At 55.6% G+C, this 55,812-nt stretch carries 58 protein-coding genes (2 of these 58 cut by a window edge); 39 read left to right on the top strand and 19 right to left on the bottom strand.

Going from position 1 to position 55,812, the window contains the following annotated elements; genetic code table 11:
- Positions 1-92, top strand: partial view of a sulfurtransferase TusA gene (tusA, locus tag IB226_RS14385; RefSeq protein ID WP_192236045.1) — the 3' end only. The gene continues 154 nt to the left of window position 1, outside the view; only the last 92 of its 246 coding nucleotides appear in the window; its start codon lies beyond the left edge, outside the window; it ends in the stop codon at positions 90-92.
- Here tusA and IB226_RS14380 read toward each other — a convergent pair.
- Positions 89-2,365: a zinc/cadmium/mercury/lead-transporting ATPase gene (locus IB226_RS14380; protein ID WP_192236043.1), complete on the bottom strand. Its 2,277-nt coding sequence runs from the start codon at positions 2,363-2,365 to the stop codon at positions 89-91. The two genes, tusA and IB226_RS14380, sit on opposite strands and share 4 nt — an antisense overlap.
- 92 nt (positions 2,366-2,457) lie before the next feature.
- Complete coding sequence (locus IB226_RS14375) at positions 2,458-3,087, bottom strand: lysoplasmalogenase (RefSeq protein ID WP_101763104.1); 630 nt, start codon at positions 3,085-3,087, stop codon at positions 2,458-2,460.
- A 164-nt stretch (positions 3,088-3,251) separates the two neighbouring features.
- Between IB226_RS14375 and IB226_RS14370 the strand changes: the two genes are divergently transcribed.
- The gene (locus IB226_RS14370) at positions 3,252-3,608 is read left to right on the top strand and encodes a DUF2500 domain-containing protein (RefSeq protein ID WP_101763103.1); all 357 of its coding nucleotides are present in this window, start codon (positions 3,252-3,254) and stop codon (positions 3,606-3,608) included.
- A 40-nt stretch (positions 3,609-3,648) separates the two neighbouring features.
- Here IB226_RS14370 and IB226_RS14365 read toward each other — a convergent pair whose 3' ends face one another.
- Together IB226_RS14365 and rsmD are read right to left on the bottom strand one after the other, a co-directional pair.
- Positions 3,649-3,918, bottom strand: coding sequence for a DUF1145 family protein (locus IB226_RS14365; RefSeq protein WP_008109883.1), 270 nt, complete (start codon positions 3,916-3,918; stop codon positions 3,649-3,651).
- Positions 3,908-4,504 carry a 16S rRNA (guanine(966)-N(2))-methyltransferase gene (gene rsmD, locus IB226_RS14360; protein WP_101763102.1) on the bottom strand — a complete coding sequence of 199 codons (597 nt, stop codon included), beginning with the start codon at positions 4,502-4,504 and terminating at the stop codon, positions 3,908-3,910. Before rsmD ends, IB226_RS14365 begins: the two co-directional genes overlap by 11 nt.
- 232 nt (positions 4,505-4,736) lie before the next feature.
- Between rsmD and ftsY the strand changes: the two genes are divergently transcribed.
- The 4 genes from ftsY (at position 4,737) to rpoH (ending at position 8,926) form a co-directional block, all read left to right on the top strand.
- A complete protein-coding gene (ftsY, locus tag IB226_RS14355; RefSeq protein WP_101763101.1) occupies positions 4,737-6,182 on the top strand; it encodes a signal recognition particle-docking protein FtsY in 1,446 nt (481 codons plus the stop codon).
- Positions 6,183-6,187: 5 nt separating this feature from the next.
- Entirely contained in the window at positions 6,188-6,856 is a 669-nt protein-coding gene (gene ftsE / locus IB226_RS14350; protein WP_008109888.1) for a cell division ATP-binding protein FtsE, read from the top strand.
- A complete protein-coding gene (ftsX, locus tag IB226_RS14345; RefSeq protein WP_101763100.1) occupies positions 6,846-7,829 on the top strand; it encodes a permease-like cell division protein FtsX in 984 nt (327 codons plus the stop codon). The genes ftsE and ftsX overlap by 11 nt, the downstream gene beginning before the upstream one ends.
- 239 nt (positions 7,830-8,068) lie before the next feature.
- Positions 8,069-8,926, top strand: coding sequence for an RNA polymerase sigma factor RpoH (gene rpoH / locus IB226_RS14340; protein ID WP_064737937.1), 858 nt, complete (start codon positions 8,069-8,071; stop codon positions 8,924-8,926).
- Positions 8,927-9,021: 95 nt separating this feature from the next.
- Here the strand turns inward: rpoH and panM are convergent, their stop codons facing one another.
- On the bottom strand, positions 9,022-9,408 hold the full coding sequence (gene panM / locus IB226_RS14335) for an aspartate 1-decarboxylase autocleavage activator PanM (protein WP_192236041.1): 387 nt from the start codon (positions 9,406-9,408) through the stop codon (positions 9,022-9,024).
- A gap of 85 nt (positions 9,409-9,493) precedes the next feature.
- Positions 9,494-9,619 (bottom strand): hypothetical protein, encoded by a 126-nt coding sequence (locus IB226_RS23345; protein ID WP_255526491.1) that lies wholly within the window; start codon positions 9,617-9,619, stop codon positions 9,494-9,496.
- A gap of 191 nt (positions 9,620-9,810) precedes the next feature.
- On the opposite strand from IB226_RS23345, the gene IB226_RS14330 reads away from it, so the two are divergent.
- The 10 genes from IB226_RS14330 to ugpQ all read left to right on the top strand — a co-directional run bounded on the left by IB226_RS14330 (position 9,811) and on the right by ugpQ (position 19,886).
- Positions 9,811-10,938 carry a branched-chain amino acid ABC transporter substrate-binding protein gene (locus IB226_RS14330; protein WP_061718403.1) on the top strand — a complete coding sequence of 376 codons (1,128 nt, stop codon included), beginning with the start codon at positions 9,811-9,813 and terminating at the stop codon, positions 10,936-10,938.
- A 66-nt stretch (positions 10,939-11,004) separates the two neighbouring features.
- Positions 11,005-11,931 carry a high-affinity branched-chain amino acid ABC transporter permease LivH gene (gene livH / locus IB226_RS14325; RefSeq protein ID WP_101763097.1) on the top strand — a complete coding sequence of 309 codons (927 nt, stop codon included), beginning with the start codon at positions 11,005-11,007 and terminating at the stop codon, positions 11,929-11,931.
- The gene (locus IB226_RS14320) at positions 11,928-13,199 is read left to right on the top strand and encodes a high-affinity branched-chain amino acid ABC transporter permease LivM (protein ID WP_192236033.1); all 1,272 of its coding nucleotides are present in this window, start codon (positions 11,928-11,930) and stop codon (positions 13,197-13,199) included. Before livH ends, IB226_RS14320 begins: the two co-directional genes overlap by 4 nt.
- The gene (livG, locus tag IB226_RS14315) at positions 13,196-13,963 is read left to right on the top strand and encodes a high-affinity branched-chain amino acid ABC transporter ATP-binding protein LivG (protein ID WP_110868131.1); all 768 of its coding nucleotides are present in this window, start codon (positions 13,196-13,198) and stop codon (positions 13,961-13,963) included. The genes IB226_RS14320 and livG overlap by 4 nt, the downstream gene beginning before the upstream one ends.
- 1 nt (position 13,964) lies before the next feature.
- Positions 13,965-14,678: a high-affinity branched-chain amino acid ABC transporter ATP-binding protein LivF gene (gene livF / locus IB226_RS14310; RefSeq protein WP_192236031.1), complete on the top strand. Its 714-nt coding sequence runs from the start codon at positions 13,965-13,967 to the stop codon at positions 14,676-14,678.
- 284 nt (positions 14,679-14,962) lie between these two features.
- Positions 14,963-16,279, top strand: a complete 1,317-nt coding sequence (gene ugpB / locus IB226_RS14305; protein ID WP_192236029.1) for a sn-glycerol-3-phosphate ABC transporter substrate-binding protein UgpB — start codon at positions 14,963-14,965, stop codon at positions 16,277-16,279.
- 63 nt (positions 16,280-16,342) lie between these two features.
- Positions 16,343-17,230, top strand: coding sequence for a sn-glycerol-3-phosphate ABC transporter permease UgpA (gene ugpA / locus IB226_RS14300; RefSeq protein ID WP_192236027.1), 888 nt, complete (start codon positions 16,343-16,345; stop codon positions 17,228-17,230).
- Complete coding sequence (gene ugpE, locus IB226_RS14295; protein ID WP_101763091.1) at positions 17,227-18,072, top strand: sn-glycerol-3-phosphate ABC transporter permease UgpE; 846 nt, start codon at positions 17,227-17,229, stop codon at positions 18,070-18,072. The genes ugpA and ugpE overlap by 4 nt, the downstream gene beginning before the upstream one ends.
- On the top strand, positions 18,073-19,146 hold the full coding sequence (locus IB226_RS14290; RefSeq protein ID WP_192236025.1) for a sn-glycerol-3-phosphate import ATP-binding protein UgpC: 1,074 nt from the start codon (positions 18,073-18,075) through the stop codon (positions 19,144-19,146).
- Positions 19,143-19,886 (top strand): glycerophosphodiester phosphodiesterase, encoded by a 744-nt coding sequence (gene ugpQ / locus IB226_RS14285; protein WP_192236023.1) that lies wholly within the window; start codon positions 19,143-19,145, stop codon positions 19,884-19,886. The genes IB226_RS14290 and ugpQ overlap by 4 nt, the downstream gene beginning before the upstream one ends.
- On the opposite strand, the gene IB226_RS14280 is transcribed toward ugpQ, so the two are convergent.
- The gene (locus tag IB226_RS14280; RefSeq protein WP_101763088.1) at positions 19,883-20,161 is read right to left on the bottom strand and encodes a DUF2756 domain-containing protein; all 279 of its coding nucleotides are present in this window, start codon (positions 20,159-20,161) and stop codon (positions 19,883-19,885) included. The genes ugpQ and IB226_RS14280 overlap by 4 nt on opposite strands.
- A 327-nt stretch (positions 20,162-20,488) precedes the next feature.
- Between IB226_RS14280 and ggt the strand changes: the two genes are divergently transcribed.
- The gene (ggt, locus tag IB226_RS14275; RefSeq protein WP_192236021.1) at positions 20,489-22,240 is read left to right on the top strand and encodes a gamma-glutamyltransferase; all 1,752 of its coding nucleotides are present in this window, start codon (positions 20,489-20,491) and stop codon (positions 22,238-22,240) included.
- Positions 22,241-22,308: 68 nt separating this feature from the next.
- Here ggt and IB226_RS14270 read toward each other — a convergent pair whose 3' ends face one another.
- Positions 22,309-22,800, bottom strand: a complete 492-nt coding sequence (locus IB226_RS14270) for a GNAT family N-acetyltransferase (protein WP_137384955.1) — start codon at positions 22,798-22,800, stop codon at positions 22,309-22,311.
- A 239-nt stretch (positions 22,801-23,039) separates the two neighbouring features.
- Positions 23,040-24,599, bottom strand: coding sequence for an AbgT family transporter (locus IB226_RS14265; protein WP_192236019.1), 1,560 nt, complete (start codon positions 24,597-24,599; stop codon positions 23,040-23,042).
- A gap of 217 nt (positions 24,600-24,816) precedes the next feature.
- On the opposite strand from IB226_RS14265, the gene IB226_RS14260 reads away from it, so the two are divergent.
- The 4 genes from IB226_RS14260 to gntU all read left to right on the top strand — a co-directional run bounded on the left by IB226_RS14260 (position 24,817) and on the right by gntU (position 28,668).
- Positions 24,817-25,512 (top strand): pirin family protein, encoded by a 696-nt coding sequence (locus tag IB226_RS14260; RefSeq protein WP_110868138.1) that lies wholly within the window; start codon positions 24,817-24,819, stop codon positions 25,510-25,512.
- A 138-nt stretch (positions 25,513-25,650) separates the two neighbouring features.
- Positions 25,651-26,646 carry a gluconate operon transcriptional repressor GntR gene (gene gntR / locus IB226_RS14255; RefSeq protein ID WP_192236017.1) on the top strand — a complete coding sequence of 332 codons (996 nt, stop codon included), beginning with the start codon at positions 25,651-25,653 and terminating at the stop codon, positions 26,644-26,646.
- A gap of 142 nt (positions 26,647-26,788) precedes the next feature.
- The gene (gene gntK, locus IB226_RS14250; RefSeq protein WP_036621490.1) at positions 26,789-27,325 is read left to right on the top strand and encodes a gluconokinase; all 537 of its coding nucleotides are present in this window, start codon (positions 26,789-26,791) and stop codon (positions 27,323-27,325) included.
- A 2-nt stretch (positions 27,326-27,327) separates the two neighbouring features.
- Entirely contained in the window at positions 27,328-28,668 is a 1,341-nt protein-coding gene (gene gntU / locus IB226_RS14245) for a gluconate transporter (protein WP_110868139.1), read from the top strand.
- Positions 28,669-28,742: 74 nt separating this feature from the next.
- On the opposite strand, the gene IB226_RS14240 is transcribed toward gntU, so the two are convergent.
- The 6 genes from IB226_RS14240 to IB226_RS14215 form a co-directional block, all read right to left on the bottom strand.
- Complete coding sequence (locus IB226_RS14240; protein WP_101763080.1) at positions 28,743-30,368, bottom strand: Na/Pi cotransporter family protein; 1,626 nt, start codon at positions 30,366-30,368, stop codon at positions 28,743-28,745.
- Positions 30,369-30,476: 108 nt separating this feature from the next.
- The gene (locus IB226_RS14235) at positions 30,477-31,469 is read right to left on the bottom strand and encodes an ABC transporter ATP-binding protein (RefSeq protein ID WP_192236015.1); all 993 of its coding nucleotides are present in this window, start codon (positions 31,467-31,469) and stop codon (positions 30,477-30,479) included.
- A gap of 2 nt (positions 31,470-31,471) precedes the next feature.
- Positions 31,472-32,257 carry an ABC transporter permease gene (locus IB226_RS14230; protein ID WP_101763078.1) on the bottom strand — a complete coding sequence of 262 codons (786 nt, stop codon included), beginning with the start codon at positions 32,255-32,257 and terminating at the stop codon, positions 31,472-31,474.
- A 10-nt stretch (positions 32,258-32,267) separates the two neighbouring features.
- Positions 32,268-33,113, bottom strand: coding sequence for an ABC transporter permease subunit (locus IB226_RS14225; protein ID WP_101763077.1), 846 nt, complete (start codon positions 33,111-33,113; stop codon positions 32,268-32,270).
- A complete protein-coding gene (locus tag IB226_RS14220; RefSeq protein WP_101763076.1) occupies positions 33,113-33,922 on the bottom strand; it encodes an alkaline phosphatase family protein in 810 nt (269 codons plus the stop codon). The genes IB226_RS14225 and IB226_RS14220 overlap by 1 nt, the downstream gene beginning before the upstream one ends.
- Before the next feature lie 10 nt (positions 33,923-33,932).
- On the bottom strand, positions 33,933-34,994 hold the full coding sequence (locus IB226_RS14215; RefSeq protein WP_192236013.1) for an ABC transporter substrate-binding protein: 1,062 nt from the start codon (positions 34,992-34,994) through the stop codon (positions 33,933-33,935).
- 224 nt (positions 34,995-35,218) lie between these two features.
- Between IB226_RS14215 and IB226_RS14210 the strand changes: the two genes are divergently transcribed.
- The 4 genes from IB226_RS14210 (at position 35,219) to ubiA (ending at position 37,889) form a co-directional block, all read left to right on the top strand.
- Positions 35,219-35,917 (top strand): UTRA domain-containing protein, encoded by a 699-nt coding sequence (locus IB226_RS14210; protein WP_101763074.1) that lies wholly within the window; start codon positions 35,219-35,221, stop codon positions 35,915-35,917.
- 68 nt (positions 35,918-35,985) lie between these two features.
- Positions 35,986-36,396, top strand: a complete 411-nt coding sequence (psiE, locus tag IB226_RS14205) for a phosphate-starvation-inducible protein PsiE (RefSeq protein WP_061718383.1) — start codon at positions 35,986-35,988, stop codon at positions 36,394-36,396.
- 82 nt (positions 36,397-36,478) lie between these two features.
- Positions 36,479-36,997, top strand: coding sequence for a chorismate lyase (gene ubiC, locus IB226_RS14200; protein ID WP_137384959.1), 519 nt, complete (start codon positions 36,479-36,481; stop codon positions 36,995-36,997).
- Positions 36,998-37,004: 7 nt separating this feature from the next.
- Entirely contained in the window at positions 37,005-37,889 is an 885-nt protein-coding gene (ubiA, locus tag IB226_RS14195; protein WP_192236011.1) for a 4-hydroxybenzoate octaprenyltransferase, read from the top strand.
- Positions 37,890-37,937: 48 nt separating this feature from the next.
- On the opposite strand, the gene plsB is transcribed toward ubiA, so the two are convergent.
- Positions 37,938-40,361, bottom strand: coding sequence for a glycerol-3-phosphate 1-O-acyltransferase PlsB (plsB, locus tag IB226_RS14190; RefSeq protein ID WP_110868147.1), 2,424 nt, complete (start codon positions 40,359-40,361; stop codon positions 37,938-37,940).
- A gap of 127 nt (positions 40,362-40,488) precedes the next feature.
- Here plsB and IB226_RS14185 point away from each other — a divergent pair, with 127 nt between their 5' ends.
- The 4 genes from IB226_RS14185 (at position 40,489) to IB226_RS14170 (ending at position 43,413) form a co-directional block, all read left to right on the top strand.
- Positions 40,489-40,857, top strand: coding sequence for a diacylglycerol kinase (locus tag IB226_RS14185; RefSeq protein WP_192236009.1), 369 nt, complete (start codon positions 40,489-40,491; stop codon positions 40,855-40,857).
- Positions 40,858-40,962: 105 nt separating this feature from the next.
- Complete coding sequence (gene lexA, locus IB226_RS14180; RefSeq protein WP_008109941.1) at positions 40,963-41,577, top strand: transcriptional repressor LexA; 615 nt, start codon at positions 40,963-40,965, stop codon at positions 41,575-41,577.
- A gap of 136 nt (positions 41,578-41,713) precedes the next feature.
- Positions 41,714-43,036: an MATE family efflux transporter DinF gene (gene dinF / locus IB226_RS14175; RefSeq protein WP_110868148.1), complete on the top strand. Its 1,323-nt coding sequence runs from the start codon at positions 41,714-41,716 to the stop codon at positions 43,034-43,036.
- A 164-nt stretch (positions 43,037-43,200) separates the two neighbouring features.
- The gene (locus IB226_RS14170) at positions 43,201-43,413 is read left to right on the top strand and encodes a CsbD family protein (RefSeq protein WP_110868149.1); all 213 of its coding nucleotides are present in this window, start codon (positions 43,201-43,203) and stop codon (positions 43,411-43,413) included.
- 75 nt (positions 43,414-43,488) lie between these two features.
- On the opposite strand, the gene zur is transcribed toward IB226_RS14170, so the two are convergent.
- Positions 43,489-44,007, bottom strand: coding sequence for a zinc uptake transcriptional repressor Zur (gene zur / locus IB226_RS14165; RefSeq protein WP_101763067.1), 519 nt, complete (start codon positions 44,005-44,007; stop codon positions 43,489-43,491).
- Positions 44,008-44,458: 451 nt separating this feature from the next.
- On the opposite strand from zur, the gene traF reads away from it, so the two are divergent.
- The 3 genes from traF to pspG all read left to right on the top strand — a co-directional run bounded on the left by traF (position 44,459) and on the right by pspG (position 47,305).
- The gene (gene traF / locus IB226_RS14160; RefSeq protein ID WP_101763066.1) at positions 44,459-45,709 is read left to right on the top strand and encodes a conjugal transfer protein TraF; all 1,251 of its coding nucleotides are present in this window, start codon (positions 44,459-44,461) and stop codon (positions 45,707-45,709) included.
- A gap of 96 nt (positions 45,710-45,805) precedes the next feature.
- The gene (gene dusA, locus IB226_RS14155; protein WP_192236007.1) at positions 45,806-46,804 is read left to right on the top strand and encodes a tRNA dihydrouridine(20/20a) synthase DusA; all 999 of its coding nucleotides are present in this window, start codon (positions 45,806-45,808) and stop codon (positions 46,802-46,804) included.
- A 234-nt stretch (positions 46,805-47,038) separates the two neighbouring features.
- The gene (gene pspG, locus IB226_RS14150; protein ID WP_101763064.1) at positions 47,039-47,305 is read left to right on the top strand and encodes an envelope stress response protein PspG; all 267 of its coding nucleotides are present in this window, start codon (positions 47,039-47,041) and stop codon (positions 47,303-47,305) included.
- Between the two features lie 195 nt (positions 47,306-47,500).
- On the opposite strand, the gene IB226_RS14145 is transcribed toward pspG, so the two are convergent.
- Positions 47,501-48,484, bottom strand: coding sequence for a quinone oxidoreductase (locus IB226_RS14145; RefSeq protein ID WP_101763063.1), 984 nt, complete (start codon positions 48,482-48,484; stop codon positions 47,501-47,503).
- Between the two features lie 73 nt (positions 48,485-48,557).
- Between IB226_RS14145 and dnaB the strand changes: the two genes are divergently transcribed.
- From dnaB to IB226_RS14110, 7 genes are all read left to right on the top strand, one after another.
- Complete coding sequence (gene dnaB, locus IB226_RS14140; protein ID WP_101763062.1) at positions 48,558-49,964, top strand: replicative DNA helicase; 1,407 nt, start codon at positions 48,558-48,560, stop codon at positions 49,962-49,964.
- Positions 49,965-50,092: 128 nt separating this feature from the next.
- Positions 50,093-50,584, top strand: coding sequence for an Lrp/AsnC family transcriptional regulator (locus IB226_RS14135; RefSeq protein WP_097095220.1), 492 nt, complete (start codon positions 50,093-50,095; stop codon positions 50,582-50,584).
- A gap of 228 nt (positions 50,585-50,812) precedes the next feature.
- Entirely contained in the window at positions 50,813-51,427 is a 615-nt protein-coding gene (locus IB226_RS14130; RefSeq protein WP_008109953.1) for a YitT family protein, read from the top strand.
- Positions 51,428-51,475: 48 nt separating this feature from the next.
- Positions 51,476-52,669, top strand: a complete 1,194-nt coding sequence (locus IB226_RS14125; protein ID WP_101763128.1) for an amino acid aminotransferase — start codon at positions 51,476-51,478, stop codon at positions 52,667-52,669.
- Positions 52,670-52,859: 190 nt separating this feature from the next.
- The gene (locus tag IB226_RS14120; protein ID WP_192236005.1) at positions 52,860-54,395 is read left to right on the top strand and encodes a catalase; all 1,536 of its coding nucleotides are present in this window, start codon (positions 52,860-52,862) and stop codon (positions 54,393-54,395) included.
- Between the two features lie 108 nt (positions 54,396-54,503).
- Positions 54,504-54,920, top strand: coding sequence for a secondary thiamine-phosphate synthase enzyme YjbQ (locus IB226_RS14115; protein ID WP_192236003.1), 417 nt, complete (start codon positions 54,504-54,506; stop codon positions 54,918-54,920).
- Between the two features lie 3 nt (positions 54,921-54,923).
- Complete coding sequence (locus IB226_RS14110; protein WP_101763060.1) at positions 54,924-55,274, top strand: MmcQ/YjbR family DNA-binding protein; 351 nt, start codon at positions 54,924-54,926, stop codon at positions 55,272-55,274.
- Positions 55,275-55,280: 6 nt separating this feature from the next.
- Here IB226_RS14110 and IB226_RS14105 read toward each other — a convergent pair whose 3' ends face one another.
- Positions 55,281-55,812 carry the end of an NAD(P)-dependent alcohol dehydrogenase gene (locus IB226_RS14105; protein ID WP_110868156.1) on the bottom strand. 533 nt of this gene lie beyond the right edge of the window, so 532 of the gene's 1,065 nt are visible here — the last part of the coding sequence; its start codon lies off the right edge, out of view — the gene reads right to left on this strand; the stop codon is at positions 55,281-55,283.

Here is a 55,812-nt window from a genome sequence, read left to right as displayed (position 1 = left end):
TCCCTGGTTTCTGCCGCTTTATGGAGCATGAGTTGCTGGCACAGCAGACCGAAAGCTTGCCGTACCAGTTTCTGATTAAAAAAGGCGCCTAACGCTGACGCAGCAAGCGCAGCGCGTTGGCTGTCACCAGTGCGGTGGCACCGGAATCCGCTAAGACCGCCAGCCACAAACCGGTGAAGCCGAGCAGCGTGGTGACCAGAAAAATCGCCTTTAATCCCAACGCCAGCGCCACGTTCTGACGAATGATGGCACGCGTGCGCCGTGCCAGCACAATGGTGCGCGGCAGAATCGCCAGCTGATTTTGCGTTAATGCCACATCTGCGGCTTCCAGCGCCACATCGGTGCCGCTGCCCATCGCAATGCCGATGGTGGCGGCTTTCATGGCGGGCGCATCGTTAATGCCATCGCCGACCATTGCCAATGCGTGCTGTGTGCCTAACGTCCTCACCGCCGCAACTTTATCGGCGGGCAGTAAACCTGCGCGATAATCGATGTTGAGCTTAGCGGCAATGGCCGCAGCCGCGCGTGGATTGTCGCCGGTCAGCATCATGCTGTTAACACCAAGCTTCTTCAGTTCAGACAGCGCGCTGAGGGCTTCAGTGCGCAACTGATCCTGCAAGGCTAACGCGCCAAGAACCTGCTGCTCCTGCAACAGCAGCACCACAGTTTGGCCTTGCGCTTCCAGCTGAGCAATCTGCTGCTGTTGTGCATTATCAAGATGGCTGACTTCGCGCGGCGTCAGCAGTTGATAGGTCACGCCATCTATCGCAGCGCGAATACCACTGCCGGCCAGCGTTTGCTGCTGTACAGCTTGCGGAAGCGTGAGCGCGTGCCGCTCGGCCTCGCTGACAATCGCCCGCGCCAGCGGATGGGTGGAACCCTGTTCAACGGCGGCGGCGATGGTGAGCAAGTTGTTTTCCGCCATCGTGGCAAATGGCTGGATGTGGCTGATCTGCGGTTTACCGGCGGTCAGCGTGCCGGTTTTATCGAACGCCATCATACTCACGCGACTGAGGCGCTCCAGCGCCGCGCCGCCTTTGATCAGCGCGCCCTGACGCGCGGCAGCAGCCAGGCCGGAAGTGATGGCGGCTGGCGTGGAGATCACCAGCGCACAAGGGCAACCAATCAGCAACAGCGTCAGCCCTTTATAAATCCACGGCAACCACGCACCAAAACCCAGCAGCGGCGGCAGCACCATCACCAGCAGCGCCAGCAGCATAATGGCGGGCGTATAGATGCGGCTGAAGCGATCGATAAAGCGCTCAACCGGCGCACGATGGGTTTCGGCTTCCTCAATCAGTTGCAGGATGCGGTCAATGGCACTTTGGCCCGGCTGGGAAAGGACTTTCAGCGTCACCAGACGATCAAGGCTGGTGGCACCGGCCATGATCTGTTCGCCTGGCTCACGCGCCACCGGCAACGATTCACCGGTCAGCGCGCTTTCATCAAAGCTGGCGCTGGCGTGCAGCAGTTCGCCATCGGCCGGTAAACGTCCGCCGGCCGCCACTTCAATCACATCGCCGGGCTGCAGCGCTTCTAAGCGGACGTTTTCCCGCTGTGTGCCGTTAATGCGCGTGGCGGTAGCGGGACGCAGCGCCATCAGCGCGGTGACGCCAAGGCGTGCGCGTGTGGCGGCGTACGCTTCGAGGCGTTCACCCAGTTGAAACAGCAGGAGCACCATCGCGGCTTCGGCGTGCGCGCCAATCACCAGCGCACCAGCGGCGGCAATGGTCATCAGCATCTCAATGCTGAACGGCGAACCGCTACGCAGCAGTTTCCAGGCGCTGCGCGCGATCGGCGCTAAACCTAACAACGTGGTGGCGATAAACAGGCGATCGCCCCAAACCGGCGAAAGCTGGCTCAGCAGCCAACTGGCGAGCATCATTCCGCCAAGCAGCAGCAAACCGGCGTTTTCCTGCCAGCGGCTTTCGGGTTGTGGAGGCGATGGGGAATCGCTGGCGCTCAGCGCGAAGCCGGCATTTTTCACCACCTGTTCGATGGTGGCGCGGATATCCTGGTCGGCATCGACCACCAGTTTTTCACTGGCAAAAATCACGCGTGCTTGCTGAACCTGCGGTACACGTTGCACGGCGGTTTCGATTTTACGCGCGCAGCTGGGGCAATCCATGCCCGCAATCTGCCAGCGGAATTGATGTGAAGAGAGGGCGGGCCTGTCGCTTTCGGCGTCGCTTTCGCCGCCTGGCGATCCGCTGTCGCTGTCACAGCAGCCGCAATCGCTCTCTGGCGTGATGGGCTGCGCCGCGGAGATGTTCAATGTTGCGGGTTTTACGCTGCGAATCGAGCACAGCGGCTGTGACTGACGGTGTGATTTGCCACAGCGGCAAGGGTGAGCATGTTGATGCATGTAACCTCCGGAATCAGGGGCGGGCTGATGCCCGCGCCCTAATGCTACACTCTGGAGTGGACTCCAGAGTCAAGCGGAAGGTAAGGTTATCTTCAGTAGAGCCACAGTGAACGCACAATCATGAAGTGACCGGCGAAGTAGCAAGCGGCGACGATGGCGCTATCGGCGCTGAAACGGCGGCGATAATGCGAGATAAACCAGACAATATTGGCTAACAGCAGCAACGCGGCACCCACCAGCAGCGAGAAACTGAAGTCAGTTGGACGGAAGAAGTAGTTCTCCGCCGCCATCCAGTTCATCACTAGCGTCATGCCGATCAAGGTGCAGATAGGCCAGCGCAGATCTTCCAGTTTGCTCCACAGAATCCCGATAACGATCACGCCAATGATCAGGAAGGTGAGGGGAATCGGCCAGAAGAAACTCATGGTCATGTGTGCGGCAAAACTGATGGTGTACAGCAGATGCGACAGGAAGAATGCGCCCAGCGCATAGAGCATTTGCTGACGCGGTAACAGCATTAACGCGTCACCCACCAGCGTGGCAACCAGCCCGGCCAGAATCAAATAATCGGTAGTGTTGAAGGTTGGCGCTTGCCACGCCCAGGCAACGAGTAACAGCAAGGTGACAGGTTTAAATAGCCAGCGTTGCCATTGCGGACCGCGATATGAAGCATCGACGTAAAGCCAGCCGGAAAAAAGTACGGCAAGGAAAGACCAAAGCATGTTTTCTCCCTTTTCTGGACGAAATGTCCGCCAGTTTGATGAATTTTCCCAAAATCACCCTCTCAGTGTAAGTTACCGGCGCCAAATGTGACAATCAGCCGACTCTGGTTGTATGCTTTGTCGTCTTTACCCGTTCCGAATTAACGCAAAGCACGAGATAAATCATGAGCAAACCACCGCTAATCTTTTTCATCGTACTGGCCATTATTGCCGTTTTGGCGACCCGTCAGTTTATTAAACAGCGCCGCGAAACGGCGGTGAACGATGCCTCGCCGGTGCGCTCGCTGAGCGTGGAAGTGAAAACCAAACGCGAATTTCCGTCGCCCAATCGCCGTTCACGTCAGCGTGAAGAGATTGTGGCGGAAGAGATGAAATATGAAGCCTGGTTCCATCCGTTGAACGGTGCCAGCGATATTAAAGTGACGGTGAATGCGAACCAGTATCACCAGATCGATAAAGGCGCGAAGGGCGAGTTGAAGATGAAAGGCACGCGTTTTGTGAGTTTTACTCCGGCCCAATAGGGCCGCCATTCATGGCGACCTGGCTATAAACCGCACGAAACTACATCTTCGGATAATGCTTTTTCTGCCACGCCAGCAGCTCAAACACGCCAAAAAAGAAGATCTTCGCCTGGGTTACGCCGCTCAGTTTTGGGGCGTCTTTGGGCTGGGTGGCGCGCAGCAACACTAGCTGCAGGCCGTGCATAATCACCATAAAGAACAGCGCCACGTGCACGAAATAGCGCAGCGGCGTTGGGAAAGGTTGCACCAGATTAAGCAATAAAAAGGCCCAGACGCAAATCATCAGCAAACGTCCCAAATTAAGCCACATCGTGCGTCTCCTGTTGGCGTTGATATAAGCGATAAGCCACCTGACCGGCAATCTTCTCGCGGTACAAATCCCAATTTGCGGGTGCGACAGGTGTGCCGTTTTCCACTTCGCTCTCGACATAAATCAGCGCTTCAGCCGCTAACCAGCCATTTTGCTCCAGCAGCGACAATGTTTCCTGTAACAGCCCTTTACGGAAAGGCGGGTCAACAAACACCACGTCAAACGGTTCGCCCGGCTGGCTTAACCACTGCAGCGTGTTGGTTTGCACCACTTTTGCCTGCGTAGCACGCAGCGTTTGCAGATTCTGTGACAGCTGTTGCGCCACCGAACGCTCCAGCTCCAGCAGCGTGGCCGACGCGGCATAGCGAGACAGCGCTTCCAGCCCTAACGCGCCGCTGCCGGCGAAGCAATCGAGGCAGCGCGCTTCCTGAATATCCGGCGCCAGCCAGTTAAACAGGGTTTCACGTACACGATCGGTGGTCGGGCGCAAACCTGCGCTATCCGGCACCGGTAATTTACGGCCGCGCCACTGACCGCCAATGATGCGGATCTGGCCAGCGCTGCTGCTGCGGGGGGATTTACTCATTTCGCTCACAACTCGTCATATTTTGTTGCGTAGTTTAACGGGCGTAGCGGGCAGAAGAAACGTTAAAAAAGGGTGCTGTGGTGCGCTGGCTGGAAAGTGTTAGACTACTGAGTTGGTATAGCGCGCGTAATTACCTGATTTTTACGCCGCTCACCCGCTTAAAATTGAATATTTTATCCCCTGGGAACAAGCGTGCTACCGGGAATAAGCCATCGAGGAGTAGGGTCACACAATGGCAAAAGAGAAAAAACGCGGCTTTTTTTCCTGGTTAGGCTTTGGCAAAGAAGAAGAGACGCAACAACCTGCTGAAGAGCAGCAGCAAACTGCCGAGGTGGTCGCTGAGCCTGCCGTTGAAGAGAGTGCGCTCGATCGCGCCGAAGCGCAGGCTGTTGAAACCGTCGCCGTCACCGAACAGGTGGCGGAACAGCAGCAGGTTGAACCGGAACTGATTGAAGAGCCGGTCATCGAGCCGCAGGAACCTGAGCCGGTTACCGCAATCGTTGAAGAGGTGCTGCCAGAAGAGATAGCAGCGCCGGATGTGGCACCTATCGAAGAAGAGCCGCAGCTGGAAGAGCTGGCAATTGATGAGCCTGAACTGCACGAAGAAGCGCCATTAACTGACGAAGAACTGGAAGCGCTGGCGTTAGCGGAAACCTATGCGGAAGATGCTGAGCTAGCCGAAGCCACGCAGGATACCGTGAGCGATCTGCCGCTGGCCGCTGCGCCAATCATCGCGCAGGAGCAGGAGCGTCCGACCAAAGAGGGCTTCTTCGCCCGACTGAAACGCAGCCTGGTAAAAACCCGCGAAAACCTCGGTTCGGGCTTTATCAGCTTGTTCCGCGGCAAGAAAATCGATGACGATCTGTTTGAAGAGCTGGAAGAGCAGCTGCTGATTGCCGACGTTGGCGTCGAAACCACCCGCCGCATCATCACCAATCTGACACAACAGGCCAACCGCAAGCAGCTACGCGATGCGGAAGCGCTGTATGGCCTGCTGAAAGCGGAAATGTCCGGTATTCTGGAAAAAGTGGATCAGCCTCTGGAAGTGGGTGGCAAAACGCCATTCGTCATCCTGATGGTGGGCGTCAACGGCGTGGGTAAAACCACCACCATCGGTAAGCTGGCGCGTCAGTATCAGGCGCAGGGCAAATCGGTGATGCTGGCAGCGGGCGATACCTTCCGTGCCGCCGCCGTTGAGCAGCTGCAGGTCTGGGGCCAGCGCAACAACATTCCTGTGGTGGCGCAGCATACCGGCGCAGATTCTGCCTCGGTGATTTTTGACGCCATCCAGGCAGCCAAGTCGCGCAATGTGGATGTACTGATCGCCGATACCGCGGGTCGTCTGCAGAACAAATCGCACCTGATGGAAGAGCTGAAGAAAATTACCCGCGTGATGAAGAAGCTGGACGAAGATGCGCCACATGAAGTGATGCTGACGCTCGACGCCAGCACCGGGCAAAACGCTATCAGCCAGGCCAAACTGTTCCATGAAGCGGTGGGCCTGACCGGCATCACCCTGACGAAACTGGACGGAACCGCCAAAGGTGGCGTGATCTTCTCGGTTGCCGATCAGTTCGGCATTCCGATTCGTTATATCGGTGTTGGGGAAGGCATCGAGGATTTACGGCCGTTTAAGGCCGCAGACTTTATTGAGGCACTGTTTGCCCGAGAGGAATGATTGGGATGATTCGCTTTGAAGAGGTCAGTAAAGCTTACCTGGGAGGACGTCAGGCGCTGCAGGGAGTGGATTTCCATCTGCGTCCCGGCGAAATGGCGTTCCTGACCGGCCATTCCGGTGCGGGGAAAAGTACCTTACTAAAGCTGATTTGTGGCATTGAGCGCCCGAGCGCCGGGCAGATCTGGTTTAGCGGCCACGATATTTCGCGTCTGCGTCACAGCGAAGTGCCTTTCCTGCGACGTCAAATCGGCATGATTTTCCAGGATCACCATTTGTTGATGGATCGTTCGGTCTACGACAACGTGGCGATCCCGCTGATTATTTCCGGTGCCAGCGGCGAAGATATTCGTCGGCGCGTGTCGGCCGCGCTGGATAAAGTCGGCCTGCTCGACAAAGCGAAAAGCTATCCGATTCAGCTCTCTGGCGGTGAACAGCAGCGCGTCGGCATTGCCCGCGCGGTGGTGAACAAGCCTGCGGTGCTGCTGGCGGATGAACCCACCGGTAACCTCGACAATGCGCTGTCGGAAGATATCCTGCGCCTGTTCGAAGAGTTCAACCGCGTTGGTGTCACGGTGTTAATGGCAACGCACGATGTCGGGCTGATTGCACGCCGGAATTACCGCGTGATGACGCTCAATCAGGGACGTCTGCACGGAGGCCACGATGGTCAATAAACGCAACAAGCGCGCACCAGCGCCGAAAGCGAAACAGCCCTCTAAAAGCAAGGCGCTGAAAGGCGGCTGGCAGGAACAGTGGCGCTATGCGCTGCGCGGCACGCTGTCGGATATGTGGCGTCAGCCGCTGGCGACGCTGCTGACGGTGATGGTGATCGCCATCTCCCTGACGCTGCCGAGCGTGTGCTACATGGTGTGGAAGAACGTCAGCCAGGCGGCGACGCAGTGGTATCCCGCGCCGCAGCTAACGGTTTATCTGGATAAAGCGCTGGATGACACCGCGGCGGAGAACGTCACCGCGCAGCTCAAGCAGCTCGATGGCGTGGACAACGTCAACTATCTGACGCGTGAAGAAGCGTTGAATGAGTTCCGCAACTGGTCTGGTTTTGGTGGTTCGATGGACATGCTGGAGCAGAATCCGCTGCCGGCGGTGGCCATCATCACGCCGAAACTTAATTTCCAGAATTCGGACACCATGGCGAATCTACGCGATCGCGTATCTAAAGTGCAGGGCGTTGATGAAGTGCGTATGGATGACAGCTGGTTCGCGCGTTTAGCGGCGCTAACCGGGCTGGTAGGACAGATTGCCTCAATGATTGGCCTGCTGATGGTGGTTGCGGTGTTCCTGGTGATCGGCAACAGCGTGCGGCTCAGCATCTTTGCGCGGCGCGATACAATTAACGTGCAGAAGCTGATTGGTGCCACCGACGGCTTTATCCTGCGTCCATTCCTGTACGGCGGTGCGCTGTTAGGTTTGGGCGGTGCGGTGCTGTCGCTGCTGCTCTCGGAAGTGCTGGTGTTGCGCCTGCAATCGGTGGTGGCGCAAGTAGCAACCGTATTCGGTACCACCTTTGTGCTGGAGGGTTTCTCCTGGGATGAAGGGCTGCTGTTACTGCTGATCGCCGCCATCATCGGCTGGATTGCCGCCTGGCTGGCAACAGTGCAACATTTACGCCGTTTTACGCCGCAGTAACCAAAAGCAACGTTTTTTGCTATACTCTTCCTCTGCTGCCGACGACCTGGGAGCAGAGGAATTCTCCTATATCCCCCGCCGTCATCTGTGTGTAAAATATTCACTGCTATATTTGAACTTGTGGATAACTTTGTCGTCCAAGTAGCACAGATTGCTTCTGGTTTTTTCGCGACGTTGACATAATGTAGCGTTTGCGCAAGGAACTGTGCAGCAAGTCCATTGAATTTGTGAGGGTTTGAATGACCAAAGAAATGCAAACTTTAGCGATTGCTCCTCTGGGTAACCTGGAATCTTACGTTCGGGCTGCCAACAACTGGCCGGTGTTGACGGCAGAAGAGGAAAAAGCATTGGCTGAGCGGCTGCATTACCAGGGCGATCTGGATGCAGCAAAGACGCTGATCCTGTCTCACCTGCGCTTTGTTGTTCATATTGCTCGTAACTACTCCGGTTACGGCTTGCCGCAGGCGGACCTGATTCAGGAAGGTAACATCGGCCTGATGAAGGCGGTGCGTCGCTTCAACCCTGAAGTCGGCGTGCGCCTGGTGTCGTTTGCCGTGCACTGGATTAAAGCAGAGATTCACGAATACGTGCTGCGTAACTGGCGTATCGTGAAAGTCGCGACCACCAAAGCGCAGCGCAAGCTGTTCTTTAACCTGCGTAAAAGCAAACAGCGTCTCGGTTGGTTTAACCAGGACGAAGTAGAAATGGTCGCACGCGAGCTGGGCGTGAGCAGTAAAGACGTGCTGGAAATGGAATCGCGCATGGCTGCGCAGGATATGACTTTCGACATGTCGTCTGATGACGAAGCAGGCGAAGGCAAAGCGATGGCGCCGGTGCTGTATCTGCAGGATAAAACCTCTGACTTTGCCGATGGCATCGAAGAGGACAACTGGGATGCACATGCGGCTGATAAGCTGAGCGATGCGATGCTGAGCCTCGACGAGCGTAGTCAGGACATTATCCGTGCCCGCTGGCTGGACGATGACAACAAAACCACGCTGCAGGAGTTGGCCGACAAATACGGCGTCTCTGCGGAGCGCGTGCGTCAACTGGAAAAGAACGCCATGAAGAAACTGCGTGTGGCGATTGAAGCCTGATAGTGATCGGGTGGAAAAACGGGGCGACTTTTAAGTCGCCCTTTTTATTACCTGGTCGCTACGCAACATGCTCAGACATTCTGCGCGACATCCTTTCAACGTACCCAACCATCAGCCTGCGCACGAAAACCACAAGCCTGCATAAACGCCGCACGCACCCCCTGATCGGCGTCGCCGTCATCGGCAATCCACCAATCTGCTAACGCGCTATTCTGCGCGATCGTCTCTTCCAGCAAGTATTGCCCCACGCCACGTCGACGCGTGACTTCGCGAACGTTGAGGTGGGTAATTTTCCCCTGCGTGCCGCTGAGGGTCAGCTGCAGCGCCGCCAGTAATCGGTCGTTAAAACGCGCCGCATACAAACGCTGCGTGTCGCTGAGTTGTGCTTCCAGTTGCACAATATCGATTTCCGGCCAGACTTTAGCTAAATCGATACGATCCTGAGCGGTTAACGATGCTAAGCGCTGGATTGTCAGCTTCATACCTAATACCTGTACTAGTGCAAAGGCGATAGTGTAGCGAATTTAGACAGTCAGAGCGCTGTCACTTTTTTCTGATGAAAATAGGTCAAATGCCGGTCAGTTTGCCAGGATTGTGGAGTAAGCCATCAACGATAGTTGAAAAAGCCAGCATAACGCGCTGGTATCCTGTTGAAAAATCGGCCATAACAACCAGACGATTCTGCTGATCCACTCAGTCAATTCTGAATATGTCAGTTGATTTACAGAAGAAAGTTCCTGTTTAATAACCTGAAAAATAAAGCCTTATTACCTATAAATGCCAGAAAAGCGCGCTAACCCATTATTGCAGAATGAGTTTTCCTCTTTGACTGGCAGAAAATAAACAATCACAACATACACGACACAACAGATGGGGAAGTTCGCATGAAAATGAGTAAAGGACGCGCATTACTGGCGGGCTGCGTTGCCCTGGCGATGAGCCATGCGGCGCTGGCTAAAGACATCAAAATTGCCATCGTAGGCGCATCAACCGGTCCGGTCGCGCAGTACGGTGACATGCAGTTTACCGGTGCCGCGCAGGCGATTAAGGACATCAACGCCAAAGGCGGCGTTAACGGTGACAAACTGGTTGGCGTGGAATATGACGATGCCTGTGACCCGAAACAAGCGGTTGCGGTTGCCAACAAAGTGGTTAACGACGGCATCAAATACGTTATCGGCCATCTGTGCTCCTCCTCTACTCAGCCAGCTTCAGACATCTATAACGATGAAGGCGTGCTGATGATCACCCCAGCCGCTACCGCGCCTGAACTGACTGCACGTGGCTATGCTGACGTGCTGCGTACTACTGGCCTGGATTCCGATCAGGGCCCAACGGCGGCGACCTACATCCTCGACCACATCAAGCCAAAACGTATCGCTGTGGTGCATGACAAACAGCAATATGGTCAGGGCCTGGCGGAATCGGTGCAGAAAACCCTGAAAGCCAAAGGCGGCAACGTGGTGCTGTTTGAAGGTATCACCGCCGGTGATAAAGACTTCTCCACGCTGATTGCGCGTCTGAAGAAAGAAAACGTCGATTTCGTTTACTACGGTGGCTATTACCCGGAGCTGGGCCAGATTCTGCGTCAGGCAAAATCCGCTGGCCTGAATGCCGGCTTCATGGGTCCGGAAGGCGTGGGCAATGCTTCTCTGTCTAACATCGCTGGCGATGCGTCTGAAGGCCTGTTCGTGACCCTGCCGAAACGTTATGACCAGCTGCCAGAGAACAAGGCGATTGTTGATGCGATTAAAGCCAACACCGCGTCTAACCGCAAAGATCCAACCGGTCCGTTCGTCTGGACCACCTACGCGGCGATTCAGTCGCTGGTGGCCGGAATCGAACGCAGCAAGAGCGATGAGCCCGATGCGATTGCGAAGAACCTGAAAGAGGGCGCTGCCGTTCCAACCGTGATGGGCAACCTGAACTGGGATGAGAAAGGTGACCTGAAGGGCTTCGAATTTGGTGTCTTCAAATGGCACAAAGACGGCTCTTCTACCGCAGTTAAGTAATCCCCCAAAATTCCCTTTCCCGCACGCGGGAGAGGGAATTATTCAGCTCCAGAGCAGGTCCTCACTATGTCCGAGCAGTTTCTTTATTTTATTCAGCAGATGTTCAACGGGGTGACCCTCGGGAGCACCTACGCGCTGATCGCCATCGGTTACACCATGGTTTACGGCATTATCGGCATGATCAACTTCGCCCACGGCGAGGTGTACATGATCGGTAGCTATGTCTCCTTTATCGTGATTGCCGCCCTGATGATGATGGGTATCGATACCTCGTGGCTGATGATCGCCGCCGGTTTCGTGATGGCGGTGATCATCTCCAGCGCCTATGGCTGGAGCATCGAGCGCGTGGCGTACCGGCCGGTGCGATCGTCCAAGCGCCTGATCGCGCTGATCTCCGCGATCGGGATGTCGATCTTCCTGCAAAACTACGTCAGCCTGACGCAAGGCTCGCGCGATCTTGCGCTGCCAAGCCTGATCACCGGCCAGTGGACGTTGGGCGAGAGCAACGGCTTTGCGGCCACGCTCTCCACCATGCAACTGGTGATTTGGGTGGTGACCTTCCTGTCGATGCTGGCGCTGACGCTGTTTATCCGTTATTCGCGCATGGGCCGCGCCTGCCGCGCCTGTGCAGAAGACCTGAAAATGGCCAGCCTGCTGGGCATCAACACCGACCGCGTTATCTCTCTCACCTTTATCATTGGTGCGGCGATGGCGGCGGTGGCGGGCGTATTGCTCGGTCAATTCTACGGCTCGATTAACCCGTTCATCGGCTTTATGGCCGGGATGAAAGCCTTCACCGCCGCAGTATTGGGCGGCATCGGCAGTATTCCGGGCGCGATGATTGGCGGCTTGGTGCTGGGCATTGCAGAAGCGCTGACCTCGGCGTATCTGTCGACCGAGTATAAAGATGTGGTCTCCTTCGCGCTGCTGATTGTGGTGCTGCTGGTGATGCCAACCGGGATTCTTGGCCGTCCGGAGGTGGAGAAAGTATGAAACGCCTCGGTTTGGTCAACGCCGTGATCTCCACGGTGATGTTGCTGATTCTCGCTACTTTCTTTATGGGCGTGCGCCTCGATCTGGACGGCACCAAACTGGTGGCCGCCAATGCGGGCGCGGTGCGCTGGAACTGGATCTTCATGGGTTGTGCGGTGGTGTTTGTCTTCCAGCTGCTGCGTCCGCTGGTGCAGGGTAAATTCAAACGCAGTGGCAAAGGTTTTGTTCTGCCGGGTTTTGATGGATCAACGCCAAAGCAGAAGCTGTTGATGGCGCTGGTGATTGCCGCCGCCGTTATCTGGCCGTTTCTGGTCTCGCGCGGCAGCGTCGATATCGCCACGCTGACGCTGATCTACGTAATGCTCGGGCTCGGATTGAACGTGGTGGTGGGTTTGTCTGGTTTGCTGGTGCTGGGCTACGGCGGTTTCTACGCCATCGGCGCTTACACCTTCGCGTTGCTTAATCACTATTACGGTTTTGGTTTCTGGGAAAGTCTGCCGCTGGCCGGTTTAGTCGCCGGTGCGTTTGGCCTGATGCTCGGCTTCCCGGTGCTGCGCCTGCGCGGTGACTATCTGGCGATCGTCACGCTCGGCTTCGGTGAAATCGTGCGTATTCTGCTGCTGAATAATACCGCGATCACCGGCGGCCCGAACGGCATCGCGCAGATTCCCAAGCCAAGTCTGTTTGGTCTGGAGTTTGGCCGCCGCGTCAGTGAAGGCGGCTGGAGCACTTTCCATGATTTCTTTGGCCTGAAATACGATCCCAGCGACCGCGTGATTTTCCTCTATCTGGTGGCGCTGCTGCTGGTGGTGCTGACGCTGTTTGTGATCAACCGTTTGCTGCGTATGCCGCTGGGCCGCGCGTGGGAAGCGCTGCGTGAAGATGAGATCGCCTGCCGTTCGCTCGGCCTGAGCCCAACGCGCATCAAGCTGACCGCTTTCACCATCAGCGCCGTGTTCGCAGGCTTCGCGGGGACGCTGTTCGCCGCTCGTCAGGGCTTCGTCAGCCCGGAATCCTTCACCTTCGTCGAATCGGCCTTTGTGCTGGCGATTGTGGTGTTGGGCGGCATGGGTTCGCAGCTGGCAGTGATCCTTGCAGCGATTCTGCTGGTGGTATCACGCGAGCTGATGCGTGATTTGAACGAGTACAGCATGCTGGTGCTCGGCGGTTTGATGGTGCTGATGATGATCTGGCGTCCGCAAGGTCTGCTGCCGATGAAGCGTCCGCATCTGAAGATGAAAAGCAGTAAACAAGGAGAGCAGGCATGAGTCAGCCTTTATTAGCCGTTGAAGGCCTGATGATGCGCTTCGGCGGCCTGTTAGCCGTCAACAACGTGGCGCTTGAGCTGCATCCACAGGAAATTGTTTCGCTGATTGGTCCGAACGGTGCCGGTAAAACCACGGTGTTCAACTGCCTGACCGGTTTCTACAAACCGACCGGCGGTACCATCAAACTGCGCGATCAGCAGCTGCAAGGTTTGCCGGGCCAGAAGATTGCGCGTATGGGCATTGTGCGTACCTTCCAGCATGTGCGTCTGTTCCGTGAAATGACGGTGATTGAGAACCTGCTGGTGGCACAGCATCAGCACCTGAAAAGCGGCGTGTTCTCCGGCTTGTTCAAAACCCCGGCTTTCCGTCGCGGTGAGAGCGAAGCGCTGGATCGCGCGGCAACCTGGCTTGAACGCATCGGTTTGCTGGATCTGGCTAACCGTCAGGCGGGTAACCTTGCTTACGGTCAGCAGCGTCGTCTGGAGATTGCGCGCTGCATGGTGACGCGTCCGGAAATCCTGATGCTGGATGAACCGGCGGCCGGTCTTAACCCGCGTGAAACGCACGAACTTGATGAGCTGATCGCCGAACTGCGCGGTGAGCACAAGGTTTCCGTGCTGCTGATTGAACACGATATGAAGCTGGTGATGGGCATTTCTGACCGCATTTACGTGGTAAATCAGGGAACGCCGCTGGCTAACGGCACGCCGGAACAGGTGCGTAACAATCCGGATGTGATCCGTGCTTATTTAGGTGAGGCGTAACATGGCAAACCCGATTTTAACTTTGCAGAATGTCAGCGCCCATTACGGTCCGATTCAGGCGCTGCATAACATTAATCTGCACATCAATCAGGGTGAAATCGTCACGCTGATCGGTGCCAACGGTGCGGGTAAAACCACGCTGCTCGGCACCTTGTGTGGCGAACCACGCGCCACCAGCGGCATCATCACCTTTGATGGTAAAACAATCACCGACTGGCAAACCGCGAAAATCATGCGTGAAGCGATTGCCATCGTGCCGGAAGGCCGTCGGGTGTTTTCGCGCATGACGGTGGAAGAGAACCTGGCGATGGGCGGTTTTTTCGCCACGCGTCAGCAGTATCTGGAGCGTATCGATCGCGTTTATCAGCTGTTTTCACGGCTGGCAGAACGTAAAGCACAGCGCGCGGGCACCATGTCTGGCGGTGAGCAGCAGATGCTGGCGATTGGTCGCGCGTTGATGAGCCAGCCGCGTTTGCTGCTGCTGGATGAGCCGTCGTTGGGTTTGGCGCCGATTATCATTCAGCAGATCTTCGACACCATTGAGCAGCTGCGTAAAGAGGGCATGACCATCTTCCTCGTCGAGCAGAACGCCAACCAGGCGCTGAAGCTGGCAGATCGCGGCTATGTGCTGGAGAACGGCCACGTGGTGCTGGAGGACAGCGGCGAAGCGCTGCTGTCCAACGAAGCGGTGCGGAGTGCTTATTTAGGCGCTTAAGTTGGTGCTCGCTGTCCCCCATCCCGGCCTTCCCCCCGCAAGCGGGGGGAAGGAGACGCTGCCACATGCCACTCCCAACTCACATATAGCAGCATCTTCCTCCCCCATTAATGGGGGAGGACCGAGGAGGGGGACAGCGAGCACGCACCAGCCAGCACTCCTAACCCACCTGTCACATCCCCGTCATAAACCTGTTATTAATCCGTCATTTCCCCGTGTCATGTTACGTCGCGAACTAAAAAATGCGCGCATTCGCGCGTACTTAACAGCACAGGAAAAACCTTATGTCCGCTTTTACGCTTCGTCCCCGCCTGATGAGTGTCGTGCTCGGCCTGGCGCTCAGCGGTAATGCGCTGGCTGCAACTGAGATCCCTTTCTGGCACTCAATGGAAGGCGAGTTAGGCAAAGAAGTTGATTCTCTGGCACAACGTTTTAACCAGGCTCATCCCGATTACAAAATCGTTCCGACATACAAAGGCAACTACGAGCAGAGCTTAGCGGCGGGTATCGCGGCGGTGCGCGCCGGTAAAGCACCAGCGCTGCTGCAGGTGTATGAAGTCGGTACGGCGACCATGATGGCGTCGAAAGCTATCGTGCCGGTCAACCAGGTGTTTAAAGACGCCGGCGTGCAGATGGATCCGAAACAGTTCGTGCCAGCCGTTGCCGGTTACTACAGCGACAGCAAAGGCCAGCTGATCTCGCAGCCGTTCAACAGCTCCACGCCGGTGCTGTACTACAACAAAGATGCGTTCAAAAAAGCCGGTCTGAACCCGGATCAGCCACCAAAAACCTGGCAGGAGCTGGCGAAAGACGCCGAAGCGCTGCGCAAAGCGGGCCTGACCTGCGGTTACGCCAGCGGCTGGCAGGGCTGGATTCAGATTGAAAACTTCAGCGCCTGGCACGCGTTGCCGGTCGCCACCAAAAACAACGGCTTTGACGGTACCGATGCGGTGCTGGAGTTCAACAAGCCGGTGCAGGTGCGCCATATCGAAATGCTGGAAGCGATGAACAAGAAGGGGGATTTCACCTACTTCGGTCGCAAAGATGAATCCACCGCCAAGTTCTACAACGGCGATTGTGGCATCACCACCGCGTCTTCCGGTTCGCTGGCCGACATCAAACACTACGCCAAATTTAACTTCGGCGTAGGCATGATGCCGTACGATGAAACCGTTCCGAACGCACCGCAAAACGCCATCATTGGCGGCGCGAGCCTGTGGGTGATGAAAGGCAAAGATGCCAACACCTACAAAGGCGCGGCGGAGTTCATGAAGTTCCTCGCACAGCCGGAAATCGCTGCCGAATGGCACCAGAAAACCGGTTACCTGCCTATCACCACTGCCGCATACGAACTGACCAAACAACAGGGCTTCTATGACAAGAATCCCGGCGCAGACATCGCTACGCGTCAGATGCTGAACAAAGATCCGCTGCCGTTCACCAAAGGCATGCGTCTGGGCAACATGCCACAGATTCGTACCATCGTGGACGAAGAGCTGGAAAGCGTGTGGACCGGCAAACAGGCGCCGCAAGCCGCGCTGGATAACGCTGTGAAGCGCGGTAACGAACTGCTGCGCCGTTTTGAGCAGCAAGTGAAGTAACGCTGTTATCTCGGGGCCGACGCCAGGTGTTCGCCCCGATTTTTCTCTTGGATTGAGCCTGCTATGTCCTCATCGCGCCCGGTATTTCGCTCCCGTTTTCTGCCCTATTTGCTGCTGCTGCCGCAACTGGTGATCACGGCCATCTTCTTTCTGTGGCCAGCCGGTGAAGCCTTGTGGTATTCGCTGCAAAGCATTGATCCTTTTGGCATCTCCAGCACATTCGTCGGAATGGCGAACTTTAAACGCCTGTTCAGCGACGAGTACTATCTGGCGTCCTTTTGGACCACCATTGAATTCAGTGCGCTGGTCACGATTTGCGGCATGACCTTTTCCCTGCTGCTGGCGGCGCTGGTGGATTACGTGATTCGCCTGCGCAAGCTTTACCAAACCTTGCTGCTGCTGCCATACGCGGTGGCGCCGGTAGTAGCGGCGGTGCTGTGGATGTTCCTGTTTAATCCGGGCCTCGGTTTGTTCAGCCATCTGCTGAACCAAATGGGCTACAACTGGAACTACGCGCAAAACAGCGGCCAGGCGATGTTCCTGATTGTGCTGGCGTCGATCTGGCAGCAAATGAGCTACAACTTCCTGTTTTTCTTCGCCGCGCTGCAGTCGATTCCCAAATCGCTAGTGGAAGCGGCAGCGATCGATGGCGCCGGTCCGGTGCGTCGCTTCTTCAATTTATCCCTGCCGCTGATTACGCCGGTGAGCTTTTTCCTGCTGGTGGTCAATCTGGTGTACGCCTTCTTTGATACCTTCCCGGTGATCGATGCCGCCACCGGCGGCGGGCCGGTGCAGACCACCACCACGCTGATCTACAAAATCTATCGCGAAGGCTTCACCGGGCTGGATCTCTCTTCCTCCGCCGCGCAATCGGTGGTGCTGATGCTGCTGGTGATTGGCCTGACTATCCTGCAATTCCGCTTTGTCGAGCGTAAGGTGCAATACCAATGATTGAGAATCGACGCGGGCTGGACATCTTTAGCCACACCTTGCTGGTGCTGGGCGTGCTGACCATCCTGTTCCCACTCTACATCGCTTTTGTCGCGGCGACGCTGGATAATGAGGCGGTGTATCAGGTGCCGATGACGCTGCTGCCGGGCACGCATTTGTGGGAGAACATCGCGCGCATCTGGACGCATGGCGTGAATGGCAACGGCCCGGCATTTGGCATGATGATGCTCAACAGCCTGCTGATGGCGCTTGGCATCACCATTGGCAAAATCAGCGTCTCGATGCTCTCCGCCTTCGCGCTGGTGTGGTTCCGCTTCCCGCTGCGCTCGCTGTTTTTCTGGCTGATTTTCATCACCCTGATGCTGCCGGTGGAAGTGCGTATTTTCCCAACGGTGGAAGTGATTTCGACGCTGAATATGCTCGACAGCTACAGCGGCCTAACGCTGCCGCTGATGGCATCGGCGACGGCCACTTTCCTGTTCCGTCAGTTCTTTATGTCACTGCCGGACGAGCTGATTGAGGCGGCGCGTATCGACGGTGCCAGCCCGATGCGCTTCTTCTGGGACATTGTGTTACCGCTGTCCAAAACCAATCTCGCCGCGCTCTTCGTGATCACCTTTATCTACGGCTGGAACCAATATCTGTGGCCGCTGCTGATCATCAACGATGCCAGCCTCAGCACCGCCGTCGCCGGAGTGAAAAGCATGATCAACAGCAGCGGCGGGCCGACGCAGTGGAATGAAGTGATGGCGGCAATGTTATTAACCCTGATTCCACCGGTGGTGGTGGTACTCGTGATGCAACGTGCGTTTGTGCGTGGCCTGGTAGAGAGTGATAAATAAATGGCAGGCGTAACCCTTCAGACCGTTACCAAATCGTACGACGGAAAAAATCAGATCATTCAGCCCCTGAATATCACCATTAACGATGGCGAATTTATGGTGATGGTCGGCCCTTCCGGCTGCGGTAAATCGACGCTGCTGCGCATGGTGGCGGGCCTTGAGCGCGTATCGTCGGGCGACATCTACATCGACGACAAACGCGTCACCCACATGGAGCCGAAAGATCGCGGCATCGCCATGGTGTTCCAGAACTACGCGCTCTATCCGCACATGACGGTGGGCGAAAACATGGCGTATGGCCTGAAAATTCGCGGCATGGGCAAAGTGCAGATTGATCAGCGCGTGATGGAAGCCGCGCGCAGCCTCGAGCTGGATCATCTGCTGCATCGCCGCCCGCGTGAGCTGTCGGGCGGACAGCGTCAGCGCGTGGCGATGGGGCGCGCTATCGTGCGTGAACCGGCGGTTTTCCTGTTTGATGAGCCGCTGTCGAATCTGGATGCGCGCCTGCGCGTGCAGATGCGTCTTGAGCTGCAACAGCTGCATCGCCGCCTGAAAACCACCAGCATCTACGTGACGCACGACCAGGTAGAAGCGATGACGCTGGCGCAACGCGTGATGGTCATGAACAAAGGCGTGGTGGAGCAGGTGGGCACGCCGGTGGAAGTCTACGAGCGTCCGGCCAGCCAGTTTGTTGCCTCGTTTATCGGCGCGCCTGCCATGAATTTGCTGCCAGGACAAATCAGCAGCGACGGCACGCGTTTCACGCTGGATGCGCTTAACAGCTTGCTGCTGGGCGAGAGCAGAGCCAAATGGGCCAATCGCCCGCTGACGCTCGGCATTCGTCCCGAACACATTAAGCTCAGCAGCCGCGATGCGGGCGGCATTCCGCTGGTGGTAGAAACGCTGGAGATGCTCGGCGCGGACAATCTGGCGCACGGCCGCATCGGTAACGCGCGCATGGTGGTTCGTTTGCCGCACAGCGAGCGCCCGCTGGCGGGCAGCACCTTGTGGCTGCATCTGCCGTCAGATGCGTTACACTTCTTCGATTCAACCTATGGAAAGCGTCTGGAATGAGTCAACACAACTGGCCTTATCCGCACATTGTCGCGCATCGCGGCGGCGGCAAACTGGCCCCGGAAAATACCCTCGCGGCGATTGATGTCGGCGCGCAGCACGGTCATACCATGATCGAGTTTGATGCCAAGCTGTCGCAAGATAAGCAGATTTTCCTGCTGCACGACGATACGCTGGATCGCACCAGCAACGGTTGGGGCGTGGCGGGCGCGCTGTCGTGGCATAAGCTGTCACAGCTGGATGCCGGCGGCTGGTTTAGCCGCGATTACCAGGGCGAACCGCTGGCGCTGCTAAGCGAAGTGGCCGAGCGTTGTCGCCAGCATCAGATGATGGCGAACATCGAGATCAAACCCACCACCGGGCAGGAGGTGGAAACTGGCCGCAATGTGGCGCTGGCCGCACGCGAACTGTGGCAAGGACAAACCGCGCCGCTGCTCTCCTCCTTCTCTTACGCAGCGCTGGAGGCGGCGATGGAGGCAGCACCTGAACTGCCGCGCGGGTTGCTGCTGGATGAGTGGCACGACGATTGGCAGGCGCTGACCGCGCGTCTGGATTGCGTGTCGATCCATCTCAAACACAAATTACTCGACGCCAAACGCACCGCGCAGCTGAAAGCGGCCGGTCTGCATATTCTGGTGTATACCGTGAATCAGCCCGCGCGGGCGCGCGAGCTGTTGAGTTGGGGCGTCGATGCTATCTGCACCGACCGCATCGATATTATCGGTCCCGACTTCCGCTAGTTCTGCTGCTGTTTCTGGCCCGGCTGCGACTGAATCACCCGCTGCTGGGCGCTATCCCGCTGTTCCTGCACCTTGCGCTGGACATCCTGACTTTGCTGCTGCTGATTCTGCTGCAACCTGAGCTTCTGCTGTTGCTGCTGATTCTGCATCTGCGACTGCATCCGCTGCTGGCTCGGGTTGAAGCCGGGTTTGTTCGGATCGTTGGTGCTGTTCAACGTATTTGCCATGCTGCTTAACGGCAGCAATGCTGCGATCACAATTAGCCATTTGTTCATGGTCTTCCTCCATTCATGCAGCCTGCTGTGTGCTGATGCTGCCAAAGTGGCAACACGCGCTGCAGCCATAAGTTTATGCGATATCACAAACCTATGATCCAGGAGTGCGCCGAATTTAGCTTACTGCTACGCTTTTTACCGTGTTTGCAAACACTTGCATCAATAAATAACAAATGGATACCCATAATAATTCGAGGCGCAGGAAGGCGGCAAACGAGAGAGTCCGATGAGCTTACATCAGTAAGTGATTCGGGTGAACGAGAGCAGCCAACGCATCTGCACCTTGAAGTATGAAGGGTATAAATAACTTTAAAAGGATGGTGGCAGATGAGGATACAGGGCAACGTGCGTCAGTTCGGCTGGGCATTATTGATGAGTTTTACCGTGGTGCAAGGCGCACACGCTGCGCCCGCCAACGCGCCGCCGGTTTCGTATGGCGTTGATAGTGATACCTTTCACCCGGTAAAAGCCAAACATGGCATGGTGGCATCGGTGGATGCGATGGCGACAGAAGTCGGCGTCGATATTCTTAAGCAGGGCGGTAACGCGGTGGATGCGGCGGTTGCGGTGGGTTTCGCGCTGGCGGTGACGCATCCGCAGGCCGGTAATCTCGGCGGCGGGGGCTTTATGCTGCTACGCACTGCATCCGGACGCACCACCGCCATCGACTTCCGCGAAATGGCACCGGCGCGCGCGTCACGCGATATGTTCCTTGATAAGCAGGGCAACGCTGATAGTAAGTTGTCACTCACTTCTCATTTAGCCTCAGGTACGCCGGGCACCGTGGCCGGTTTTGCGCTCGCGGCGCAGAAATACGGCACCTTGCCGCTGAGCACATTACTGGCGCCTGCTATCAAACTGGCGCGTGACGGTATCGTAGTGAACGATGCGCTGGCCGACGATCTCGCCACCTACGGCAAAGAGACGCTGATCAACCACGACAACAGCCGCGCGATTTTCTACAAAGCCGACGGTAAGCCGTATCAGAAGGGCGAACGTCTGGTGCAGAAAAACCTCGCGCGTAGCCTGCAGCTGATCGCCCAGCAAGGGCCGGATGCGTTCTACAAAGGCAAAATCGCTGATGAAATTGCCGGTGAAATGGCGCAGCACGGCGGCCTGATCGGCAAGCCGGATCTGGCGGCCTATCGCGCGGTGGAACGTAAACCGGTGAGCGGCACCTATCGCGGCTATGAAGTGTTCTCCATGCCGCCGCCATCGTCCGGCGGGATTCACATCGTGCAGATCCTCAATATCCTGGAAAACTTCGACCTGGCAAAATTCGGCTTTGGTAGCGCGGATGCGATGCAGGTGATGGCGGAAGCGGAAAAATACGCTTACGCCGACCGTTCCGAATACCTTGGCGATCCTGATTTCGTCAAAGTGCCGCAGCAGGCGCTGACCAGCAAAGCCTACGCCAAAACCCTGGCGCAGCAGATTGACGTCAATAAAGCGCGTCCATCCAGCGAGATCAAGCCGGGCAAACTGGCGCCGTATGAAAGCAATCAAACCACGCACTTCTCGGTGGTGGATAAAGATGGCAACGCGGTCGCGGTGACTTACACGCTGAATACTTACTTCGGCAGCGGCATTGTCGCCGGACAAAGCGGCATCTTGATGAACAATGAAATGGATGATTTCTCGGCCAAACCGGGTACGCCAAACGTCTACGGCTTAGTCGGCGGCGAGGCGAATGCGGTGCAACCGGCTAAACGTCCGCTGTCATCAATGTCGCCTACTATTGTGGCAAAAGACGGTAAAACCTGGCTGGTTACCGGTAGCCCAGGCGGCAGCCGTATTATCACCACCGTGCTGCAAATGGTGGTGAACAGCATCGATTTCGGCATGAACGTAGCGGAAGCGACCAACGCACCGCGCTTCCATCATCAATGGTTGCCCGATCAGCTGCGCGTGGAAAAAGGCTTCAGCCCGGATACGTTGCGCCTGCTGGAAGCCAAAGGCCAGCATGTGAAAGTGATGCCCGCGATGGGCAGCACGCAGAGCATTATGATTGGGCCGGACGGCACGCGTTATGGCGCATCGGATCCGCGTTCAGTGGATGATTTAAGCGCAGGTTATTGATCGCTAATGCGCAATAAATTGCGCCGCTACGGTATGTGCACGTCTTTGTAGCGGCGCGATTTCAAAGGTTATTTCAAGCGCGCCATATAGTGCGTATCCACCATTTCGCCGTCGCGCATGGCGTGACGACGTGCGGTGCCTTCGATCTCAAAGCCAAACTGCTGATACAGGCCAAGCGCTTTATGATTATCGGCGAACACCGTCAGCTCAATGCGCGTCACCTGCAGCCAGTTGTCGCACAAATCAATCATCGCTGACATCAGCGCTTTACCGACGCCGCGCCGATGAAAAGCAGAATCGACGCCCATGCCAAAGGTCGCGGTATGGCGACGGCGCGCCACCGACAGCACTTCCACCGTGAGTTGCCCGGCAATCTGATCGTCAATGCACGCTACTAGCATATGCACACCCGGACGCAGATTACTGAGGCGGTCCTGCCACAGCGTCGGCGATTGGTACGGCAGATGCAGCGTGTTGGCCTGCGGTTCAGGCTGACTGTACATGCGCGTTAAAGCAGCAGCATCTTCGGGAATAGCGTGACGAACAACGATCTGACTCATGAGCGACTCCTTGTGCAAAATGGATAAAATCCCCTTTAACATCAAGGAATTCTCGCTCTTCGTCAATGCAAAATAATTCGCAAAAGGGCTTTACAGACGCGAATGATAATGATTATTATTGCCATGCGAGCTCGGAAACGTCTCCTGACAACCGGGTAAGCACGACATTGCTCACATTGCTTCCAGGTATTATTTAGCCAGCTCGGGTGCTGGCTTTTTTTTTGCCTTTACAGCGTGTATCAGGTTGCCGCACCGGGCCCGACCGGCAGATTGAAGACAAACACCCAAAGCACAAACAGCAGCGTCCAGCCAATCATAAACACCACCGAATACGGCAACATCATCGCCACCAGCGTACCGATGCCCATGTCGCGTCGATAACGCGCCGCCACCGCCATAATCAGGCCAAAGTAACTCATCATGGGTGTAATCACGTTGGTCACCGAATCACCGATGCGATATGCCGCCTGAATCACTTCGGGCGCAAAGCCGACCAGCATCAGCATCGGGACAAAGATCGGTGCGGTCACCGCCCATTGCGCCGAGGCGGAGCCAATCATCAGGTTGATAAAGCCGCAGATCATGATGAAGCAGACAAATAGCAGCGGCGCGCCCATATCGATTGATGCCAGCAGATTAGCGCCTTTCACTGCCACCACGGTGCCGAAATTGCTCCAGTTAAAAAACGCCACGAACTGCGCAGCAAAGAACACCAGCACGATATACATGCCCATGCTGCTCATACTGGCGGACATGGCGTTAATGACGTCGCGATCGTTGCGCATATTGCCGATCAGGCGGCCATATACCATGCCGGGAATAGCGAAGAAGACAAAGATAAACACCACGATGCCCTTCAGGAACGGTGAACCCGCCAGCGTGCCGGTTTTCGGGTTGAGTAACACGCCGTAGCCCGGAATCACGGTCAGGATCAGCAGCAGCGTAACGCCAAGAACCGCCCAGCCCGCGCCTTTCAACGCCCGACGTTCTTGCGTCGTCAGCGCGCCCATATCGCCTCGCACCGCATCACCTTCGCTGTCGTGATATTTGCCCAGTTTAGGTTCGACGATGCTGTTGGTGATCCAGGTGCCAAGAATGGCAATCACGAAGGTACTGACAAACATAAAGTACCAGTTCACTTCCGGGCCAACATGGTAGTCAGGATCGATAATCTGCGCGGCGCTTTGGGTAATGCCCGAGAGCAGCGGATCGATGGTGCCAAGCAGTAAGTTGGCGCTGTAGCCGCCAGAAACCCCGGCAAACGCCGCGGCCAGGCCCGCCAGGGGATGACGGCCCAATGAGTGGAAAATCATCGCGGCCAGCGGAATCAGCACCACATAGCCCAGCTCAGAAGCGGTGTTGGAGATAATGCCAGCGAAGACGATGGTGAAGGTGATGAGCTTTTTCGGTGCGTTAAACACCAGCGCGCGCATCGCCGCCGAGAGCAGCCCTGAATGTTCGGCAATCCCCACACCGAGCAGCGCAACCAACACGGTGCCGAGCGGCGCAAAGCCGGTAAAGTTGGTGACCAGATGGCTGACGATGCGTTGCAAACCTTCGGCACTCATCAGGCTAACCACGTGAATCACACCGTCTGGTGCGCGTCCTGCCGCGCCAACTGGGCGGGGATCGATCACGTTGACGCCAAACGCTGCGGCAACGGCAGACGCAACAATGATAAACAGTGAAAACAGGGCAAATAAAGTAATCGGATGCGGTAATAAATTACCCAGCCATTCAACGGTATTCAAAAAGCGCTCAATCGGGCGCTTAGCGGGTGGAGTGATGTGTTCTGACATAATTTTTCCTTGTTATTCCTGCTTGCAGGGTCCGTGATGCTCATTGTTATGTAGTGGGTTATCTACAAGACCAATCTCGTTCGCACTTCCTCATCAGTAAAACCTGGGTCGTTTTTTTGTTTTCATTCACTTTTTTTGAACAGAGGGATGAAGTTTTTCAGCTATCAATCAATCCTTCGCAGTACCAAACTGTAAAAAACATTGAGGAGAATTGAACATGATTTATGTACGTAAAGCTGAAGAACGCGGTCACGCTAATCACGGTTGGCTGGATAGCTGGCACACCTTTTCTTTCGCCGATTATCACGATGCCAACTTTATGGGCTTCTCGGCACTGCGCGTGATTAACGAAGATGTTATCGATGGTGGTCAGGGTTTCGGCACCCATCCGCATAAAGACATGGAAATCCTGACCTATGTGCTGTCTGGCACCGTTGAACATCAGGACAGCATGGGCAATAAAGAGCAGATTCCGAGCGGTGAGTTCCAAATCATGAGCGCCGGTACCGGCGTGCGACATTCGGAGTACAACGCCAGCGCCACCGATCCGCTGCACCTGTATCAGATCTGGATCATTCCAGAGCGCAAAGGCATTGAGCCGCGTTACGCGCAGCGCCGTTTCGATGATGTTAAAGGCCGCCAGTTTGTGCTGACGCCGGATGAACGTGACGGATCGCTCAAGGTGTTTCAGGACATGACGTTGTCGCGCTGGGTCTTTGCGGAGGGCGAAAGCGATGAAGTGACAGTTGAAGCCGGTCGTCGCGTGTGGATTCAGGTGGTGAAAGGGCTGGTGAGCGTGAATGGCGAACAGGTTGGCAGCAGCGATGCGCTGGCGATTTGGGATGAAAGCGCGCTGAGCATCAAAGCTGACAGCGATGCAGAGATTCTGCTGTTTGATTTGCCACCGGTTTAAAGGTCGCGCAATGAATGGCGCCGCTGCAATATCTGCACGTATTTGTAGCGGCGCGATTGATCGCGCAGGTTTTCCTCAAAGGCAGTGCATGACAAAAAAATGATAAACTCGTCGTATCTCTGATTTCAGGCGCATACGATGAAGAAGAAAAGACCGGTATTACAGGACGTTGCCGATCGCGTCGGCATCACAAAAATGACCGTCAGTCGCTACCTGCGCAATCCCGATCAGGTCTCTGCGGCGCTGCGCGACAAAATCGCCGTGGCGCTGGACGAACTCGGTTACATCCCCAATCGCGCCCCCGATATGCTCTCCAACGCTACCAGCCGCGCTATCGGCGTGCTGCTGCCTTCCTTAACCAACCAGGTTTTCGCCGACGTATTGCGCGGCATTGAGGCCGTCACCGACGAAGCGGGTTACCAAACGCTGGTGGCGCATTTTGGCTACAACGCGCAGAAAGAGGAGTTACAGCTGCGATCGCTGCTCGGCTGGAACATCGACGGCGTGATCCTCACCGAGCGTACCCATACGCCGGGCACGCTGCGCATGCTGGAAGTAGCGGGCATTCCAGTGATTGAGATGATGGATTCGGTCACGCCGTGCCTCGATATGGCGGTGGGCTTTGATAACGTCGAAGCCGCGCGGCAGATGACGCATGCTATTCTGAAAAAAGGCCATCGCCATACGGTTTACCTCGGCGCGCGCCTTGATGAACGTACCTTGCAGAAGCAACAGGGCTACGAAAAAGCGATGCGCGAAGCGGGGCTCACGCCACACAGCGTGATGATGGAAGATGCCTCCTCTTTCAGCGCCGGCGCGCAACTGCTGTGCGAGGCGCAAAAGCGCTATCCGGAAACTGACAGCCTGTTTTGTACCAACGATGACCTCGCGGTAGGCGCGATGTTTGAGTGCCAGCGTCAGGGATTACGCGTGCCGCAGCAGATGGCGATTGCCGGTTTCCACGGCCACGACATTACGCAAGTGGTGAATCCGCGCCTCGCCACGGTGTTAACGCCGCGCGAGCGTATGGGACGGGAATCGGCATCGATGCTGCTGGCGCGCATTGGCGGCGATCGCACACTAACGCAACCGCTGGATGTTGGCTTTGAAATCTCCGAAGGTGACAGCATCTGATTTTGGCGATTATTTGAGTCAGTTCACACTTTCGTGCTTTTCCACCTGAGAAGGGTTGCCAGCCTTTCAGTGGGCTCTGACAATGGCAGCTCAATTTGTTATCGGTAACATTGGGCAGAATTCACTGCCGGAGCGCAAAACAATGACAACGCCATCTCCATCGCACCACGTCTTTATCCTGATGGGCGTTTCCGGCAGCGGAAAATCTGCCGTCGCCAATCAGGTCTCTCATCAGTTAAACACTGCGTTCCTCGATGGGGATTTCCTCCATCCGCGCAGCAACATCATGAAAATGGCGGATGGCCATCCGCTGGACGACAACGATCGCCAGCCGTGGCTGCAGGCGCTGAATGATGCGGCATTTGCCATGCAGCGCACGCAGGAGATCTCCATCATCGTCTGTTCGGCGCTGAAAAAGTCCTATCGCGACATCCTGCGTCAGGGCAACGAGAACCTGAAATTCATCTATCTGCAGGGCGACTTCGAAACCATTGAATCCCGCCTGAAAGCGCGTAAAGGTCACTTCTTCAAACCGCAGATGCTGGTGACGCAGTTCGCCACGCTGCAGGAACCCGGCGCGGATGAGCCCGATGTACTGGTGGTTGATATCAATCATTCACTGGATGAGGTAGTTGCGGCCACGGTTGCGACCATTGAGGGTGCAATCAACAAGGGTTAGTCATGAGTACCGCAACGCTAGTGTTAACCGCAGCAGGCTCTGTCCTGCTGCTGCTGTTTTTGGTGATGAAAGCGCGTATGCACGCCTTTGTTGCCCTGATGTTAGTCTCCATTGGTGCCGGTCTGTTCTCCGGCATGCCGCTCGATAAAATCGCACAAACTATGGAAAAAGGCATGGGCGGAACGCTCGGCTTTCTCGCCATTGTGGTGGCGTTAGGCGCGATGTTCGGCAAGATCCTGCATGAAACCGGCGCCGTCGATCAGATCGCCATTCGCATGTTGAAAACCTTTGGGGAAAGCCGCGCGCACTATGCGATGGGCGTCGCTGGCTTGATCTGTGCGTTGCCGCTGTTCTTTGAAGTGGCGGTGGTGTTGCTGATCAGCATTGCGTTCGCCGTGGCGCGTCGCACCCAAGGCAATTTAGTTAAGCTGGTGATCCCGCTGTTTGCCGGTGTTGCGGCGTCCGCCGCGTTTCTGCTGCCGGGACCCGCGCCGATGCTGCTGGCCGCGCAGATGCACGCTGATTTTGGCTGGATGATTCTGCTGGGCCTGTGCGCCGCGATTCCGGGCATGCTGATTGCGGGCCCGCTGTTTGGCAGCGTTATTGCGCAGCACGTCAGCTTTAGTGCACCGCCGGAAGATCATCAGCCGGAAGTGGAAGAGGGCAAACTGCCGTCGTTTGGCTTTAGTCTGGCGCTGATTCTGTTCCCGCTGCTGCTGGTGGGCCTGAAAACCATCGGCGCACGCTTCACAACGCCGGGTTCCCATCTGTATGAGTGGCTGGAGTTTATCGGCCATCCGTTCACCGCGATTCTGCTGGCCTGTCTGGTGGCGATTTATGGCCTGGCTTATCGTCAGGGCATGGATAAAGAGAAGGTGATGCAGGTGTGCGGCAGCGCGCTGCAACCGGCGGGCATTATTCTGCTGGTGATTGGTGCGGGCGGCGTGTTTAAGCAGGTGCTGGTGGATTCGGGCGTTGGCCCGGTTTTAGGACATGCGTTGACCGGCGCAGGTATGCCGATTGCGCTGGCGTGCTTCATCCTTTCTGGCGCGATTCGCGTGATTCAGGGTTCGGCCACCGTGGCGTGTTTAACCACCGTCGGTTTAGTGATGCCGGTGATAGAACCGCTGCACTACAGCGGCGCGCAGCTGGCCGCGCTGTCGATCTGTATCGGCGGCGGCTCGATCATTATCAGTCATGTGAATGATGCGGGTTTCTGGCTGTTTGGCCGCTTCACCGGCGCCACCGAAGCCGAAACGCTGAAGACATGGACGCTGATGGAAACCATTTTGGGCACCACCGGCGCGATTGTTGGCATGATTGCGTTTAGTTTGCTGTCGTGATGTAAAACCAGCGCAATACATTGCGCCGCTACGCGATTTGTAGCGGCGCGATTTATCGCGCGATTCTGACCTTCTTAATCCTCTTCCCGCTCATCATCCGGCTGATCTAAAACCGTGTACGCCACGGCGCAGAACAGCGAATTTAAACGCTTCATATCGCCCAGTAAGCCAAGGTGCAAAGAGCTCGTCTCAATGCTTTGCACATTCTGCAGATGCAAGCGCTCGACGTGCGCGTGAGAGAAACGGCGAATCAGGATGCGGAAGCGGTGCTTGGATCGGCGCAGGCGTTTGGCGCTGGTGACATCGTGCGACAAAAACACCGACAAACTCAGACGCAGGTTATACAGCACCTGTTCCTGCAAGGTTTGCAGCTCCTCCAGTCCTTCGGCAGAGAAGGCACGGCGCGCGGTCAGTGACTTATCCGCTACGTCGGCGCACATGCGTTCGATAATGTCGCCCGCCTGCTCCAGGTTGAGCGCCATCTCAATGATCTCCGCCCAGCGGCGCGAATCATCCTCCGGCAAATCCTCTTTCGGCATACGCGCCAGATAGAGTTTGATCGCGGTGTAAAGCACATCAACATCATCATCCAGCCGCCGCACCGCGCGCTCTTCGCGCAGGTCGCCATGCACCACCTTATTGAATGACTCAATCATCTGCTCGACCACATCACCGATGCGCAGTGTTTCGCGTGAGGCGTTAGCCAGCGCTAACGCTGGCGTATCCAGCGCGCTGCTGTCGAGGTGTTTGGGTTTGAGATGGGCTTCGTTTTCGGGATCATCGGCAATCATACGGCGGCACAGGCGCGCCATTGGATCGGCAAACGGCACCATGACTAAACAGCGAATCAGGTTGTAGAAGACGTGGAAGAAGATCACCAGCTCTTCATCATTGACTGGCAGCTTATCCAGCACATCGGCGACAACATTGACGAACGGCAAAATGGCGATGCTGCCAATCAGCTTAAACAGCAGGCTGCCGAGCGCAACGCGTTTGCCCGCTGCATTGGAGCCGCTGGCGTTGATCATCGCCAGCAGGCCGCTGCCGAGGTTGGCACCAATCACCAGACAGAGTGCCACCTTGAAGGAGATGACACCGGTAGCGGTCAGCGTGGCGGTAATCAGGACCGCCGCGAGGCTGGAGTAACTGATGATGGCGAACACCGCGCCAATCAGTGCATCGAGCATCACATCGCCGGTCAGCGTCGAGAACAGCACCTGAACGCCCGCCGCCTGGGTGATCGGTTTGGCGGCCGCGACAATCAGCTGCAGCGCCAGTAGAATCAGGCCAAGCCCAATACTGGCGCGGCCTAACTGCCCAATGCGCGTTTGCTTGCGGCTGAGAAAGAACACCACGCCAAAGAAGATAAACAGCGGCGACAGCCACGACAAATCAAAAGTCAGGATGCGCGCCATGATCGCGGTCCCGACATCCGCGCCCAGCACCACCACCAGCGCAGGCGTCAGGCTGACCAGATTCTGTGCAACAAAGGAGGTAACCAGCAGCGTGGTGGCGTTACTGCTCTGCACCAGCGCCGTGACGCCAATGCCGGCAAGAAACGCCATCGGTTTTTTTTCGACGCTGCGGCTGAGTACGCGACGCAGATCGGCACCGTAAACGCGCATGATGCCGGTGCGCACAATGTGTGTGCCCCACACCAGCAGCGCAACGGCAGAAAGTAAATTAAGCAGAGTTAACACGTATAGAGGCTCCTCATCCGTCAGGCTCAAACCACACCGATTGCCAGCCTGACGGTGAGCACAACCGGTAAAACCTTCGCCGCGTTGTGTCGCCTTTTTTCGTTTAAATTAAGCAACCTGGCGCAACGTCGACATCTCTAACTGTAGCCCAATCTGCATACCAGCGGGATGCAAATCTGCCACGCTGCGGTTGAGTACATCAATCGAAAGCTCCACGTTTTGCGCGCGCACCCGATAGCGAATCACGTTGCCAAGCAAGCTGTGGCTGAGGATGGTGGCGGGAATGCCCGCCTGCGGCGCGCACAGCTGGATCGACTCCGGGCGAATCGCTACCTGACCGCTAAACGCCTGTCCGGTCAGCTGCGTTGCCTGTTCCGCGCTCAGCAGGTTGTAGTTGCCGATAAAGCCGGCGGCAAACAGATCGGCCGGTTGGGTATAGAGCATTTCCGCGTTGCCGTTCTGCACGATCTTTCCCCGATTCATCAGCACGATGCGATCGGACATGGTCAGCGCCTCTTCCTGATCGTGGGTGACAAACAAGGTAGTGAGTTTCAGCTCGCGCTGAATATTGCGGATCTGTTCACGCAGATGGCGACGAATGCGCGCATCCAGCGCCGACAGCGGTTCATCCAGCAACAGCAAGCGTGGACGCGTCACCAGCGAACGCGCCAGCGCCACGCGCTGACACTGTCCGCCAGAGAGCTGATGCGGATAACGCCGCGCGAAGTCGGTGAGTTCCACCAGCGCCAGTACCTCCATCACGCGTTTCTGAATCTCGCTGCTCGCCAGTTTCTGCATCTTCAGGCCAAACGCCACGTTCTTCTCAACCGTCATGTTGGGGAACAGCGCGTAGCTCTGGAACACCATGCCGATGGTGCGCTTCTGCGGCGTCAGCGGCACGATATCCTGACCTTGCAGCAATACTTTGCCGCTATCCACTTCGGTTAACCCGGCGATACAGCGCAGCAGCGTCGATTTGCCGCAGCCGCTGGGGCCGAGCAGCGTAACAAACTCGCCTTCTTCGGCACTGAAATCGATGTTTTCAAAAATGGTGGTCGGACCGTAGCTTTTGTTCAGCTGGGTGACGCTCAGATAACTCATGGTCAGCCTCGTTCAGGATTGAGGGCATTCGCCAGCCAGGTAACCAGCAGGACGACGGCAAAATAGGAGATCACCAGCGCGCTGGTGAAATGGCCGCTGCCGTTGCGCATGTTAAACAGATAAACCTGCAAGGTTTCATAACGGGTGCCGACCAGCATATTGGCGAAGACAAACTCACCAATCAGGAAGGAGAAGGAGAGCAGCACCGCGATAAATACCCCTTTGCGCAGGTTCGGCAACACCACAAACAGCGCCGCCTGCCAGGTGCTGGCACCGAGCAGCTGCGCGGCATCAATCAGCTCTTTCAGGTTGATGGCCTGCATATTGTTGGAGATGGCGCGATAGATAAACGGCAAGGCGATGGTGAAGTAGCAGCCGATCAAAATCCACGGCGTGCCGGTCAGCATCAGCGGCGACGACGAATAGAGTTGCAGCAGCCCGACCGACGACACCACCGGCGGCACGGCGAAGGGCATCAGGATCAGCACGTTCATCACCGCATCCAGTTTCGGATAGTAGTAAGCGATTACAAACATGGCAGGCAGCACCAGCACCAGCGAGAACAACAGCGCACCGCAGCAAACCAGCAGTGAATGACCGAGCGCGGTCAGGAAACGCGCATCGCTCCACAGCGCGCTGAGCCACTTCAGCGTAAAGCCCTGCGGCAGGATGGTGTCGCTCCAGCTGGTGGAAATGCCGTACAGTAACGTCGCCAGTAGCGGCGCGGCTAAAATGGCCAGCAGCAGCCAGACAATCAGGCGATGATAAAATTTTTCCGCGCGCGACACGTGTAGCTCCTCAGGAAGGTTTGGCGTTGAGATAGCTGCGGCGCACCAGATACTGCTGCACCACGGTAATCAGCGCCATAATCAGCACCAGCAACATCGCCAGCGCGCCGCCGGTGTTGGGATCGAGCGAGATGTCGCCAGAGACCAGCGCGGCAATGCGTACCGGCACCACGTTAAAGTTGCCGGTAGTGAGCGCGTAAATGGTGGCGTAAGCGCCGAGCGCGTTCGCCAGCAAAATCACGAAAGTACCGAGCAGCGCCGGGAACAGAATCGGCAAACCGATGTGCCACCAATAGCGCCAGCGGCCCGCACCCAGCAGCGCGGCAGACTCTTGCCAATCCTGTCGCAAGCCATCAAACGCGGGATAAAGCAGCAAAATGCCGAGCGGGATTTGGAACCAGGTGTACACCAGCACCATGCCGTCACGCGAAAACAGCTTAAAGCCTTCCAGCACGCCGTAATGGCGCAGCAGCAGCGTCAGACAACCGTTCAGGCCGAGCAGAATGACGAAGGCAAACGCCAGCGGTACGCCGGCGAAGTTGCTGGTCATGTTGGTAAATGACATCAAAAAGCGCTGAAAGCGGCCGCTGCCGAGTTGATGCAGCGAATATCCGGCAACCAGTGAGATCAGCAGGCCGTAAATGCTCGACCAGATGGAGATGTCCAGCGACAGGCGAAACGCCTGCAAATAGAACGGCGAGGTGAGGATATCGCTGTAGTTGTCGAAGCCCCAACGCTCATTGATGTCGCTCCAGAAGCTGTTGATGGCAATCCACAGCAGCGGCGCGAGCTGGAATGCCACCCAGAACAGCGCAAACGGCAGCAGCAATAGCGCGGCGAGCGTTTTGCCTTTCATTACTGCGGCTCCGCCAGTAACGCGCGACATAGCGGTTTGTCATGTTCGACGCCGAGCAAGGTGCACACGATGCCACACAGTTCGGTCTGCTGCGGCTGAAGATCCGGCTGCAGCGAGAAACCTTTGCCAAACACGAACAGCGGCACCTGCGTCTCTTCCGGCAAAATGCCGCCGTGCGAGCGGTCATCGTTCATGCCGTGATCGGCGGTGACAATCACCTGATAACCGGCCGCCAGCCAGTCCGGCATCCACTGCGACAGATAACCATCGGCCATGCGCGCGCGGTTGCGATACTGCGGCGATGACAGGCCGTGCTTGTGTCCGGCATCGTCAATGTTCATCGGGTGGATCAGCAGGAAGTCGGGATCGTGCCGCAAACGTAGGCTTTCTGCATCTTCAAACAGGTGGGAATCCGGATAACCGTCGTCCCAGTAAAAGTGGCCATACTGAATCGGCAGATCGGGCGCGACCGTGTGGCGGTCGCGCGCCGCGTTGAACGGGGATTGATTGTAGAGCTCACTCACCCAGTGGTAGGCGGCTGCCGCGGTGGTGAGACCGGCGGCACGTGCGTAATGGAAGATGCTGCGCTGATTACTCATGCGACTGACGCCGTTGTGAATAATACCGCTGCGCACCGGTGGAATGCCGGTGAGAATGCATTCGTACAGCGGGCGCGACAGCGAAGGCAGTTCGCAAGTCAGCGTATAATATTGGCCGTTGCCCTGCGCGCATTCAGCAAACAGATAGCCCATTGCGTGCTGCGCTACCTGATTACTCAGCCCATCCAACACCACCAGGATAGTTTTCATCCCTCGCTCCTTACTGCTTCATATTAATGATGACGTTCTCTTGCCACAGACGCGGCAGCATTTTCGAGGTTTTATCCCACGCGGCCTGGTCTTTGATTGGACGGGCATTCTTATACTCAGACTGCGGCAGCAGCTTGGCCTGCACGTCGGCGGGCAGAGTTAAATGCTCGGCACGAATCGGGCGCGCATAGCCTTTCGCCAGGTTGATCTGGCCTTCATCAGACAAGATGTATTCACGCGCCAGCTTTGCGGCGTTCGGATGTTTGGCGTATTTATTGATGACGGTGCTGTAGCCAGAAGTGACGGAACCGTCGGAAGGGATCACCACTTCGTAGCGGTTTTTGTCGATCTGATCGCGGTAGTTCAGACCGTTAAAGTCCCACACCACCGCCACCTGAATTTCGCCTTTTTCAATGTTGGCAATCACCGGATCGGTCACGCCAAGACGGCCTTCTTTCGCCAGATCGCCGAAGAAGCTCAACGCCGGTTTCACATTCTTCTCGTCACCGCCTAATGCATAGCTGGCCGCCAACACGCCGTTCGCTGCCTGAGCCGCAGTGCCGACGTCACCGATAGTGACCACATACTTACCTTTCTTCAGATCGGCCCAGCTGTGCGGCACATCTTTGACCTGCTGCTTATCCACCAGGAACGCGATGGTGCCGGTATACGCCAGCATCCAGTTGCCATCCTGATCTTTTGCCCAGCTCGGGATTTGCTCCCAATGCGTTGGCTTATACGGTTGCGCCACGCCTTTAGCGACGGCAATCGGACCGAAAGCAGCGCCCACATCACCGATATCGGCGCTGGCGTTCTCTTTCTCTGCAGCAAATTTTGCCAGTTCCTGCGCCGAGGACATGTCGGTGTCGCTGTGCTTCAGGCCATATTTGCTGTTGAGGTCACTCCAGGTATCTTTCCAGTTGGCCCAGCTATCTGGCATGCCGACGCTGTTGACCTGACCTTCGGCACGCGCCGCTTTTTCTAACGCGGCGAGGTCATTATCTGCGGCTTGCGCGGCGGGCAGCGCAAGCAGTACGGCACTGGCTACTACAGAGGCGATAAACGCTTTCATCTCGATTGCTCCCGGTATATGTTGTGGGACTTCTTGGTCTAGTCCAGCAAGAACCGAGCCAATGTAGCCCGAATAGATGAAGGTTTTATGACCATGGTGGTGAAACGGGGTGTGGCGCGACGATCCACATGCGGTTACAGCGCGCTAAAGCGTGGGTTGTTCTCTGTCACATTGTAGTCATCGAACTGTCATAGTGCAGATTTGCCCCAAAATGAGGCTGAAAAATGATGTCGAAAACGGCGGATGTGATTGCAGCAGGGCTGCGGGAACGCATTGAAAGCGGTGAATTTGCCGGTGGTCGTTTGCCCGCCGAACGTAGCTTAAGCGAACACTATTCCACCACGCGCATTACGCTGCGTGAGGCGCTGGGTTTGCTGGAAGCGCAGGGCATTATCTATCGTGAACTGCGTCGTGGCTGGTTTCTCGCACCGCCTCGGCTGGTCTACAACCCCTCTCATCACAGCCATTTTCACGCCATGGCCGCTGAGCAAGGCCGTATTGCCAGCACTGAAGTGCTGGAGGCGCGCGAAGTGCCAGCGCAATTAGCCATCGCGCGTCATCTGCAACTGCTGGAGGGCGATCGGGTTTACCGCATTCGCCGTTTGCGCCGTATTGATGGTCGCGCCGTGTTGTATGTCGAGCATTACCTCAATCCCGCCTTCTTTCCGGGATTGCTGGATGAAGACCTGACGCGTTCACTCACCGATCTTTATGACCAGCGCTATGGCATTCGCTACGGCGGCGCGCGTTTTACCATTTTGCCGGGACCGCTGCCGGTGCGCGCTGCGCCTGCGCTCAACGTGGCGAGCGGCACGCCCGGCTTGTTGATCACCCGCATCAATCGCGATCAGCACAAGCGCGTGATTGATTGCGACTGCGAGTTCTGGCGCTATGACGCGCTGTGTGTGGATGTCGAAGTATAAATATTGTGATTTTGATCACACTACAGCATGATAGCGCCAGTGAGTAATTGAGAGCGTGAGGCGCAAAAATGACAATAAAAACAGGGGTTGGGCAGTACATCTCTTTAGCATTGCAGTGGGTGCTGAATATTGGTCTGATCATTCTGGCCATTATTCTGGTGGTGTTCCTCGGTAAAGAAACCATTCATCTGGCCAACGTGCTGTTGAGCACCGGCGAGCAGACGTCTTCCTATCTGCTGATTGAAGGCATCGTTATCTATTTCCTCTACTTCGAATTTATCGCCTTGATTGTGAAGTACTTTCAGTCGGGCTATCACTTCCCGCTGCGCTACTTCATCTACATCGGCATCACGGCGATTATCCGCCTGATCATCGTCGACCATAAAAATCCGTTCGATACGCTCTACTACTCGGCGGCGATTTTGATTCTGGTGGTGACGCTGTGGTTGGCGAACAGTAACCGCCTGAAACGCGAGTAATAATATCGCGTGGCACAACGAGCCGTGCCACGCATTCTCCTCTGCGCTAAACTAGGGCAACTTTTTTCCCGGAGATGTCCTGATGTCGCATGACGCGCTGCGCCAGTTACGCGCACTGCACTGGCTGCCAGCCTCTTCACCGCAGCTTTCTGCCCCGCTACTTGACTGGTTAATGGAAGAAGACTCCATGACGCGTCGCTTCGAGCAGCATTGCCAGCAAGTGACCGTAAAACTGATCCGCGAAGCATTTATTGGCGCTGAAGAGATCTCGGAGGAAGCGGAATTTTTGCCCGCCGACCCGCGCTTCTGGTTACGTGAAATTGTGCTGTGCGGTGATGGCGAACCCTGGCTGATTGGCCGCACCGTGGTGCCAGAAAGCACGCTGAACGGCCCCGAGCAGATGCTGCAACAGCTCGGTACGCGCCCGCTTGGCCGCTATCTATTCTCTTCATCTACCCTGAGCCGCGATTTTATCGATCCCGGTCAGGTTGGCGATTTATGGGGACGCCGTTCCCGCCTGCGTTTGTCGGGCAAGCCGCTGCTGTTAACTGAACTGTTTTTACCGGCGTCGCCGCTCTATCGCGCGCTGGATCAAGGATAAAACCACTGTGCAAAACACCTTACCCATGACCAAATGGCAGGCTTACTGCCGCCTGATGCGTATCGATAAACCCATCGGCACTGTGTTACTGCTGTGGCCAACTCTGTGGGCACTGTGGCTCTCCGGCATGGCGATTCCACCGCTGCCGGTGCTGCTGGTGTTTGTGCTCGGCGTTATCGTGATGCGTGCTGCCGGCTGCGTGATCAACGATTACGCAGACCGCAAAATCGATGGTCACGTCAAGCGCACGGCGTCACGTCCGCTGGCCAGCGGCGCGGTATCCGGGAAAGAGGCGAAGCTGCTGTTTGCCGGTCTCGGTTTGCTGGCGTTTATGCTGGTGTTGACCATGAACACCATGACCATTTTGCTGTCGTTTGGCGGCCTGGCGCTGGCGTGGGTTTATCCGTTTATGAAGCGCTACACGCATCTGCCGCAGGTGGTGCTCGGCGCAGCGTTTGGTTGGGCGATTCCGATGGGATGGGCAGCAGTTAGTGAGTCCTTACCTTTAGCCTGCTGGCTGGTTTTCCTGGCGAACATCTGCTGGACGGTGGCCTATGACACGCAGTACGCGATGGTCGATCGCGATGACGATTTGAAGATCGGCGTAAAATCGACGGCGATTCTGTTTGGCCGTTACGACAAACTGATTATTGGTTTACTGCAGCTGGCAACGCTCGGTTTGATGGCGCTGGTGGGCATGATGCTTCAACTGAATGGGGCGTTTTACTGGTCGCTGCTGCTGGCTGCGGGCTTGTTTGTGCATCAGCAGAAGCTAATTGCCCAGCGCGAGCGCGATCCCTGCTTCCAGGCGTTTCTGAATAACAACTATGTGGGCATGGTGCTGTTTCTCGGCATTCTGCTCAGCACCGTGCCGTTCGCGGATCTGTTATAAACAAAAAAGGCGCACTGAAGTGCGCCTTTTTATTAGCTTATCGCCGCGTTAATCGTGGGTGACCGCGCTTTCAATCGTCAGACGCACGTCGCTGGTCACCAGTTCCGCCAGCATCTGCCACATCATATGACTGCGTTCGGCATCGGCATCGCCTTTGTCACTGATATATCCTTCATCACGCAGCGTGAGGACCAGCGCAGTAAACACTGCTTTATCAAAGAACTCTGGTGCGTTGATACCGTGCAGCACAGACAGGCGTTGAGCCAGCGTGCGGCTCTCTTTCTCCAGCGTGCCACGGTTGATGGCCGGTTTCGCGCTGAGGATAGCGAAGGTAATCGCGAAGCGCTGCAGCGTCTCACGAATACCCGCCGCTAGCAGTTGCAGCGAACGGTGACGTGCCGGCGTCATTCTTAGTTGACCATCCTGCAAGGTGATCAGGCCCTGACGCGCCATCTCTGCACAGAGTGCGTTAAGTAGCGCAGGCAACTCCGCCTTGTCCCAGCGCAAGAACAACTCGCTCTTTAGCATCGGATATACCAGGCTAACCTGACGCAGCAGCTCTGCTTCGCTGATTTCCCGATGTTGTTGCACGATGGCGGCAATCAACGATGGCATCACCAACATGTGATGAATGTTGTTGCGATAGTAGGTCATCAGCACCGCCTGCTCGCGCGGCAGGATGATGATGTCGCCAATGCTGTCTTGCTCGGTCTCGAACTTGTTCATGCCCATGGCGTGATCAAGCAGCGCTTCGGCGCTCATGTCAGGCACCGTGGCTTCTGGCGAATAGGGCACATTGCGCAGCAGCTGGGTGTAGCACTCTAATTGCTCAATCAGCTGTTCGCGGGTCAGTGAACGCTGACGTGACGCCAGCAGTGCAGTGACGCACAGGTTCATGGCGTTGGCTGCACCGGCTTCGTTGATGCGCACCATCAGCTTCGCCGCAATGTCATTCACGGCGGGCGTCATCCAGGCAGGGCGTTGCGGTTCGATAGGATCAATCGCATCACGCCATTCGGGCACGTTTTTGTTCAGATAGTTCATCAACGGCAGGGGTTCACCGAAGTTAACGTAGCCCTGTCCCAGGTTGCGCAGCTTACGTAAACCGCGCACCATCTGCAGGAAGCTCTCTTTCTCTTTGGCCGCACCCCGCAGCTCTTTGGCGTAGGTGCCCACTTCCATCACATGCTCGTAGCCAATGTAAATCGGCACGAAGGTGATTGGACGACTGCCGCCGCGCAGCATCGCCTGCAGCGTCATTGATAGGGTGCCGGTTTTTGGATCCAGCAAACGACCGGTACGCGAACGTCCGCCTTCCACAAAGTATTCCACGGAGTAACCCCGGCTAAACAGCTCGCCAAGATATTCACGGAACACGGTGGAATAGAGTTTGTTGCCCTTAAAGGTACGACGAATAAAGAAGGCGCCCAGACGACGGAAAATCGGGCCGGCTGGCCAGAAGTTCAGGTTAATACCGGCAGCAATGTGCGGCGGCACCAGGCCTTGATGATAAAGCACGTAGGAGAGCAGCAGGTAATCCATGTGGCTGCGGTGGCAGGGCACATACACAATCTCATGACCATCCTGCGCCAGCTGACGCACGCGCTCACCGCCATGCACGTTGATGCCCTGATACAGGCGGCTCCACAGCCAGCCCATCACGCGGTCAGTGACTTTAATCGCTTCATAAGAGAAGTCCGCCGCCACTTCTTCCATCATTTCGATGGCGTTCTGCTGGGCTTTCTCATGCGAAATCTTTTTGCTGCGCGCTTCATCTTCTACTGCTTTTTCGATCGCTTTGGATTGTAACAGCTTGTTGAAGAGATCCTGACGTGCAGGCAGACGCGGGCCGACCGCGGCCAGACGTTGGCGGGCAAAATGAATGCGCGCCACGCGAGCCAGCTTTTGGGCAATCGACTTATCGGTGCCGTGCTCGGTCGCCATCTGGCGCAACGAAACGGTTTGCGAGAAGCGAACAAAGCTGTCGCGGCCGTGCCACAAAATGGCGAAGAACTTCTGCACGCCATTGAGCACGCGCAGATGTGGCGTGGATTCACCGGAGGTTTCACGTCCCGGCGCACGACCAAACATCACCGCGACCGGCAGCATTTGCACATCGAGTTGCGGGTTGCTGCGGTGCAAATCCAGATAATCGTGGAACAGCTTTACCGATTCGGGATTGGCCACGAAATAGGGAATTACGCGTGGGCCATCGTGAATAAACACGTGGCGCGGCAGCAGGGTGCCATCGATCTCCAGCGGAGCCAGCGGATCGGGCAGATCATGTTTCAGGCATTGAGCACGCAGTGTGAGCAGGTCAGCCTTTGAATCATAAGGCAAAACATACATCACCGGACGTGTCGGATCGATCCCATGTTCAGAGATAGGATCGGTCGGAATGACCTTACTTTTTACCAAAATAGAGAGTGGTAAATTCAATAATTTGTAATAGAGTTTACGCCAACCTGACATAGACAACTTTAAGCCTCTTGTTAGCAAAGCGCGGCAAGCATACCAGAAAGCGCAGCGAAGGTCTGTGGCTCTGCCGCCTCATACTGCCCACACATTGACGTCAAAATAGTTCAAGGGTTCCATAGACATGGCAAATAACGTCACCGGTTTAGTAAGAATAGTGAAAGCCGCCGGTTATTCCTGGCAGGGCCTGCGTGCCGCATGGCAGCACGAAGCCGCTTTTCGGCAGGAAGCCATTGCCGCGCTGGTGGCCATTCTCGTAGCTTGCTGGCTGGATGTAGATACCCTTTCCCGCATCCTGATGATTGGCTCGGTAGTGCTGGTTATCATCGTTGAGATCCTTAATAGCGCTATCGAAGCGGTGGTCGACCGCATCGGGCAGGAGCAACATCCGCTCGCGGGCCGCGCCAAAGATATGGGATCGGCTGCCGTATTGCTGACTATCTTACTGGCTCTGTTCGTCTGGAGCGCGCTGCTCTGGACGCATTTGAGATAGGGATTCCAGATTCATCAAACCGCTGATTTTTCCCTCTGTTACGGTTTTCATTTCGCGAATACCTGTATATACTCACAGCGACTGTATAAACAACCAGGGGGCGGGATGAAAGCGTTAACTGCACGGCAGCAACAGGTCTATGACCTGATTCGCGACCATATTAACCAGACGGGCATGCCGCCAACGCGTGCGGAAATTGCTGCGCAACTGGGTTTCCGCTCGCCCAATGCTGCCGAAGAGCATCTGAAAGCGCTGGCGCGTAAAGGCGTAATTGAAATTGTTTCCGGCGCATCGCGCGGAATTCGTTTGCTGATGGAAGAAGAACCGAGCGAAGGGCTGCCGCTGATTGGCCGCGTCGCTGCCGGTGAACCTTTGCTGGCTCAAGAACACATCGAAGCCCACTATCAGGTGGATGCTAACCTCTTTAAACCGAGCGCCGATTTCCTGCTGCGCGTGAGCGGTATGTCGATGAAAGACATCGGCATTATGGATGGCGATCTGTTAGCGGTACACAAAACGCAGGAAGTGCGTAACGGCCAGGTTGTCGTGGCGCGCATTGATGATGAAGTCACAGTGAAACGCTGGAAAAAGCAGGGTGCGATTGTCCATCTGCTACCTGAAAACACCGATTTTCAGCCGATTGTCGTGGATACCCGTGAGCAGTCGCTAACCGTTGAAGGTTTAGCTGTCGGGATTGTGCGCAACGGCGAGTGGCTCTGATCAGTTTCTGATCCACTTTAACTGCGGCGGTGCGTGTTTGCGCTGACCGCAGTCTGCTGTTTTACTTCTCTGTGACTCTTTCTGCGGCTCATTCTGGCGCCATTACGCTGATTACCGCACACAACGGAATGGGCTAATGCAGCTGTTTTCCTCCTCAGATAAAACGCTCTGGCGGCTAGCGCTGCCGATGATCCTGTCAAATATCACCGTCCCATTACTGGGTGTGGTGGATACCGCCGTTATTGGTCATCTCGATAGCCCAATCTACCTCGGTGGCGTCGCCGTGGGCACAACCGCCACCAGCTTCATCTTTATGCTCCTGCTGTTCCTGCGCATGAGCACCACCGGACTCACCGCTCAGGCATTTGGCGCCAATGACAAAACGGCGCTGGCGCGCGCCTTAACACAACCGCTACTGATTGCGCTGGTTTTTGGTGCGCTGTTTATGGTGCTGCGAACGCCGGTCAGCAGCCTGGCGGCAGCTTTAATGGGTGGCAGCCCGGAAGTGCAGCAACAGGCGAAAATATTTATTGAGATTCGCTGGCTGAGTGCGCCCGCAACCTTGGCCAATTTGGTGATTCTTGGCTGGCTGCTGGGCGTGCAGTATGCGCGGGCACCGATGGTGCTGCTAATCATCGGCAACCTGGTGAATATCCTGCTGGATCTGCTGTTCGTGCTCAAACTGCATTGGGGTGTCGCCGGAGCGGCGGCGGCTACCGCGCTGGCAGAATATGTCACGCTGGGCGTGGGTTTATGGATGGTGGCGCGGGTGCTAAAGATGCGCGGTATCCATTTTGCTTTACTCAAAAGCAGCTGGCGCGGCGATGCGGCGCGGCTATTCCGCCTCAATCGCGACATTATGCTGCGTTCTTTGATGCTGCAAATCTGCTTCGCGTCGCTCACCATCCTTGGCGCACGCATTGGGCCGGATGTAGTGGCAGTCAATGCGGTGCTGCTGATGTTCCTCACTTTCACCGCATACGCGCTGGATGGATTTGCCTACGCGGTTGAAGCCTGTTCGGGTGAAGCGGTTGGGGCCAAAGATCGCAGCCGACTATTGCTGATTTGGCATGCGGCTTGTCGCCAGGCATGCTTCGTCGCCGCGATCTTTGCGCTGATTTATGCATTCACCGGTCCGGAGATTGTGGCGATGTTGACGTCACTGGAAGCGCTACGAGAGATGGCCGACCGCTATCTGATTTGGCAAGTGATTCTGCCGCTGGTTGGCGTCTGGTGCTATCTGCTGGACGGCATGTTTATCGGCGCGACGCGCGGGCGTGAGATGCGCAACAGCATGGTGATGGCGGCGATCGGCTACGGCGTCTCGCTGCTCACGCTGCCGTGGCTCGGTAATCACGGTTTATGGCTGGCGGTGACGGTATTCCTCGCGTTACGCGGACTGACGCTGTGGCTCATTTGGCGTGGTCACTGGCGGCGCGATAGCTGGTTCAACGCCTGAATAAGCGAAACGTAACCTACAGATTAATCTGTATTTCTCTGCAAACTGCGAAGCGGCTACTACAATTACCTTATACGGCGCACATGAGTAGCGCGTTGTCTGGGTATATCGCCAGCTAAGCAGGCAATATATCTATCTCACTCAGGATGTAGTGGAGGAATATTATGAACAAAGACGAAGCGAGCGGAAACTGGAAGCAGTTCAAAGGCAAATTCAAAGAGAAGTGGGGCAAGCTAACCGACGACGACTTCACTGTGATCGAAGGCAAACGCGATCAGCTGGTTGGTAAAATCCAGGAACGCTACGGTTATGGTAAAGACCAGGCCGAGAAAGAAGTGAAAGACTGGGAAACAACCAACAAAGATTACCGCTGGTAATCTCACTTCACGGATGATGCTCCTACCCGCCAATCATTTAGCGTAGTGATTGGCCCGGCACAAGGATGTGCCTCCCTATTTTCTTACCCGCTTTTTACCCTCGACTTGATGGTCATGCTCGCAGCTTTCATGGTGCGTGCAAGCTGCCACCTCTGCGCAATTTTCACACAGGCCATGTGCCTCAATCACGGTATGTCGCAGAGAAAATCCCGCCTGATCCGCTAATGCAGCGATGGTTTTTTCCACGCCATGAGCATGTTTTTCGCTAACTGCCGCACAACCGTCACACACCAACATCACCGAAGTATGTGCTGGCTCATCAAAATGATGGCAAACCACGTAACTGTTATTTGACTCTACGCGATGAATAAATCCCTGTTCCAGCAGGAAATCCAGCGCGCGATAGATGGTGGGCGGTTTTGCTTGCGGTTCACTGACACGCAGTTGATCCAGCAAATCGTAAGCGCTTATCGAACCATTCTGCTCTGCCATTAAGCGCAACACTTCGGCGCGTTGAGTGGTCAGGCGCACGCCGCGATCAAGGCAAAGTGATTCAGCCTGGGTAAGAAGTTGTTCTGGCGTGAGGTTTGACATAAGCATTCTCCGGGTTGCAGGTGATGTTATTTTATCACACAAAATTTAACGCTGCTGTGATTGCTTATTGTGCTTAAAATCCCTAAGAAAATTCTCCTCAATCAATAGATTACCATCGCCATTTTCCCGTCAATATTGCTGCAACACTAATGTCTGTAAAATGCGTCCGGCCAGGCAGCGCAACGCCTGCACGGATTTTGCTTTGCAACTCACCGGGTTAGCGGCTATGGTTCAAAAGGTCTTAAGTAATTTCTGGTCTCAATTAACTCACTGTTAATTTTTCTGCATAAAAACACAGCGGAATGGCGTGGAAGCGTCCAATTCTGCGAATAGCAGTGCTATTTCCTTTTAATTCACAGCAATGAAGCGTTAGCCAGGGTTCAGAATAGCGGCTAACTAAACTTTCAGTCGGTGAGTGATTCAGCGACATTTCAAAGGTGATGGCAGGCTCATGGCGAAGACATTATTCAGGCACAAAAAAGTAGCTTATCTTGTTGGTTTGAATGCAGTATTTCTCTCTTCCTCAGCTCTGGCAGCAGGTACATGGTACGACGCGCGTAACGACGCAATGGGCGGTACCGGCGTAGCCTCTTCCACCTGGAGTTCAGCGGTGCTGGCTAACCCAGCATTGATGACCAAGGCGCAGCCTGAAGATAACGTCAGCATCATTCTGCCATCAGCCGGCGCACAGGTTACCGATAAAGACAAATTGATCGATCGCGTTGACGACATTACCGATACCGTTGATCGTTATCAGGACGTGATCGATGACCTAACCTTTCAGGATTACCTCAATGGTTACCCGCAGCTGAAGGCCGCCGCAGGCGATATGGCAAACCAGCTCAGCGATCTGCGTGGTAATAAAGCTCACGCGACAGCCGGTGTGGCCGTGGCCGTCACCGTTCCGAATGAAACCTTACCTTTTGCCTTTATCACCAAGGCTTACGGCACTGCGATTGTGCGCGCCAACGTGGCTGATAGCGATATTGCCTACCTGCGCGCGGTTGCCAATGGCACGAGAGTGCCTGTGCCGGGTGATGAAAATAATTTGCGCTCCAGCGCCAATGGCCTGGCGGCATTAGTCACCGATTATGGTGTGTCAGTCGCGCATGAGTTCTCGATTGCCGGCCATCCGGTTTCTGTCGGCGTGACGCCAAAGCTGCAGAAAACCTGGCTGTATAACTACACCGCGAGTATCTACAACTACGATAAGAGCGACATCAACAGCAGCCGCTACCGCAGCAGTGATACCGGTTTCAACATGGATGCGGGTGTCGCAACAGATTTTGGTGAGAACTGGACCTTTGGCGTGACCGGACAAAACCTGATCTCGCGCGATCTCGATACCAAAGAGGTAAACGGTTACCGCGATACTTATCAAATTCGTCCGTTGGTCACTACAGGGCTTTCCTGGAATAACGGGCCATTCACGCTGGCGGGGGATGTTGATCTGACTGAAACCAAGCGCTTCAAGTCGGAAGACACCAGCCAATATGCTGGCGTAGGTGCGGAATATCGTGTGCTGGATTGGCTGGCGCTGCGTGCCGGCTATCGCGCCGATCTGAAGTCGACCGATACTGACGTGTTCACCGCCGGTTTGGGTGTGTCACCGTTCAACAATGCTGTCCATCTGGACCTGGCCGGTTCTGTAGGTAAAGACAACACCGTAGGTGCCATGCTGCAGCTCGGATTCAACTTCTAATTACCCGTCTGATAACGGGCGGCTGTGCCGCCCGTTTTGCTGTGATATGATTGCGCAGTTTCTCATCACTTACTTACTGCGGATTTACTGCGTTTCATGACCGATACTTTCTCCTCGCAACGTTTTTCCATCGCCCCAATGCTCGACTGGACCGATCGTCACTGTCGTTATTTTCACCGTAAGCTGAGCGGTGACACGCTGCTGTACACCGAAATGGTGACGACCGGCGCGATCATCCACGGTAAAGGCGACTATCTGGCCTACAGCGAGGAAGAACATCCGCTGGCGCTGCAGCTGGGTGGCAGCGATCCCGCCGCGCTGGCGCAGTGCGCTAAGCTGGCAGAAGAGCGTGGCTACGATGAGATCAACCTCAACGTGGGTTGTCCATCCGATCGCGTCCAGAACGGCCGTTTTGGCGCCTGCCTGATGGGCGATGCGGCGCTGGTTGCCGACTGCATTAAAGCGATGCGCGATGTGGTGAGCATTCCGGTGACGGTCAAAACCCGCATCGGTATTGATGAGCAGGACAGCTACGAATTCCTGTGTGATTTTATTGGCACCGTGGCGCAACAGGGCGGCTGCGATACCTTTATTATCCACGCGCGCAAAGCGTGGCTGTCGGGTTTAAGCCCGAAAGAGAATCGCGAGATTCCGCCGCTCGATTATCCCCGCGTTTACCAGCTGAAGCGCGATTTTCCGGCGCTGACCATGGCGATTAATGGCGGCATCAAAACGCTGGAAGAAGCCAAACTGCATCTGCAGCATATGGATGGCGTGATGATGGGGCGCGAAGCCTATCAGAATCCGGGCATTCTGGCGCAGGTTGACCGCGAGCTGTTTGGTCGCGATACGCCGCACGTCGATCCGGTAGCGGTGGTGCGCTCGATGTATCCCTACATTGAAGCTGAACTATCCAAAGGCATGTACCTCGGCCATGTGACGCGCCATATGCTTGGCCTGTTCCAGGGCATTCCGGGTGCGCGCCAGTGGCGTCGCTATTTAAGTGAAAACGCCCACAAACCCGGCGCCGATGTGCGCGTGCTGGAAGCGGCGTTAGCGCTAGTAGCGGATAAAATCCCGCAGGAAGTGATGTAATCACTCTTTAGCATGCCGGAACCTTCCGGTTTGATACGGTGCGCCTTCATGCGCACCGTAAAGCCAGTACCATAATTTTATAGATGGTTATTTCTACGCCGAGAATTAGTTTTTTTCATCACCTCATTATTTCTTCATTCAACTCTTGTCCATTGCTTTCAAGCAGTTAGCTATTTTTATAACCTGGCACGTATCTTGTAATGTTCCTGATGTTACTTACACAGGAGAGCCTTCGTGGAAATTCTATTTGTTATCGGCTTTTTTCTGATGCTGCTGTTCACCGGCGTTTCGTTGCTGGGCGTTATTGCAGCATTGGTGGTGGCGACCGCTTTGATGTTCTTTGGCGGATTGCTGGCAATTGTTATTAAAGTGTTGCCATGGCTGGTATTGGCGGTTGTCGCTGTCTGGCTTTATCGGGCATTTACCACGCCTTCAGGTGAGGCAAAGATGCGCAGGCTGAAAAGAAAAATCAGCGACTTAGATAGAAGGGACTGGCGCTAATTGCGGTGACGATCACAGACTCGGATATTGCTTAGCATTATTCCGCATTTAAACATATTTTTTACTTATGTTTTCTGTCAGGATGATTGGCGTTGTTTCAAACGAATTCATCGCCGCTGTCCCTACACCAGCGCGAACTATAAAAAGAAAGAAAAAAAGGGGCTTCCTACGGGAAGCCCCGTTTGCATTTAGCGATCAGGGAATCAGCAGGCTGGAACCCTGAGTCGCGCGACTCTCCAGCACCTGATGCGCGCGCACCGCGTCACTCAAGGCAAATTTCTGCTGCTCGGGCACGTTAAGCTGAATCGCGCGGCTGGCGATCAATGAGAACAACTCATTGCTGGCGGCATCCAGTTCTTCACGGTTGGTGATGTAACCGAACAGCGAAGGTCGGGTGACGAACAGCGAGCCTTTCTTGTTGAGAATGCCGAGATCAATGCCGGTAACCGGACCCGACGCATTACCAAAGCTGACCATTAACCCGTGGCGACGCAGGCTATCTAGCGAAGGTTCCCAGGTATCTTTCCCCACCGAGTCATACACCACGGCCACTTTCTCGCCATGGGTCAACTCGCTGACGCGCTTCGCGATATTCTCTTCACGATAGTTAATTGTCGCCCAGGCACCGGCATCTTTAGCTATCTTCGCTTTCTCTGCGGAACCCACCGTGCCAATCAGATGTGCGCCGAGCGCTTTGGCCCATTGGCAGGCGATCAATCCCACGCCACCCGCAGCGGCGTGGAACAGGAAGATTTCATCAGCTTTCACTTTATAGGTTTGGCGCAGCAGATACTGCACGGTTAAACCTTTGAGGAAAGAGGCCGCGCCTTGCTCAAAGGAGATGCTGTCCGGCAGGATCACCAGACGATCTTCCGCCACATTGTGCACTTCGCTGTAGGCGCCCAGCGCGGCCTGGCAATAGACCACGCGATCGCCCGCCTTAAACCGCGTCACCGCCGATCCGACGCGCTTCACCACGCCGGCTGCTTCGGTACCCAGGCCGGAAGGGAAGCTGCTTTGCGGATACAAGCCGCTACGCACGTAGGTATCAATGTAGTTAATGCCAATTGCCTTGTTTTCCACCTGCACTTCATGTTCGGCGGGATCGGCCAGTTCGAAATCGACCCATTGCAGTACATCTGGGCCGCCGTGTTGGTTGAACTGAATACGCTTTGCCATTCTGACTCCTGTGATTGTTCATCCTGGGACGGTATACTTGCGCGTCCCTTTCACGATCGGTAATGCATTCACTATGGCAGGAAATAAACCCACCAACAAATCGAACGAACCCCGCGATCGGCAGCTGGAAGGCGTGAAAATGCCGCCGCATTCCATAGAAGCGGAGCAGTCGGTGCTCGGTGGGTTGATGCTGGATAACCAGCGCTGGGACAACGTTTCTGAACGCGTCGTCGCCAGTGATTTCTTCAACCGCTCGCACCGTCTGATTTTCACGGAAATGCAGCGTTTGCTGGAAGCTGGCCAGCCGATCGACCTGATTACGCTCTCTGAATCGCTGGAAACGCTAGGTGAATTAGAGATGGCCGGCGGCTTCGCCTATCTGGCCGAACTGGCAAAAAATACGCCAAGTGCCGCGAACATCGGTGCTTATGCCGATATCGTGCGCGAACGTGCAGTGGTGCGCGAGATGATCTCGGTGGCGAACCAAATCGCCGATGCCGGTTACGATCCGCAAGGACGGAGCAGTGAAGATCTGCTCGACTTCGCTGAATCGAACGTTTTCAAAATTGCTGAACAGCGCGCTAATAAAGATCAGGGCCCGCAGAATATCGAGCAGATTCTGGAAGCCACGGTATCGCGCATTGAGTCGCTGGTCTCAACGCCGCACGACGGCGTCACCGGCGTCGATACCGGCTATCAGGATTTGAACAAAAAAACCGCCGGTTTACAGGGCTCGGATCTGATCATCGTCGCGGCGCGTCCTTCGATGGGTAAAACCACCTTCGCCATGAATTTGTGCGAAAACGCCGCGATGTTGCAGGACAAGCCGGTGTTGATTTTCAGCCTGGAGATGCCCAGCGAGCAGCTGATGATGCGTATGCTGGCGTCGCTGTCGCGCGTAGATCAGACGCGCATTCGTACCGGTCAGCTGGAAGATGAAGATTGGGCGCGCATTTCCGCCACCATGGGGATTTTGCTTGAGAAGAAGAACATGTTTATCGATGACTCTTCTGGCCTGACGCCCACCGAAGTGCGCTCACGCGCGCGCCGCATCTTCCGTGAAAATGGCGGGTTGAGCCTGATCATGATCGACTACCTGCAGCTGATGCGCGTGCCTGCGCTGTCGGACAATCGTACGCTGGAGATCGCTGAAATCTCGCGCTCACTTAAAGCGCTGGCGAAAGAGCTGAATGTGCCGGTGGTGGCGCTGTCGCAGCTAAACCGCTCACTGGAACAACGTGCGGATAAGCGCCCAGTGAACTCGGATCTGCGTGAATCAGGTTCGATCGAGCAGGATGCCGACTTGATCATGTTTATCTACCGTGACGAGGTGTATCACGAAAACAGCGATCTCAAAGGCATCGCCGAGATCATCCTGGGTAAGCAGCGTAACGGCCCGATCGGTACGGTACGCTTGACCTTTAATGGCCAATGGTCGCGCTTTGATAACTACGCTGGCCCGCAATACGACGACGAATAACCCTTTCATTCCGGATGCATGCACGTTTTGTGCATGCATTTCACGTCATCAGAAAATAGTGTTGGACAACCCCGGCTTTAATCAGGTTATCTGTAGCAAAGCGCCCCTTATTACGCTGTGGAAACAGAATGACTCAGGTAGACGATCACGACCTTAAGATATTGACATTATTACAATCTAACGGACGCCTCACCAACCAGGAACTCAGTGATTTAGTCGGACTTTCGGCGTCGCAATGTTCACGCCGCCGCATCAATCTTGAGCAGGCCAATCTCATTCTCGGCTATCACGCACGCCTCTCGCCCGACGCGGTGGGCCTTGGCATGGTGGGATTGATTGAAGTGCGATTGAAAAACCATACGCCGGATTATGAAGAGAGTTTCCATCGCATGGTGGAAGAAGAAGCCGCGATCGTTGATGCGTTCAAAACCACCGGCGATGCCGATTATCTGCTGAAAGTGGCGGTGGCCGATCTGGCTTCACTGAGCGCGCTGATCAGCCAGTTAGTGGCTGGCCATCAAAGCGTGGCGCACGTGAAAACTTCCGTGGTATTGAGCCGTTTGAAAGAGAACGGTTTGATGATCATCCCACAGCACAAAACGCGCCAAAAAAGTGCGTGACGTGCTAATCTGGTGCAATTATTGCCTTAATAATGCAAAAAACGCGCACCAGAAAACAGATTTGTGCATGAGTTGATGGTTTGAGTCTCAACTGATACACAAAAACCTGCAATAAAGCGCCTTAGTTATCAATTGGATAATCACTGGCACCCATCGGCGGCGAGCGTACGACGCCGATGTGGTGCGTTTTTTGCATTTGAACCGCATCATTTGCAATGAGATTAACCCATGGATAACGTTGTTCAACCCACTAAAGTTCCCCATTCGCTGATTGAAGATGCGCTGGCGATAGTCCTCGGCACGCTAATGGTCTCTTTCGGCGTCATTATGCTGAAACAGGCGGGTGCACTCACCGGCAGTTCTGCCGGTATTGCCTTCTTAATCAGCTATTTGTCACCGCTCTCCTTCGGTAGCGCCTTCTTCCTGATCAACCTGCCATTTTACTGGCTGGCCGTGCGGCGCATGGGCTGGGAATTTACCCTGAAAACCTTCTGCGCGGTTGGCCTGGTGTCGCTGTTCACCCATCTGCATCCACTGTTTGTGCATTTTTCTGCGCTAAATCCGTTTTATGCGACACTGTTCGGTAACGTGGTGATGGGCATTGGGTTTATAGTGTTGTTCCGTCACAAAGCCAGCCTCGGCGGTATTAATATTTTGGCGCTCTGGCTGCAGGACCGCATCGGTCTGCGTGCCGGAAAATTGCAAATGGCGGTCGATACCTGCGTGGTATTAGCGTCGCTGTTTGTGGTGTCGTTACCGATGCTGTTTGCTTCAATCGCGGGCGCGGTGATCCTCAATCTCATCATCGCAATGAATCATCGTCCCGGCCGTTACATGGTTTGATGACGCATCTTTACCTCTTATTTATGACCAATCATGGAGATCTGCACCGTGTTTCAAAACGTTGATGCCTATGCCGGCGATCCGATTCTGTCGTTGATGGAAACCTTCAAACAAGATCCGCGCGATAACAAAGTAAACCTGAGCATTGGTCTCTATTACAACGAAGCGGGCATCATTCCTCAGCTGCAGGCGGTTGCCGCAGCAGAAGAGCGCCTGCAGGCGCAGCCGCATCAGGCGTCGCTGTATCTGCCGATGGAAGGTCTGAACGCTTACCGTAACGCCATTGCACCGCTGCTGTTCGGTAAACAACATCCGATGCTGCAAGCGGGCCGCATTGCGTCCATCCAGACGTTGGGCGGCTCAGGCGCGCTGAAAGTCGGTGCTGATTTCCTCAAGCGTTACTTCCCGGCGTCCAACGTGTGGGTGAGCGATCCGACGTGGGAAAACCACGTCGCAATCTTCAACGGTGCCGGTTTCGAGGTGAATACCTATCCGTGGTATGACGCGGAAACCAACGGCGTGAAGTTTGATGCGTTCATCGCCAAACTGAAAACCTTGCCGAAGCAATCCATCGTGCTGCTGCACCCGTGCTGCCATAACCCAACCGGCGCCGATCTCACCAACGCACAGTGGGATGAAACCACCGAAGTACTGAAAGCGCAGGAGCTGATTCCGTTCCTCGATATCGCTTATCAGGGCTTTGGCGCGGGCATGGAAGCGGATGCTTATGCGATTCGCGCGATTGCGGCCGCGGGTCTGCCTGCGCTGGTCAGCAACTCGTTCTCCAAGATTTTCTCGCTGTACGGCGAGCGCGTTGGCGGCCTGTCTATTGTCTGCGATAGCGCGGAAGAGTCCGCTCGTGTGCTGGGCCAGCTGAAAGCCACCGTGCGCCGCAATTACTCCAGCCCGCCAAACTTCGGTGCGCAGGTGGTTTCCTGCGTGCTGAACGACGAAGCGCTGCTCAACAACTGGCTGGCAGAAGTCGAAGCGATGCGTCTGCGCATCATCGACATGCGTCAGGCATTGGTTGAAGTATTGAGTACCAAACTGCCGGGACAAAACTTTGATTACCTGCTGAAACAGCGCGGCATGTTCAGCTACACCGGCTTGAGCGCGCAGCAGGTTGACCGTCTGCGTGATGAGTTTGGCGTGTATCTGATCGCCAGCGGCCGCATGTGCGTTGCCGGCCTGAACAGCCGTAACGTCAACCAGGTTGCTGAGGCGTTTGCTGCGGTGATGTAACTTCACTGCGACTGCGCGCCACAAAAAACCGCCAACATGGTTTGGCGGTTTTTTATTTATAACTTTTTTTAACTATAAACCGGACTGGTCTCGTTAGCGCTTCTCCCCATGAGTGTAAATATCCTCCAGCCTGAAACGGCGCGAGAGCGGCAATGTAGTCGCATATTTAAACTCACAAGGAAGCACGCTTATGACCCGGACCGCTTACTCTTTTGCAGTCAAACCCCTCGCTTGTGTATTAGCCTTAGCCTTTTCCCTTCCGGTTTACAGCACCGCTTTAACGCGTGATAACGGCGCACCCGTCGGCGATAACCAGAACTCACAAACCGCAGGCGAAAATGGCGCAGTGTTACTGCAAGATGTGCAGCTGATCCAAAAGCTACAACGCTTTGACCGAGAACGCATTCCAGAGCGCGTGGTACATGCACGCGGTACCGGCGCGCACGGCGAGTTCCGCGCCAGCAAAGATATCAGCGACTTAACCATTGCCGAAGTCTTTAAACCAGGCAGCGTGACGCCAGTATTTGTGCGCTTCTCGTCCGTGGTGCACAGCAAACATTCACCGGAAACGCTGCGCGATCCACGCGGTTTTGCCACCAAGTTTTACACCAGCCAGGGCAACTGGGATTTAGTGGGTAACAACCTGCCGGTGTTCTTTATCCGCGACGCGATTAAATTTCCCGACATGGTGCATGCGTTTAAGCCTGATCCACGTACCAACCTTGGCAACGACGCGCGCACCTTTGATTTCTTCTCTCACGTACCGGAAGCCACGCATGGCCTGACCATGCTGTTCTCCAATATGGGAACGCCAGCAAACTATCGCCAGATGGATGGCAACAGCGTGCACGCCTATAAGTTCGTCAACGCCAAAGGCGAAGTGCACTACGTGAAATTCCACTGGAAAACCCTGCAGGGCGAGAAAAATCTCGATCCGGGCGAAGTGGCGGCTATTCAGAGCGGCACCTTCAGCCACATGACCGAAGATTTAGTGGCATCGATCAACAACAAAGACTTCCCGAAATGGGATCTCTATATTCAAACCATTAAAGCCAGCGATCTGGATAAATTCGACTTCAACCCGCTGGACGCCACCAAAATCTGGCCGGGTATCGCAGAAGTGAAAGTCGGCCAGATGGAATTGAACCGCAACGTGGATAATTTCTTCCAGGAAACCGAGCAGGTGGCGATGGCGCCATCGAATCTGGTTCCGGGCATAGAGCCATCGGAAGATCGCTTGCTGCAAGGTCGTTTGTTCTCTTACGCCGATACCCAGATGCACCGTTTGGGCGCCAATGGCCTGACGTTGCCGGTCAACGCGCCGCGCGTGCCGGTGAGCAACGGTAATCAGGACGGCGCAATGAACAGCGGCAAGGCTGACGATCATGGCGTCAACTATCAGCCAAGCCGTGTCTATCCACGCGAAGAGCTGCAGAGCGCCCGATACAGCCACAGCCCGCTGAGCGGCACCACGCAGCAGGCGATGATTGCTAAAACGCAGAACTTTAAGCAGGCGGGCGATCTGTATCGTTCCTTCAATGACAAAGAGAAAACCGATCTGATCAATTCTCTGGGCGGCGCGCTGAAAGGTGTGGATGTGCAGAGCCGCGCCATTATGTTGTCGTACTTCTACAAGGCTGATAAAGAGTACGGCGAGCGTCTGGCTGCAATTACTAAAGACGATGTGGGCAGCATCAAAACCATGGCCGCTAAGCTGAGCGACTAACCTTCAGTCGGCAGAGTTCACGCTCTGCCGCTTTTTCCTCTCTTCAGGGTTTACCTTTCGCCGACATGCTGCACACTTAAACGGTGTAATTACTTTTAGGATTCTGGCATGTGGCATCAACAAACGCTTACGCTTGGCGCCAAAGCGCGCGGCTTTCATCTGATCACCGACGAGATTGTCGGCCAGCTTCATGGCTTATCCAGTGTGCGCGTCGGCCAACTGCATCTGCTGCTGCAACATACATCGGCGTCGTTAACGCTCAATGAGAATTGCGATCCCACCGTGCGCAGCGATATGGAGCAGCATTTCTTACGCCATGTTCCAGAAAGTGCGCCTTATCAGCACGATTACGAAGGGGCTGACGACATGCCGGCACACATCAAATCGTCACTACTCGGCGTTTCGCTGCTGATTCCGGTCAACCGCGGTCGCCTGATGTTAGGTACGTGGCAGGGAATCTGGTTGGGTGAACATCGGGTGCAGGGCGGTGCGCGGCGTATCGTGGCGACCTTACAAGGGGAATAAAAGATGAATACTTCGGATTTACTGACGTACTGCATGAGCAAGCCGGGCGCGGAGCAAAGCTTTAAAGAGTGCTGGCAGGCGACGCAGATTAAAAGTGAAGGTGTGCTGTTTGCCATGCTTTATGAGGTAAAAGGGCGTCCGGCCTTGTCGCTTAAAGCTACGCCTGCGCTAGCGGAATTGTTACGTGAGGAGCACAACGATGTGTTTCCCAGCGAACATTTAAATAAGTCGCACTGGAGCACGCTGTGGCTGGATGGTTCGCTAAAAGATTCGCAGATTTATTATCTGGTGGATGCTTCCTGGCAACAGGCTGACGCCACGCGCGCGGCGGGCGTCAACCATGATGAACACTGAGGCAAATTAAGCCGCAGATTCCTCGCGCAGAGTATTGATATCAATCACGAAGCGGTATTTCACGTCGCTTTTCAGCATACGTTCGTAGGCTTCGTTGATTTGATTCATCGCGATCAGTTCGATATCTGAAGTGATACCGTGCTTGCCGCAGAAATCCAGCATTTCCTGGGTTTCCGCGATGCCGCCAATCAGTGAACCGGCGATGCTGCGACGTTTCAAGATCAGGTTAAAGACCTGCGGTGCCGGGTGATCGTGCTCCGGCGCGCCGACCAGCGTCATGTTGCCATCACGCTTCAGCAGGGCAATGAACGGGTTGAGATCGTGCTGCGCTGCAACGGTGTTCAGGATGAAGTCGAAGCTGTTGGTGTGTGCGGCCATTTGGTCGGCATCTTTCGAGATCACCACTTCATCAGCGCCCAGACGTTTACCATCTTCAATTTTTGACGGTGACGTGGTGAACAGCACCACATGTGCGCCCATCGCATGAGCTAGCTTCACGCCCATGTGACCAAGGCCGCCCAAACCGACGATACCGACT

It is taken from the genome of Pantoea sp. PNT03, assembly GCF_014852515.1.
GTDB lineage: Bacteria > Pseudomonadota > Gammaproteobacteria > Enterobacterales > Enterobacteriaceae > Pantoea > Pantoea leporis.
Note: the sequence above shows the minus strand (reverse complement) of the source record. Positions and strands in the feature narration are given on the sequence as shown.

What these genes read in the sequence shown, in the direction of transcription:
- IB226_RS14260 (WP_110868138.1), top strand. Translation starts at nt 24,817, where the DNA reads ATGATTTATGTACGTAAAGCTGAAGAACGCGGTCACGCTAATCACGGT.
- ftsX (WP_101763100.1), top strand. Translation starts at nt 6,846, where the DNA reads ATGGTCAATAAACGCAACAAGCGCGCACCAGCGCCGAAAGCGAAACAG.
- IB226_RS14365 (WP_008109883.1), bottom strand. Translation starts at nt 3,918, where the DNA reads ATGTGGCTTAATTTGGGACGTTTGCTGATGATTTGCGTCTGGGCCTTT.
- ftsE (WP_008109888.1), top strand. Translation starts at nt 6,188, where the DNA reads ATGATTCGCTTTGAAGAGGTCAGTAAAGCTTACCTGGGAGGACGTCAG.
- IB226_RS14225 (WP_101763077.1), bottom strand. Translation starts at nt 33,113, where the DNA reads ATGAAAGGCAAAACGCTCGCCGCGCTATTGCTGCTGCCGTTTGCGCTG.
- livH (WP_101763097.1), top strand. Translation starts at nt 11,005, where the DNA reads ATGTCCGAGCAGTTTCTTTATTTTATTCAGCAGATGTTCAACGGGGTG.
- IB226_RS14130 (WP_008109953.1), top strand. Translation starts at nt 50,813, where the DNA reads ATGGATAACGTTGTTCAACCCACTAAAGTTCCCCATTCGCTGATTGAA.
- IB226_RS14320 (WP_192236033.1), top strand. Translation starts at nt 11,928, where the DNA reads ATGAAACGCCTCGGTTTGGTCAACGCCGTGATCTCCACGGTGATGTTG.
- IB226_RS14185 (WP_192236009.1), top strand. Translation starts at nt 40,489, where the DNA reads ATGGCAAATAACGTCACCGGTTTAGTAAGAATAGTGAAAGCCGCCGGT.
- ftsY (WP_101763101.1), top strand. Translation starts at nt 4,737, where the DNA reads ATGGCAAAAGAGAAAAAACGCGGCTTTTTTTCCTGGTTAGGCTTTGGC.
- IB226_RS14145 (WP_101763063.1), bottom strand. Translation starts at nt 48,484, where the DNA reads ATGGCAAAGCGTATTCAGTTCAACCAACACGGCGGCCCAGATGTACTG.
- panM (WP_192236041.1), bottom strand. Translation starts at nt 9,408, where the DNA reads ATGAAGCTGACAATCCAGCGCTTAGCATCGTTAACCGCTCAGGATCGT.
- IB226_RS14170 (WP_110868149.1), top strand. Translation starts at nt 43,201, where the DNA reads ATGAACAAAGACGAAGCGAGCGGAAACTGGAAGCAGTTCAAAGGCAAA.
- IB226_RS14265 (WP_192236019.1), bottom strand. Translation starts at nt 24,599, where the DNA reads ATGTCAGAACACATCACTCCACCCGCTAAGCGCCCGATTGAGCGCTTT.
- lexA (WP_008109941.1), top strand. Translation starts at nt 40,963, where the DNA reads ATGAAAGCGTTAACTGCACGGCAGCAACAGGTCTATGACCTGATTCGC.
- psiE (WP_061718383.1), top strand. Translation starts at nt 35,986, where the DNA reads ATGACAATAAAAACAGGGGTTGGGCAGTACATCTCTTTAGCATTGCAG.
- IB226_RS14375 (WP_101763104.1), bottom strand. Translation starts at nt 3,087, where the DNA reads ATGCTTTGGTCTTTCCTTGCCGTACTTTTTTCCGGCTGGCTTTACGTC.
- IB226_RS14370 (WP_101763103.1), top strand. Translation starts at nt 3,252, where the DNA reads ATGAGCAAACCACCGCTAATCTTTTTCATCGTACTGGCCATTATTGCC.
- ugpE (WP_101763091.1), top strand. Translation starts at nt 17,227, where the DNA reads ATGATTGAGAATCGACGCGGGCTGGACATCTTTAGCCACACCTTGCTG.
- ugpB (WP_192236029.1), top strand. Translation starts at nt 14,963, where the DNA reads ATGTCCGCTTTTACGCTTCGTCCCCGCCTGATGAGTGTCGTGCTCGGC.
- rpoH (WP_064737937.1), top strand. Translation starts at nt 8,069, where the DNA reads ATGACCAAAGAAATGCAAACTTTAGCGATTGCTCCTCTGGGTAACCTG.
- traF (WP_101763066.1), top strand. Translation starts at nt 44,459, where the DNA reads ATGGCGAAGACATTATTCAGGCACAAAAAAGTAGCTTATCTTGTTGGT.
- IB226_RS14110 (WP_101763060.1), top strand. Translation starts at nt 54,924, where the DNA reads ATGAATACTTCGGATTTACTGACGTACTGCATGAGCAAGCCGGGCGCG.
- ubiC (WP_137384959.1), top strand. Translation starts at nt 36,479, where the DNA reads ATGTCGCATGACGCGCTGCGCCAGTTACGCGCACTGCACTGGCTGCCA.
- ugpQ (WP_192236023.1), top strand. Translation starts at nt 19,143, where the DNA reads ATGAGTCAACACAACTGGCCTTATCCGCACATTGTCGCGCATCGCGGC.
- zur (WP_101763067.1), bottom strand. Translation starts at nt 44,007, where the DNA reads ATGTCAAACCTCACGCCAGAACAACTTCTTACCCAGGCTGAATCACTT.
- ggt (WP_192236021.1), top strand. Translation starts at nt 20,489, where the DNA reads ATGAGGATACAGGGCAACGTGCGTCAGTTCGGCTGGGCATTATTGATG.
- IB226_RS14115 (WP_192236003.1), top strand. Translation starts at nt 54,504, where the DNA reads ATGTGGCATCAACAAACGCTTACGCTTGGCGCCAAAGCGCGCGGCTTT.
- IB226_RS14270 (WP_137384955.1), bottom strand. Translation starts at nt 22,800, where the DNA reads ATGAGTCAGATCGTTGTTCGTCACGCTATTCCCGAAGATGCTGCTGCT.
- gntU (WP_110868139.1), top strand. Translation starts at nt 27,328, where the DNA reads ATGAGTACCGCAACGCTAGTGTTAACCGCAGCAGGCTCTGTCCTGCTG.
- livG (WP_110868131.1), top strand. Translation starts at nt 13,196, where the DNA reads ATGAGTCAGCCTTTATTAGCCGTTGAAGGCCTGATGATGCGCTTCGGC.
- IB226_RS14235 (WP_192236015.1), bottom strand. Translation starts at nt 31,469, where the DNA reads ATGAGTTATCTGAGCGTCACCCAGCTGAACAAAAGCTACGGTCCGACC.
- dusA (WP_192236007.1), top strand. Translation starts at nt 45,806, where the DNA reads ATGACCGATACTTTCTCCTCGCAACGTTTTTCCATCGCCCCAATGCTC.
- gntK (WP_036621490.1), top strand. Translation starts at nt 26,789, where the DNA reads ATGACAACGCCATCTCCATCGCACCACGTCTTTATCCTGATGGGCGTT.
- dinF (WP_110868148.1), top strand. Translation starts at nt 41,714, where the DNA reads ATGCAGCTGTTTTCCTCCTCAGATAAAACGCTCTGGCGGCTAGCGCTG.
- IB226_RS14220 (WP_101763076.1), bottom strand. Translation starts at nt 33,922, where the DNA reads ATGAAAACTATCCTGGTGGTGTTGGATGGGCTGAGTAATCAGGTAGCG.
- IB226_RS14210 (WP_101763074.1), top strand. Translation starts at nt 35,219, where the DNA reads ATGATGTCGAAAACGGCGGATGTGATTGCAGCAGGGCTGCGGGAACGC.
- IB226_RS14380 (WP_192236043.1), bottom strand. Translation starts at nt 2,365, where the DNA reads ATGCATCAACATGCTCACCCTTGCCGCTGTGGCAAATCACACCGTCAG.
- plsB (WP_110868147.1), bottom strand. Translation starts at nt 40,361, where the DNA reads ATGTCAGGTTGGCGTAAACTCTATTACAAATTATTGAATTTACCACTC.
- livF (WP_192236031.1), top strand. Translation starts at nt 13,965, where the DNA reads ATGGCAAACCCGATTTTAACTTTGCAGAATGTCAGCGCCCATTACGGT.
- rsmD (WP_101763102.1), bottom strand. Translation starts at nt 4,504, where the DNA reads ATGAGTAAATCCCCCCGCAGCAGCAGCGCTGGCCAGATCCGCATCATT.
- IB226_RS14290 (WP_192236025.1), top strand. Translation starts at nt 18,073, where the DNA reads ATGGCAGGCGTAACCCTTCAGACCGTTACCAAATCGTACGACGGAAAA.
- IB226_RS14330 (WP_061718403.1), top strand. Translation starts at nt 9,811, where the DNA reads ATGAAAATGAGTAAAGGACGCGCATTACTGGCGGGCTGCGTTGCCCTG.
- IB226_RS14120 (WP_192236005.1), top strand. Translation starts at nt 52,860, where the DNA reads ATGACCCGGACCGCTTACTCTTTTGCAGTCAAACCCCTCGCTTGTGTA.
- IB226_RS14135 (WP_097095220.1), top strand. Translation starts at nt 50,093, where the DNA reads ATGACTCAGGTAGACGATCACGACCTTAAGATATTGACATTATTACAA.
- gntR (WP_192236017.1), top strand. Translation starts at nt 25,651, where the DNA reads ATGAAGAAGAAAAGACCGGTATTACAGGACGTTGCCGATCGCGTCGGC.
- IB226_RS14215 (WP_192236013.1), bottom strand. Translation starts at nt 34,994, where the DNA reads ATGAAAGCGTTTATCGCCTCTGTAGTAGCCAGTGCCGTACTGCTTGCG.
- ugpA (WP_192236027.1), top strand. Translation starts at nt 16,343, where the DNA reads ATGTCCTCATCGCGCCCGGTATTTCGCTCCCGTTTTCTGCCCTATTTG.
- IB226_RS14280 (WP_101763088.1), bottom strand. Translation starts at nt 20,161, where the DNA reads ATGAACAAATGGCTAATTGTGATCGCAGCATTGCTGCCGTTAAGCAGC.
- dnaB (WP_101763062.1), top strand. Translation starts at nt 48,558, where the DNA reads ATGGCAGGAAATAAACCCACCAACAAATCGAACGAACCCCGCGATCGG.